Consider the following 56,849-nt stretch of genomic DNA (forward strand, 5'->3'; position numbering starts at 1 on the left):
GTTTGGCTGGGCGCTGATTGCGAGCCGGATGGCCAAGACTGTTTAAAAGCTTCGTCGGATCGCCGCCCGGAGCAAGCCCGCTCCCACACTGGATCTAAGTCGGTCACAGTATTTGTGTACGACGCCGATCAAATGTGGGAGCGGGCTTGCTCCGGGCGGCGATCCGACGAAGGCGGCATCACAGGCACCTCATCAATCAGCGCCGACATCACTTCAGTAGAACAACGAATAACCGACCTGCCCCACCGCCTCGTTCATCAACTGCCCGTTCTGCCAGATCGCCTTGAACTCCGGCATCCAGCCACCCAGTGGCAGCCCATTGTCGCCGCCCAGAAACCCTACTGGCGCCGGCACTACCTCAAACCCGGCCTTGCGAAAACTCCAGACCGCTCGTGACATATGCCAGGCATGAGTCACGAGCACCACACGCTTGATGCCCTGTGGCAGCAATACCTCGGCGCTGAACTGCGCATTTTCCCAGGTCGTGCGGCTGCGTCCTTCCTGCCAGCGCACGGTCACGCCAAAATCGTCGCGCAAGGAGTCAGCCATCATCTGCGCTTCGCTTGGCGGAGTGCCGTAATGCAGGCCGCCGCTGGTCAATACCGGCAGGCCGGAAGCCTTGGCCAGCCGCGCGGCAAAGCGCTGGCGTTCCAGGCCTATACCCGTGGGCTGGTCGGCTCCCCAGGCCGCATCACCACGCTCGCGCCCCGAGCCGAGGACCACGATCGCGTCCGCGCGCTGCCCCAGGATTGCCCATTCATCGCGGGCCAGCGGTGGCTCCCGCTCGAGCAAGCCGGCACTCCACTGCACCACCACCGGCAGACTCATCAGCCAGAAACCACCCAGCCCCAGAGCAAAGCACGCACCGGCAAGCCTTGGCCTTGAGCGGCGCAACCACCAGGCGAGCAAAAGCAGCAGCAATAGAATGCCGGGTGGCAAAAGAAGTTGTTTTACGAAATAACGAAAAGGCATTGAGCATCTCCCGGAGATGCCCGAAGCCTAAGTGGGTTGGCGCAATGCGACAATCATTACGGAAGGACTATGCTTCAAAAACACATGGAGCATGGCTCTGTGCCCTATTTGAACTGGAAAGACCGGACCTTTACCGCGTCTCTGCCGGGAACCTTGTCCTTGAGCCAGATGATCTTGGCCGATCGTGGTACGTCGAGTTGCTTTACCGCCTCTGACAAGCATCCGTGTGTCTCACGCTCACTGCGATCCAGGTACGCCTTGACCAGTGCAAACTCTGCGGGGCTCAGACCACGCAGTTCCAGTTCCAGAGGGTGTTCGTCGCGCAACCGGCCAGCGGTCCTTGCCGCATCCAGGGCCAAGGCCAAACGATCGATCAGCCTTTCGTACAGCTCCGGTTTTGTAGCTTTTTGCTGTGACTCAACCATCCCTCACCTCATTGGAAGATAAGACCTACTCCCCAGTTAGAGCTTAGCTTCCATGAACAAACCGGCTGAACGCCGCGACCAACGGCCCTCGCGGCGGTTTTCGCGAGACGTGCGGCAGCAATCAGGGTTTCCCTCGGTAGAGCGCGGTCATGTATGCTACGGCGCTTCCTGTAACTCCACTTCCAGCTCGGCTGGGCATCGAAAACGCCAATGTGGCGTGATCACCGTCCAGCGTTGCATTGAAGAGGATTAGGCCACCCCTATTCAGTTCAAAAGTAGCCATGCACGAACAATATCAGCCCCGTGAAATCGAAGCCGCCGCCCAGTCGTTCTGGGACGAGCAAAAGTCCTTTGAAGTCAGTGAACAGCCAGGCAAGGAGACTTACTACTGCCTGTCGATGTTCCCTTACCCCAGCGGCAAGCTACACATGGGGCACGTGCGCAACTACACCATCGGCGACGTGATCTCCCGCTACCAGCGCATGCAAGGCAAGAACGTTCTGCAACCCATGGGTTGGGACGCCTTCGGCATGCCAGCGGAAAATGCCGCCATGAAGAACAACGTAGCGCCCGCCAAGTGGACCTACGAAAACATTGCCTACATGAAGTCCCAGCTGCGCAGCCTGGGCCTGGCGGTGGACTGGTCGCGTGAAGTGACCACCTGCAAGCCCGATTACTACCGCTGGGAACAATGGCTGTTTACTCGCCTGTTCGAAAAAGGTGTGATTTACAAAAAAAGCGGCACCGTGAACTGGGACCCGGTCGACCAGACCGTCCTGGCCAACGAGCAAGTGATCGACGGTCGCGGCTGGCGTTCCGGCGCGCTGATCGAAAAGCGCGAAATCCCGATGTACTACTTCAAGATCACCGCCTACGCGGATGAGCTGCTGGAGAGCCTCGACGAACTGACTGGCTGGCCTGAACAGGTCAAGACCATGCAGCGCAACTGGATCGGCAAATCCCGCGGCATGGAAGTGCAGTTCCCGTACAACGTCGATTCCATCGGCGAAACCGGCGCGCTGAAAGTCTTCACCACCCGTCCGGACACCCTGATGGGCGCGACCTACGTCGCCGTGGCCGCCGAACACCACCTGGCTACCCTGGCCGCACAGAACAATCCTGAGCTGCAAGCGTTCATCGCTGAATGCAAGGGCGGCAGCGTGGCCGAAGCCGACGTCGCCACCCAGGAGAAAAAAGGCCTGCCGACCGGCCTGTTCGTCGAGCACCCGCTGACCGGCGAAAAACTGCCGGTCTGGGTCGCCAACTATGTGCTGATGCACTATGGCGACGGCGCGGTAATGGCGGTTCCGGCCCACGACGAGCGCGATTTCGAATTCGCCCACAAGTACAACCTGCCGGTTAAATCGGTCGTGCGCACCAGTTCCGGTGACAGCAACCCGGCGCCATGGCAAGACGCCTACGGCGAGTACGGCACGCTGATCAATTCCGGCGAGTTCGACGACCTCGACTTCGCGGGCGCCTTCGACGCCATCGAAGTCGCGCTGATCAAGAAAGAACTGGGCGCCTCGCGTACCCAGTTCCGCCTGCGCGACTGGGGCATCAGCCGCCAACGTTACTGGGGCTGCCCGATCCCGATCATCCACTGCAACACTTGCGGTGACGTGCCGGTACCGGAAGATCAACTGCCTGTCGTGCTGCCGGAAGACGTCGTACCCGACGGCGCCGGTTCGCCACTGGCGCGCATGCCCGAGTTCTACGAGTGCAGCTGCCCTAAATGCGGCCAGCCTGCCAAGCGTGAAACCGACACCATGGACACCTTCGTCGAGTCCTCGTGGTACTACGCCCGTTACGCCTCGCCGCACTTTGAAGGTGGCCTGGTGGAAAAATCGGCGGCCGACCACTGGCTGCCGGTGGATCAGTACATCGGCGGTATCGAACACGCGATTCTTCACCTGCTCTACGCGCGCTTCTTCCACAAGCTGATGCGCGACGAAGGCCTGGTGAGCTCCAACGAGCCGTTCAAGAACCTGCTGACCCAGGGCATGGTGATCGCCGAGACTTACTATCGTCGCGAAGCCAACGGCGCCTACACCTGGTTCAACCCGGCGGACGTCGAGCTTGAGCGTGACAGCAAAGCCAAGGTTATCAGCGCCAAATTGAAATCTGACGGCCTGCCGGTGGAAATCGGCGGTACCGAGAAGATGGCCAAGTCGAAGAACAACGGCGTCGACCCTCAGTCGATGATCGACCAGTTCGGCGCAGACACCTGCCGCCTGTTCATGATGTTCGCTTCGCCACCTGACATGAGCGCGGAATGGTCCGACTCCGGCGTCGAAGGTTCGCACCGTTTCCTCAAGCGCGTCTGGCGCCTGGCTCAAGCCCACGTCACTCAGGGCCTGCCGGGCAAACTGGACGTCGCCAGCCTGAATGACGAGCAGAAAGCCGTTCGTCGTTCGATCCACCTGGCCATCAAGCAGGCCAGCCAGGACGTCGGCCAGAACCACAAATTCAACACCGCCATCGCTCAGGTGATGACGCTGATGAACGTGCTGGAAAAAGCCGCGCAAGCCACCGAACAGGATCGCGCACTGATTCACGATGGCCTGGAAACCGTGATTCTGCTGCTGGCTCCGATCACGCCGCACATCAGCCACGAGCTATGGAATCAACTAGGTCACGCTGAACCTGTGATCGACGCCGGCTGGCCGGTGGTGGATGACAGCGCGTTGGTACAGGACAGCCTGCAACTGGTGATTCAGGTCAACGGCAAGTTGCGTGGCCACATCGAAATGCCCGCCAGCGCCAGCCGCGAAGAAGTCGAAGCCGCAGCCCGTGCCAACGAAAACGTGCTGCGTTTCGTCGATGGTCTGACCATTCGTAAAGTGATCGTAGTGCCCGGGAAACTGGTCAATATCGTCGCCAGCTAATTGGATCAGGCGCCAGGTGAGCCTGGCGCCGAGTAAAACCTTTCGGGCCGCTTGATCGGCCCACATGGTTTCAAGGGGAGCAACAAGATGATCAAACGCAATCTGCTGGTGATGGGCCTCGCGATTCTGCTGAGCGCCTGCGGTTTCCAGCTGCGCGGCACCGGCACCAATGAACTGGCGATCAAGGAACTCGACCTGAGCGCCCGTAACGCATATGGTCCAACCGTGACCCAGTTGCGTCAGGTACTGATTGGCAGCGGCGTCAACGTCTATACCGGCGCTCCTTACAAGCTGGTGCTGACCAATGAACAGGAAAGCCAGCGCATCCTCAGCTACGCAGGTGCCGGTCATGCCGGCGAGTACCAGATCACCACCGTGCTGAACTACGACTTCCGTGGCCGCGGCGATCTGCCACTGCTGAGCGACAAAATCGAAGTACAGAAAATCTACATGCACGACGGCAACAACCTGGTGGGGTCCGACCAGGAAGCCGCAACGGCACGGGCAGAAGGTCGCCGGGAGATGGTTCAACGCATGATGCTGCGCCTTGAACAACTGAACCCAACCCAACTGGACCAATTGCAGCAGACTGCCGAAGCCAAGGCCAAGGCTGACGCCGCGGCACTGGACGCGGCACGAAAGGCTGAAGCGGAAACCCCGCGTCAGTCGCCTATCGAACTGCCGCAGCAGTAAGACTTACGGGGCGCCCAGGCGCCCCGTTCGCCCTCTCTTATGAAGCTCGCCCCCGCCCAACTCGCCAAACACCTGCAAGGCGCCCTTGCGCCGGTCTATATCATCAGCGGCGATGACCCGCTGCTGTGCCAGGAGGCGGCCGACGTCATTCGCGCTGCCGCCCGCCAACAGGGATTCGATGAACGCCAGGTGTTTGCCGCCGACGCCAGTTTCGACTGGGGCACGCTGCTGCAAGCCGGCGCCAGCATGTCGCTGTTCGCCGAAAAGCGTCTGCTGGAACTGCGCCTGCCTTCCGGCAAACCCGGCGACAAGGGTGCCGCCGCACTGATCGAATACTGCTCGCGCCCGGCCGACGACACCGTACTGCTGATCAGCTTGCCGAAGCTCGATGGCAGCGCACAGAAAACCAAGTGGGGTAAAGCGCTGGTCGAAGGACAGCAGACCCAGTTCGTGCAGATCTGGCCTGTCGATGTCGCCCAGTTGCCGAGCTGGATCCGTCAGCGCCTGTCCCAGGCCGGGCTTTCCGCCAGCCAGGACGCCGTTGAGCTGATCGCCGCGCGGGTCGAGGGCAACTTGCTGGCCGCCGCCCAGGAAATCGAAAAGCTCAAACTGATGGCCGAAGGCGGCCAGATCACCGTCGAAACCGTGCAGGCTGCGGTGGCCGACAGTGCGCGCTTCGATGTCTTTGGCCTGACCGATGCGGTGCTCAATGGTGAAGCGGCCCATGCCTTGCGCATGCTTGAAGGGTTGCGCGGCGAAGGCGTCGAACCGCCGGTGATTCTCTGGGCCCTGGCACGGGAGTTGCGCCTGCTGGCCAATATTTCCCTGCAATACAGCCAGGGCACGCCGCTGGACAAGGCCTTCAGCCAGGCCAAACCTCCGGTCTGGGACAAACGTAAACCGTTGGTGAGCAAGGCCCTGCAACGCTACTCGGCCCAACGCTGGGCGCAACTGCTGCTCGAAGCGCAGCGTATCGATGCGCAGATCAAGGGCCAGGCAGCCGGTTCGCCGTGGATGAGCTTGAGCCGGTTGACATTGTTGATGGCCGGGCAGCGATTGTCGTTGCCGGCAGAGTGAAAAGTCCTACACAGTGTAGGGACTAGACAGGTCCGCGACTTCGGCCGATGATTCGCCTCGCAAAATCCACTCACTTGCGAGAAATCATCATGAGCAAAAAGCCATCAAAGCGTGGCCCCAACAAGGCCAAATCCATCGTCGCCCAGCCATTGTTCCGCAGCCGCCAGGAACGCCCGGCCAAGGGCAAAGGCAGTTACCGCCGCGAAGCCTTCCAGTCTGACAGCTGGGAGGCTTCTTACTTTCTGGCTGCGTAAAGCAGAACACCCCTTTGACATGGTAAGGTCTGTACCTGATTCGTATTCCCTGGACCCGTGCATGCCCTTTTGTCTTTCCCGTCGTTGGCACCTGCGCCAACTGATCGCTGCCTCCAGCCTTGTTTTACTTGTCGCCTGCGCGGAAAAACCGACCGCAGCCGACGCTCAGCCGCTTCAGACGCTCCCTGTCGCCACTGCCCCGGCGGTTATTCCGCCTGTGGTTCCGACCGGTGAGAACCTCGACATCCAGCCAACCCAGACCTTCGCCGAATGGCAGGCAGGTTTCCGCAAGGATGCCCTGGCCGCCGGTATCCGCGCCGATCTGTTCGACCGCGCCTTCGCCGATGTCAGCTTCGACCCCAGCGTGATCCGCGCAGACCGCAGCCAACCGGAATTCGCAAAACCGGTTTGGGAATACCTCGACGGCGCCTTGTCGCCGCTGCGGGTACGCAAAGGCCAGTCGCTGGTCAACCAATACGCTGATGTCCTGCAAAGTATCGAGCAGCGCTACGGCGTCGATCGCCAGGCGCTGGTGGCGGTGTGGGGCATGGAGAGTAACTTCGGGCAGTTCCAGGGCAGCAAGTCGGTGATCAACTCGCTGGCGACCCTGGCCTACGAAGGTCGTCGTCCCGGTTTCGCCCACGCGCAATTGATTGCCGCCCTGCAAATCCTGCAGCAAGGCGACATCGAACCCGAGAGGATGCTCGGATCCTGGGCCGGTGCCATGGGCCAGACCCAGTTCATCCCGACCACCTACAACACCCATGCCGTGGACTTCGATGGTGACGGGCGCCGTGATATCTGGGGCAGCTCGGCCGATGCCCTGGCCTCGACCGCGCATTACCTGCAAAGCTCCGGCTGGCAAAGAGGTCAGCCTTGGGGCTTCGAAGTCCAGCTGCCGAGCGGTTTCAATTACGTACTGGCCGATGGCACGATTCGCAAGAGTGTCTCCGAGTGGCGCCAACTGGGCGTTACGCTGCCCAACGGTGGCCAGGTCCCGGCAGGCTCAGAGCAGTTGTCCGCGGCCCTGTTGCTGCCAGCTGGCTACCGCGGCCCGGCCTTCCTGGTGCTCGACAACTTCCGGGCGATCCTCAAGTACAACAACTCGTCGTCCTACGCCCTGGGGGTGAGTCTGTTGTCGGAACGCTTCAATGGCGCAGGCCTGATCAGCGGCACGTGGCCAAAGGATGATCTGCCTCTGAGCCGTACCGAGCGGATTGAGCTGCAAAACCTGCTGAGCGCGCAAAACTATGACGCCGGCACCGCCGACGGGATCATCGGCGCCAACACCCGCAAGGCGATTCGCAGCGCCCAGCAGTCATTTGGCTGGCCGGCGGACGGGCATCCGACGCACAAGTTGCTGGAAGGGTTGCGTAACCGATAGTTTGTCGTATGGCTGGAACCGCTTTCGCGAGCAAGCCCGCTCCCACACTGATTTTGTGGCGTTCACAGATCCAATGTGGGAGCGGGCTTGCTCGCGAAGACTGACTAACAGGCGATAAAAATCTAGCGCCTGACCACCACATCCTGCTCCAGCACCAATTCCTTGTTCCCGGCATCCAGTCTGACCAAGGCCCCCATGGGCAGCGTCAGGTTCGGATTGCAATGCCCACTGCGCCACCCGGACAGCACCGGAATCTTCAATGGCTCGAAGGTCTGCTTGAGCAACCTGTCCAGCGCTGCCACCTCAACCCCCGCCACATCCCCGACCAACACGCCGCGCAGCTTGTGCAACGTGCCTGCCAATCGCAGCTGGATCAGCAACCGGTCGATGCGATACAGCGGCTCGTTGATGTCCTCGATCAACAGAATGACGCCCTCGGCGTCAATCTCGTAGGGCGTACCCATGGTCGCGGCGATCATGGCCAGATTGCCACCGAGCAAGCGCCCATGTGCCACGCCCGGCTCGATCGTGGTCAGCGGGTAGGCTGCCGGATGAGCCAGCACTGTTCCCGCCCTCACCTGCCCTCGCAGCATGTTGAAGAAGGAAGGCTCCGTAGGTTTTTGCTTGTCGCCCAGCAGGTCGGCATTGAGCATCGGACCATGAAAGGTCACGAAGCCGGCATAACGACTGATCGCCAAATGCAGCGCGGTGATGTCGCTGTAGCCGATGAACGGCTTGGCGTTGTCACGCAGCAACTTGAAATCGATGCGATCGAGCAGCCGGGGCGTGCCGTAACCGCCACGCAGGCAGATGATGGCATCCACCTCGCTGTCGGCGAACGCTGCATGCAGGTCGCCAAGTCGCAGCTCGTCACTACCGGCCAGGTAGCCGTTTTTTTCGTAGACCCCGGGAAACACTTTCAGTGAATAACCCCGGGCACGCATCCATTGCACCGCCTTGTCGGTGTCCAGCGGGGCTGGGCCAGCAGGGGCGATAACGCCGATCATACCTTCCGACGGCAGTGCCGGGACGGGAGCATGAGGACAAAGAGTGTGGGTCGGTCGAGCGGTCATCCGTGAATCTCCCTGCGTGAAATCTTCAGCACACAGTAGTCAGGAACGGGGACAAACAGAAGAGGAACCGTTGCCCCGCAGGTTGCAGGAAAAAACAGCCGTTGCCATGGGCCAGGCAAAAAAATGCCCGCAAGGCGTTGAAACCTTGCGGGCGTTTTATGTTTCACAGTCGATCAGGACGACATCAGCTCGGCCTTGACCAGCTTGGCCTGCTCGTCGGCGTGATACGAGGAGCGTACCAACGGACCCGAGGCAACGTTCTTGAAGCCCATCTTGTAGCCTTCCTCGGCGAACCAGGCGAAGGTGTCCGGATGCACGAATCGCTGCACCGGCAAGTGGCTGCGGGACGGTTGCAGGTACTGGCCGAGGGTCAGCATGTCGATGTCGTGCTCGCGCATGCGCTTCATGACTTCGATGACTTCTTCGTCGGTCTCGCCCAGGCCCAGCATCAAACCGGACTTGGTTGGAATGTGCGGCATCATCTGCTTGAAGCGTTGCAGCAGGGTCAGCGACCACTGGTAGTCGGAACCCGGACGTGCAGCCTTGTACAGGCGCGGCACGGTTTCCAGGTTGTGGTTGAACACATCCGGCGGCTCGGCGGCAGTGATTTCCAGCGCGATGTCCATGCGGCCACGGTAGTCCGGGACCAGGGTTTCGAGCTGCACGTTCGGCGACAGCTTGCGGATTTCACGGATGCAGTCGGCAAAGTGCTGGGCACCGCCGTCACGCAGGTCGTCACGGTCTACCGAGGTGATCACCACGTACTTGAGGCGCAGATCGGCAATGGCGATGGCCAGGCTTTCCGGCTCGTTGACGTCGAGTGGCTTCGGACGACCGTGGCCAACGTCGCAGAACGGGCAACGACGGGTGCAGATGTCACCCATGATCATGAACGTCGCGGTGCCACCGGAGAAGCACTCGCCCAGGTTCGGGCAGGACGCCTCTTCGCACACACTGTGCAGCTTGTGTTTGCGCAGCAGGGCCTTGATGCGGTCGACTTCCGGCGAAACCGGGATGCGTACACGAATCCAGTCTGGTTTCTTCGGCAGTTCGGTGGTCGGAATGATCTTCACCGGGATGCGTGCAACCTTTTCGGCGCCGCGCAGCTTGACGCCGGCTTCAACCTTGGGACGCGGGGCCGGGCGCTCGGTGACATCGAGCGTCGGGATCATGGTTTGCACTGCATCAGTAGTCATATCAGTCGATTCCGCCCGTCAGGGTCGTCTGCTCAGCATAGTCGAGGTGCTTGACGAGCTGCGCACGCAGCCGGGCACTTACCTCGGCAAATTCAATCGATCCTGCGTGATCGCTCAGCTGGGTCATCGCCAGCCCGGCGTAGCCGCAGGGATTAATCCGTCGAAACGGTTCCAGGTTCATGTCCACGTTCAAGGCCAGGCCGTGAAAGGAACAGCCGTGGCGGATCCGTAGACCCAGGGAAGCGATTTTCGCTCCGTCGACGTAGACACCCGGTGCATCGGGCTTGGCCACGGCGGTCACACCGTAACTGGCCAGCAACTCGATCAGGCATTGCTCCATCCGGCTGACCAGATCGCGCACGCCAAACCCGAGCTTGCGCACGTCCAGCAGCAGGTAAGCCACCAGCTGGCCGGGGCCGTGGTAGGTCACCTGACCACCACGGTCGACCTGCACCACCGGAATATCCCCGGGGAGCAGCAGGTGCTCGGCCTTGCCGGCCTGACCCTGGGTGAACACCGCGGGATGCTCAACCAGCCAGATCTCGTCGGCGGCATCGCTGCCGCGTTCGTTGGTGAAGCGCTGCATGGCATGCCAGACTGGCTCGTAAGCCATCTGGCCGAGTTCGCGAAAGCCCAGCGTGCCAGACATCACAGCACCATGTGCACGAAACCGGTGGCCCGCAGCTCGCTGTTGATGTTGTACAGCTGGTCCTGGTCGGTCGCGACGATGTGCAACTGAATGGTGGTGTATTTGCCGTTGCTGCTCTGGCGCTCGTCAACACGCTCATCGTTGATCGTTGCATGTTTGCGAACGATATCGATGATCCTGTCCTTGTTGCCCACGCCGGTGTCGCTGATCACCTTAACCGGGTAATCATTGGCTGGGAATTCGATTTTTGGCGCCTTTACTTCGGTATCGGTCATGGCGTAACGGCCTCGTAAGCGTAAGCCGTGGCGACGGGCATGGCTGCGCGCCAGATCAGCGCGGAGCCATGCAGGTGCACACTAAATTCAGTTGAACAAGCCGAAGAAGAATAGACGGATGCTATCCCACATGCGGCGGAAGATACCACCTTCCTCGACGGCGTCCAGAGCGATCAGATCGGCGCTGTGCACCACCTTGTCGTCCAGTTTCACTTCGACTTTACCGATCACGTCGCCCTTGGCGATTGGCGCGATCAGCTGCGGGTTCATGGTCATGCTGGCAGCGAGCTTTTTCAGCTGGCCTTTTGGCAGGGTCATGGTCAGGTCTTGCGCCAGGCCAGCCTTGATCTGGTTGGTGGAGCCTTTCCAGACTGGAGCCTGAGCCAGCTCGGTGCCCTTCTGATAGAAGGTCTGGGTTTCGAAGAAACGGAAACCGTAGGTCAGCAGCTTCTGGGTTTCGGCGGCACGGGCCACTTCGCTGTTGGTACCGAACACCACGGCGATCAGGCGCATGCCATCACGTACGGCCGAAGACACCATGCAGTAGCCGGCTTCGTCGGTGTGGCCGGTTTTCAGACCGTCAACGGTCTTGTCGCGCCACAGCAGCAGGTTACGATTCGGCTGCTTGATGCCGTTCCAGAAGAACTCTTTCTGCGAGTAGATCGCGTAGTGAGCCGGGTCTTCGTGAATGATTGCGCGAGCCAGTACCGCCATGTCGTGAGCCGACGAGTAGTGCTCCGGGTTCGGCAGACCGGTCGGGTTCATGAAGTGGCTGTTGGTCATGCCCAGGTCGCTAACGGTTTTGTTCATCATGTCGGCGAACGCGTCTTCGCTACCGGCGATGTGCTCGGAGAGCGCAACACTGGCGTCGTTGCCCGACTGGATGATGATGCCGTGCAGCAGATCGCTGACGGTGACCTGAGAGCCGACCTTGATGAACATCCGCGAACCGCCGGTACGCCAGGCGTTTTCGCTGACGGTTACCGGGTCGTTTTCACCGATCTGGCCGCGACGGATTTCCAGGGTCGCGATGTACGCGGTCATCAGCTTGGTCAGGCTGGCCGGTGGCAGACGCTGGTCACCATTGTTCTCGACCAGCACGTTGCCGCTGCTGGCATCCATGAGCACGTAGGCCTTGGCGGCCAGTTGCGGTGGCGACGGCATCATCTCGACCGCGAACGCGGCGGGTGAGAGGAGCAGCGGGACTAACAGGAACAGGCGTTTGGCAAAGGTGGTGATGTTCATCCGTCTCTCGAAATCGCTAATGGAAACTGCCCAAGGGCAAAACTAATCAGATGACTTTCTAACGAGTCATCGCGTGTTCAGTTGCTCACTCCAATCACCCTTTGCCGGGCTTTTGTTCTTCGAAGAGCCAACAACCTGGTTCACCCCCCAAAACCGCAGATGAACCGTCAATCAAGTCCTACGTATTACTCAGTCACAACGCTTGGCGAACCGAGATTGGCCAGGCGCACACTGTTCTGCACCTGCTGGATTTCACCCGGCGATCCGATCGGACCCAGGCGAACCCGATGCAGGGTCTGCTGATTGCGCACGATCGAACTGATGAACACCGGAGCGCTCACCGTCCCGCTGAGCTTCGATCTCAGGAGTTCTGCAGCGTCCGGGTTGGCGAACGCGCCCACCTGCAGATACTGGCCAGAGGCTGGTGCAGAAGCGTTTTTTTTTGCATCAAGCTGCACAGGCACCACCGCGGCGGCGTGTTGCTGTGGCGGCGGCGTCCATTGCTCGACGGTGCCGGCCGAAGCCGTGATCACCGGGGCGCTATTGTGTGCGACTTTCGGTTCGTTGAGCATTAATGGTGCCGGACGGCCCTTGGCGGCCCACCATTGCTGCGGGTCGATGCCTTCGACCTTGACCCGCGCGGTGCCGGTTTCGGCGTAACCGAGTTTCTTGGCGGCAGCGTAGGACAAGTCGATGATCCGGTCCGAGTAGAACGGCCCGCGGTCGTTGACTCGCAGAATCACGCTCTTGTTGTTGTCCAGGTTAGTCACCCGAACGTAACTCGGCAGTGGCAATGTCTTGTGTGCGGCACTCATGCCATACAGGTCATACACCTCGCCATTGGCAGTGTTCTGGCCATGGAATTTGGTGCCGTACCAGGACGCCGTACCCGACTGGACATAGGTCTTGGACTCTTGCAGCGGGAAGTAAGTCTTGCCCAGCACAGTGTACGGGTTGGCCTTGTAAGGGCCAGTGTGCAGGGTCGGCGTGGCGTCCGGGATACGCGAAACATCGACGTCCCACCATGGCGCGCCATCCTTGTGGGCGCGGTTGATGTCCAGCCCCGGCGTCGTGCGCACGGCGGCGGTGGACTTCTGGGCCGGCGCGCGGTTGGTCGAACAACTGGCGACCAGCACTGCCAACGCGGCGAATGCCATCAGCTTCAGGGGTTTACTCATAGGCAATGCCCGCATTACTTGACGCCCCGTGCTTGGACCAGCTGTTCAGACAGTTGATGTACGGCCATGGCGTACATCACGCTGCGGTTATAACGCGTGATCGCGTAAAAATTCTTCAGGCCCATCCAGTACTCGGAGCCATTGTCGCCTTCCAGGCGGAAAGCAGTAACCGGCATATCATCGCGCAGCGCATCATGACTTGACCACCCCAAGGCTCGCAACTCCCCGACGGTTTTCGTCGGTTCGATTCCTGCGGTCAAACCTTCGTCGACCTGATCGCCACGGACATCGCCGCGACTGACTACCGGTTCGCCTGCAATCCAGCCATGACGCTTGAAGTAACTGGCGACACTGCCGATGGCATCGTCCGGGTTGGTCCAGATGTTGATATGGCCATCACCGTCGAAATCCACCGCATAGGCGCGGAAACTGCTCGGCATGAATTGCGGCAAGCCCATTGCGCCAGCGTAGGAGCCTTTGAGCGTCAACGGATCGACCTGCTCTTCGCGGGCCAGCAGCAGGAACTCACGCAATTCCTTGCGGAAAAACTCGGCACGGGGAGGATAGTCGAAACCCAGGGTCGACAAGGCATCGATCACCCGGAAATTTCCGGTATTACGGCCGAAAAAGGTTTCAACGCCAATGATCGAAACAATCACCTGGGCCGGCACACCATATTCCTGCTCGGCACGGGCCAACACCGCTTCGTGCTGACGCCAGAAGTCCACACCCCGGGCTATGCGCGCATCGGTGATGAACATCGGGCGATATTCGCTCCACTGCTTGACCCGTTCGGCGGGTTTCGAGATGGCGTCCAGAATCGACTGCTTGCGCTCGGCTTCGCGGAACACGCCCATCAATTGTTCACCGGCGAAACCGTAGTCGCGGGTCATTTCACCGACGAACTCGGCCACCTGGGGTGAGCCTTCGTAGTCGCCGGCCAACGCTTCCTGCATGGTGCCAAGGATGCTTACCAGGCCGACCCATGGCGCGTATCGAGTCGCCCAGCCACGCATTACTTGCATTGAAAATTTCACCTTATTCAAACCTGCGCGATCCACTTGCGATGGGTATGGATCGACATCAAAACCCCAAACGCTGACAGTAGCGTCACCAGCGAAGTTCCTCCGTAGCTAATGAACGGCAACGGCACCCCCACCACCGGTAACAGGCCACTGACCATACCGATGTTGACGAAAACATAAACAAAAAACGTCATGGTCAGGCTGCCCGCGAGCAACTTGCCGAACAATGTCTGCGCCTGGGCGGTAATCACCAGGCCACGGCCGATCAACAGCAGGTAGATCAGCAACAGCGCGCAGATCCCCACCAGGCCGAACTCTTCACCCAATACGGCAATGATGAAGTCGGTATGGCTTTCCGGCAGGAAGTCCAGGTGCGACTGGGTGCCCAGCAACCAGCCCTTGCCAAACACACCGCCGGAGCCGATGGCGGCCTTGGACTGGATGATGTTCCAGCCAGTGCCTAGCGGGTCACTTTCCGGGTCGAGGAAAGTGAGGACGCGCTGCTTCTGGTAATCGTGCATCACGAAATACCACATAGCCACGGACACCGGCACGGCGGCAGCGAGCACGCTGAGGATCCAGCGCCAGCGCAGGCCGCCCATGAACAGCACGAAGGCGCCCCCCGCCAGAATCAGCAATGAAGTGCCGAGGTCGGGCTGGCGCACGATCAGGATGAATGGCAAGCCGATCAGGAACAGGCTCACCCCCACATGCTTGAGTTGCGGCGGCAAGGTGCGTTTGGACAGGTACCAGGCGATGGTCGCCGGCATCAGGATCTTCATGAATTCCGAAGGCTGGAAGCGGATCACTCCGGGAATGTTGATCCAGCGCGTGGCGCCCATGGCGTTGTGCCCCATGATGTCGACCACTACCAGCAACAACACGCCGAGCACATAACCCACCGGGACCCAGCGGGCCATGAAGCGTGGCTCGAACTGGGCGATGACGATCATCGACACCAGGCCGATGCCGAAAGAAGTGGCTTGTTTGGCTAGCAGATCCCAGCTTTTGCCACTGGCCGAATAGAGTACGAACAGACTGCCGGCGGCCAGGGTCAGCAGCAGGATCAGCAATGGGCCGTCGATGTGCAAGCGTTGCAGCAGCGTCGCACGGCGACGCATCACATCCTCACTGGAGAGCATGCGATCGAAGTTATTCATCACGGGCGGTAGCCTCTGCACTGATAGGGCTGGCGTATTCGGGCTTCAACCGACCGTCCTGGTCCAGGAGCCAGGCATCCATGATCTGGCGCACCACTGGCGCGGCAACGCCGGAGCCGGACTCGCCGTTCTCGACCATCACCGACACCACGATTTTCGGGTCGTCGGCCGGCGCGAAACCGACGAACAGGGCGTGGTCGCGATGGCGTTCCTGAACCTTGGAACGGTCATACTTCTCACCCTGTTTGATCGCGACCACCTGGGCCGTACCCGACTTGCCGGCAATCCGGTATTGCGCACCGATCGAGGCCTTGCGTGCCGTACCGCGAGCACCGTGCATCACCTGCTGCATACCGTGATTGACCTTGTTCCAGTCCGACGGGTCGCGCAGGATGATGTCCGGCATCGGATTCTCATCCACCGGTTTCACGCCCTCGATGGTCTTGGCCAGGTGCGGACGGTTCCAGACGCCTTTGTTGGCGACCAGGGCGGTGGCCTGGGCCAGTTGCAACGGGGTCGACTGCATATAGCCCTGGCCAATCCCGAGAATCAGCGTCTCACCCGGGAACCACGCCTGCCGACGGGTCGCACGCTTCCATTCGCGGGACGGCATCAGCCCCGGCGATTCTTCGAACATGTCCAGCGAGACTTTCTGGCCGATGCCGAACTTGGTCATGTACGCCGACAGCCGATCGATCCCCAGCTTGTGGGCCAGGTCATAGAAGTAGGTGTCGTTGGAACGCATGATCGCGGTATCGAGGTCGACAAAGCCGTCACCGGTGCGGTTCCAGTTACGGTACTTGTGATCGTAGTTGGGCAGCATGTAGTAACCCGGGTCGAACACTCGTGACGACGCCGTCACCACGCCCGCGTCCAGACCGGCAATCGCCACCGCCGGTTTGATCGTCGAACCCGGCGGGTACAGGCCGCGCAATACGCGGTTGAACAGCGGCCGGTCGATAGAGTCACGCAGTTCTGAATAGGCCTTGAAACTGATGCCGGTGACAAACAGGTTCGGGTCGAAACTCGGCTGGCTGACCATGGCCAGAACCTCACCGGTTTTCGGGTCCAGCGCGACCACCGCGCCACGACGACCACCGAGCGCGGCTTCGGCGGCTTCCTGCAGTTTGATGTCCAGGCTCAGGACGATGTCCTTGCCGGGAATCGGATCGGTACGCTTGAGCACGCGCAATACGCGGCCGCGAGCGTTGGTTTCAACTTCTTCGTAGCCCACCTGGCCGTGCAGCTCGGGCTCATAAAAACGCTCGATGCCGGTTTTACCGATGTGGTGGGTGCCGCTGTAATTGACCGGATCGAGGGACTTGAGCTCTTTCTCGTTGATCCGCCCCATGTAACCGACCGAGTGCGCAAAGTGCGCACCCTGCGGATAGTGGCGCACCAGTTGCGCGACCACTTCCACCCCAGGCAGGCGGAACTGGTTCACGGCGATCCGGGCGATCTGCTCTTCGCTCAGCTCAAACAGGATCGGCACTGGCTCGAACGGCCGACGCCCCTGGCGCATACGCTTCTCGAAAATCACCCGATCCTCCGGCGTCAGCTCCAGCACTTCGACAATCACGTCGAGCACTTGCTGCCAGTCGCCGGACCGCTCGCGGGTCATGCTCAGGCTGAAGCTGGGCCGGTTATCGGCGATCACCACGCCGTTGCGGTCGAAAATCAGCCCGCGAGTCGGCGGAATCGGCTGCACGTGGACACGGTTGTTTTCCGACAGGGTCGAGTGGTACTCGTACTGGATCACTTGCAAGAAATACAAACGCGCGATCAGCACGCAGATCAGCGCCACCACGGCAATTGCCCCGAACACGACGCGGCCACGCACCAGACGGGCGTCTTTTTCGTGGTCCTTGATGCGGATCGGCTGAGACATGAGGGCAGAACTACTTGTGGTAAGGGTGACCGGACAGCACGGTCCAGGCACGGTACAACTGTTCGCCGATCAGAATCCGCACCAGCGGGTGCGGCAAGGTCAGCGGCGACAACGACCAACGCTGGTCAGCCCTGGCACAGACTTCCGGCGCCAGCCCTTCGGGGCCGCCGACCATGAAGTTGACGGTGCGCGAGTCCAACCGCCAGCGGTCGAGCTCGACCGCCAGTTGCTCGGTGCTCCAGGGCTTGCCATGGACTTCAAGAGTGACAATCCGCTCGTTCGGCCCGACCTTGGCCAGCATGGCTTCGCCTTCCTGACGGATGAAGCGGGCCACGTCGGCATTCTTGCCACGGGTATTGAGCGGTATTTCCACCAGTTCCAGCGCCAGTTCGGACGGAAGACGCTTGGCATATTCATGCCAGCCTTCTTCCACCCATTTGGGCATGCGTGAACCGACGGCGATCAGTCGCAGTCGCACAGCGGTCCCTTATTCCTGGTCTTTGTTGAGCTTGTTGAAGTGCTCGTGACCAACTTCAGGGCTGTGGTGCTTGCCATCGGCCGCACGGCTCTGCTCGGCACCTTTCCACAGGCGCTCCAGGTCGTAGAACTGACGGGCGTTGGAGGTCATCATGTGGACGATCACGTCGTCCATGTCCAACAGCACCCAGTCGCTGTCGCCCTTGCCTTCTTCACCCAGCGGCTTGATCCCCAGGGCCTTGACGGCCTCGCGGACCTTGTCCAGCATCGCGCCGATCTGGCGGTTGGAGGTACCGGTGGCGATGATCATGTAGTCAGTGATGCTCTGCTTGTCGCGAACATCAATCACCAGCACGTCCTGGGCCTTGACGTCTTCCAGGGCGGCTACGGCGATCTTGACCAGCTCGTCGCCCTTAGGCGGCTCGGCGGCGAGAACCTTTTCAGGCAGCGGGGCACTCTTGAATGTGCCTTTGCGTTTTACTTTGCTTTCGTTGTTGCTCGTCATATAAAACTCGTTTTGCTCGTTTGTTCGGGCGCTTCAATACACGTTGTTGCCACGTGCCTTGAGGCACTCCTATTCAGTTCGACGCACGGTAGAGCCCGTGCGCATCGATGTAGGCCAGGACCGCGTCGGGCACCAGGAAACGTACCGACTTACCGCTGGCCAGCAGTTGACGGATCTGGGTGGCGGATACCGCGAGCGGTGTCTGCCAGACGAATGCAATCTGTCCGCTCGGCCCTTTGAGAGCCAGCGGGTCGCTCACCGAGCGCGCTGCCAGCAGGTTGCGCAAGGCATCCGGCGGTTCGCTGTCGGCATCCGGGCGTTGCAACACCAGGATATGGCAATGCTGGAGCAACTCTTCCCAGCGGTGCCAAGTGGGCAGGCCGCAAAAAGCGTCCCAGCCCAAAAGCAGAAAAACCTGGTCATCCGCGGCCAGTTCGGCGCGCATCAGTTCCAGGGTATCAATGGTGTAGGACGGTTTGTCCCGCTGCAATTCGCGGGCGTCCACCACCAACGGTGCCACACCGGCCACCGCGCACTCGACCATCGCCAGACGGTCTTTCGCCGACACCTGCGGCTTGCCCCGATGGGGCGGCCTGGCACTGGGCGTCAGGCGCAACTCATCGAGCGCCAGTGTTTCGGCGACTTCCAGCGCACCGCGCAAATGGCCGATGTGCACCGGATCGAACGTTCCGCCCAGCACGCCAATGCGGCGAGGGGCTGGCTCGCTGACTGTGACCGGGGCTGACGGGTCGAAGTCGCCCAAGTCAGACCGGCTCCTGTCCGCGCAGCTGCCCGTCACCGACCACGATGTACTTCTCGCAGGTCAGTCCTTCGAGGCCCACCGGGCCGCGGGCGTGCAGCTTATCAGTAGAAATGCCGATCTCGGCACCCAATCCGTATTCGAAGCCATCGGCGAAGCATGTAGGGGTATTGATCATCACCGACGAGGAGTCGACTTCAGCCACGAAACGCCGGGTGTCGCCCTGGTGTTCGCTGACAATCGAATCAGTGTGATGGGAACCGTAATGATTGATGTGCTCGATGGCCTGGCCCAGCCCGTCGACCACGCGGATCGACAGAATCGCCGCCAGATACTCGGTGTTCCAGTCTTCCTCGGTGGCCGGCACGGCATCGATGATCGCCCGGGTGCGTTCGCAACCACGCAGCTCGACGCCTTTTTCGCGGAACTGGGCCGCCATCGCCGGCAGGAAATCCTTGGCAACGGTTTGATCCACCAGCAGCGTTTCCATGGCACCGCAGATGCCATAACGGTAAGTCTTGGCGTTGAACGCGATGCGCTGGGCCTTGGCCAGGTCGGCGTGCTCACTCACGTACACGTGGCAGATGCCATCCAGGTGCTTGATCACCGGAACGCGGGCATCACGGCTGACGCGCTCGATCAGGCCACGGCCGCCGCGCGGCACGATGACATCGACGTACTCAGGCATGGTGATCAGCGCGCCGACGGCAGCGCGATCAGTGGTTTCGACCACTTGCACCACCGCGGCCGGCAGATCGGCCTCGGCCAGGCCACGCTGAATGCAGGCGGCGATGGCGCGATTGGAATGAATCGCCTCGGAACCGCCACGCAGGATGGTCGCGTTACCGGACTTCAGGCACAAGCTCGCGGCATCGATGGTCACGTTCGGCCGCGACTCATAGATGATTCCGATCACGCCCAACGGCACGCGCATCTTGCCGACCTGAATACCGGACGGACGGAAGCTCATGTCGCGGATCGCGCCGATCGGGTCCGGCAGCGCTGCTACCTGACGCAGGCCGACGATCATGCCATCGATACGCGCCGGGGTCAGCGCCAGGCGTTCGAGCAGGGCCGGCTCAAGACCATTGGCGCGACCGGCGGCCAAATCCTGTTCATTGGCCGCCGTCAACTCGGCGCGGGCAGCGTCCAGCGCATTGGCGGCGGCCTGCAGGGCGCGGTTTTTCTGCGCGGTACTGGCACGGCCGATCACGCGGGAAGCTTCGCGGGCAGCGCGACCCAGGCGGGTCATGTAGTCAAGAACGGACTCAGTCATGGTCTGGAGTGGTCTTTGATTAGGTCTTGGTAAAGAGTAAAGCGACAGATTATAGCTGTCGCGCCCACTGACTAACAGCGGTGACGGGCGGATGGTCGAAATGGAGGGCAATTTGCCGATGTTCAGCCGGGATTAAGCTGCAAATTGTTATCATCACGACTCATTCAGCCCTGACAAATGCCGGTCATCATGTCCAATCTGACTGTTCGAGCGTCCGCTGTGAGCCTGCCCACGGGCCTCCCGGACGCATTTTTCGACCGTGACGCGCAAGTTCTGGCCCGGGATTTACTGGGCAAAGTCATTCGCCATCGAGTGGGTGACCTGTGGCTCAGCGCCCGGATCATCGAAACCGAAGCCTATTACTGCGCAGAAAAAGGCAGCCACGCCTCCCTCGGCTACACAGAAAAGCGTAAGGCTTTATTTCTGGATGGCGGCCACATCTATATGTATTACGCCCGGGGCGGCGATTCGCTGAATTTCAGTGCCCAGGGGCCGGGTAACGCCGTGCTGATCAAATCCGCCTACCCGTGGGTCGATCAATTGAGCGGGCCGGGCAGCCTGGCACAAATGCTGTTGAACAATCCCGATGCCCAGGGCCGCCCTCGCCCGTCACAAAAACTCTGCGCCGGGCAAACCCTGCTGTGCAAGGCACTGGGCCTGAAAGTGCCGGTGTGGGACGCCAAACGCTTCGATCATGAGGTGCTGCTGGTAGAACACGTCAGCCAGACGCCCGCCCACATCATCCAGACCACTCGGCTGGGCATTCCCCACGGGCGCGATGAACACCTGATGTACCGCTTTGTCGATGCTGCCTACGCGGCTTATTGCACGCGCAACCCGTTACGACGGGGGCAGACCGAAGGGCGCGATTATTTTGTGCTGACCTGAAATTGACTCAGACTTGATGCAAACAAAGGTCCCCTGTGGGAGCGGGCTTGCCCGCGAAGGCGGCGTGTCAGGCGACGTCAATATCCACTGAAAGAGCCTATTCGCGGGCAAGCCCGCTCCCACAGGGGTCAGTGGCGTATTCAAAATTGCACTTATCACCGGAAGCAATTGAACATTTGATGGAGTGGTTTTTATGGGCCAATGGCTCGATAGCGTGACCGGCTGGTTGACGGTCAACCCGCAATGGCTGGCGGCGGCGGTTTTCCTCGTGGCCTTTGTCGAATGCCTGGCGATTGCCGGCCTGATCGTGCCCGGCACGGTGCTGCTGTTCGCCGTCGCGGTACTGGCCGGCAGTGGCGCGTTGTCGCTGAGTGAAACGCTATTGCTGGGCTTCCTCGCCGGCGTGCTGGGTGACGTGGTGTCGTACTTCCTCGGACGCCACTTCCATCAGAACATCCGGCGCCTGCCCGGTTTGCGCCATCACCCGGAATGGATTGCCGGGGCCGAGACCTATTTCCAGCGCTATGGCATCGCCAGCCTGCTGGTTGGGCGTTTTATCGGCCCGTTGCGGCCGATGCTGCCCATGGTCGCCGGCATGTGCGACATGCCTTTCCCGCGCTTCTTCGCCGTCAGCCTATTGGCCGGCGCGGGTTGGTCGGTGGCTTATCTGATGCCTGGCTGGGCCACGGGCGCGGCAATCCGCTTGCCGTTGCCCGAAGGCTTCTGGCTCCAGGCTGGGGTTGTTGCTGGCAGCATTGCGGTGATGGTCGGCTTGAGCGCGACCAGCAGCCTGCGCCGGCATCGCCGCGCGACGTTGTTCATTACCGGGATGAGTCTGCTGATTCTGACGGGGCTGTTTATCGGTTACTCGCACCTGTCCGCACTCGATCAAGGGGTGATGACGCTGGTGCAGGAACATCGCCAACCGATGCTGGATGAAGTGGCGGTGGTCTTCACGCTGATCGGCGAATTCCGCAACATGCTGTTTTTCAGCGCACTGCTGACCGGTTTGCTGCTGCTGATGCGGCAATGGCGGCACGCGATTTTCGCGGGCAGCACGTTGCTTTTCACGGCACTGGCCAATACCGCGACCAAGTACTTTTTCGCCCGCGTGCGCCCCGAAGTGTTGAGCGATCCGCTCACCAGCTACAGCATGCCCAGCGGCCATGCTTCAGGGTCTTTCGCGCTGTTCCTCACCCTCGCCGTCCTGGCGGGACGCGGACAACCGCCTCGGATGCGTCTGACCTGGTTATTGGTGGGCTGCCTGCCCGCAATGGCGATTTCGCTTTCGCGGGTTTACCTCGGAGCGCATTGGCCGACAGATGTATTGGCCGGCGCGATGCTGGCGGCATGTGTCTGCGCGGCCAGCCTGTGGCTGATCCAGCGCAAGGAACCGCTCAACGCCTTGCCACCCAAGGCCTGGTGGCTGGTGTTGCCGGCGTTGGTGGCATTGTTCGGCTTCTTCGTGTTGCGGCACTTGCCGCATACGATGCTGCGGTATGCGTACTAGATAAAGCAAAAGATCTCAGCCCTCAGTCGCTTCTACATGAATGGGGTGTTCGCCCTGTAGAAGCTGCCGAAGGCTGCGATCCTTTCAATAATGCCAGGCAAACAACTTCTCGGCGACTCACCCAATCACAGCAGGCCAATCAAGAATCACCTTGAAATCAAGCAACAGCGCACCCTGACAACTTATATTAAACTTTAGCCCCCGAACGGGAAGCTTGGCAAATCTGACTCTTCAACGCCACGATATTTCGCAATGGCTATATCGGCTTGCTTGGAAACTTTCCCAGCGACAACGACATAGTCTTCCAACTTCCAACGAACTTCCGTGGAAAACTTGATCATCGCCTCCCCCACATAATCATCCCAGAGCCGCTGCTCAAATCTATCGCGGCCGCCACTCAAATCCGAACGTCGCACCAGGATCAGCGCATTCGCCGCATTCGCCGCCGAGTCCGCCGCAAACTCAACTTCGGCCCGCGGTGCATTTGCGAAAACATACCGGACCATAATCCGGGAAAAGCACAACCCCCACAACGTACGTTCATCGCCACTTAAATCTTTCATAAAATAATCCCTTATATATGTAACGTCTGCTTCATGCAGGCGAAGCAAATATAACCACTCAAACTTGATCGATCAATACAAACCACTCTCCACACTTATTAGAAATCAATACAAAGACCCGCCAGGCAAACTGACTATAACCCCCTGAACAACCAACCATTAAATTGAAGACCAAACTAAATAACAACACTCAGCCAAACAATCGATGGCTGCCATTATTAATCAGGCAAACAACTCCCCCTGCAACTCATCCAGCAACGCCTGAATCGCATCCAGCCGCTGCTGCGGATCGTCAAGTTGCAGCAGATCGATCTTGTCCAGTTCTGCGAAGGGCAACAGGTACGCCAACTGATTGGCCAGCGACTGCTGGCCGGTCGCTTCGGTGCCCATGTTCAAGGCTTCGACCATCGGGTGTTCCGCCAGGGCCTTGAGCAAGGCCACCAGATCGGCGTCCTCGTCCTGCAGTGGTTGCTCCGGCTCGTCTTCCAGCCACTCGACCTCGGCGATGGTCAACTGATCGCGCTGGACTTCCGTTCGTAATACATGGAAACGCCGTCCGCCCTGAACCCGAATCCCCAGCAGGCCGTTGTCCTGCTGCTTGAAATCGGTGATCAGCGCCTCACACCCGACCAAGGCGTAACCCGCCGGGGCGATACCGACTTCTTCGCCATCGAGGATGCACACCACGCCGAATCCGCCGCCCTGCTTCATGCAGCGGCCGATCATGTCCAGATAGCGCGCTTCGAAGATCTGCAAGTCGAGGATGCAGCCTGGGAACAGCACTGTATTGAGCGGAAAAAGCGGCAGACTCATAGACATTTCCTTAGACCACCATCGACACTGCCAACGGCAGGAAAACCGCCGTGGCCACACCCATCAGGCTCATCGCCAGCGCCGCGAAGGCGCCGCACTCTTCACTTTCCTGCAACGCCACCGACGTGCCGACCGCATGGGCCGTCATGCCCAGTGCCATGCCCCTGGCTTCCGGGCTGTGCACGCCCAACCGGGTCAACAACGCCGGGCCGAAAATCGCTCCGATCACACCGGTAATCAAGACGAACACCGCTGCCAGCGCCGCGACACCACCGATCTGCTCAGCCACCAACATAGCGATAGGCGAGGTCACCGATTTCGGCGCCATGGTCATCAGGATCATGTGCTCGGCACCGAACGACCAGCCCAGCAACACGCCCATCCCCGTGGCCACCACCCCACCTATCACCAGCGTAGTAAATATCGGCCAGAACAACTGCCGAATCCGTCGCAGGTTGAGATAAAGCGGCACCGCCAGCGCGACAGTGGCCGGGCCGAGCAGGATGCTGAGAATCTCGGTGCTCTTGCGGTACTCGGCGTAGGTCAGACCGCAGCCGACCAGCACGCCGATCACCAGCAACATGGAGACAAGTACCGGCTGCAAAAAGATCCATCGGGTTTTCTCGAACGCCGCCAGCACCAGCTGATAGGCACCGAGGGTAATACCAATGCCGAACAATGGATGGTGAATTACTGACGCCCAGGCGCCGTGCCAGTCGAAGATCATTGGCCGTCCTCAGGCTGAGCGTGACGCTTGACCATGCGCTGCATCAGCACCCCGGCGAAGGCCATCGAAAGCAGCAGCGACAGCACCAGCGCACCGACAATGGCCCAGAAATCCGCCGCGATGTCAGCGGCGTAGACCATCACGCCCACGGCCGGCGGCACCAGCAACAGCGGCAGGTAGCGCAACAGGCTGCTGGCCGCCAGGTTCAGTGGCTCGCCGACCTGTCCGCGACAGATGAGGTACGCCAGCAACAGCAGCAACCCCACAATCGGCCCCGGCAGCACCGGCAAGAACAAATGATTGATCGCGGTGCCGAGCAATTGGAACAGCACCAGCCACGTCAGGCCCCGTAACAACATCAAAGTTCTCCCGCAAAATCCGTCACCCGCATTGGCAGGGCATTATAAGCATGCTCGCGCTATAGACCGGCATTCGCCAAAAGCATGGTCAGTTGACCGGAGCGTTTGGCCATGTTGATCTAAAGTGGTAAGCCGGGAGGTTAGATCCCCGCAAGCCAAAACTATAAAACCGATGAACCCAAGGAGAGTCTCAATGCCCTATGTTCCAGTTGCAGAGCTCAAAGATTATGTCGGCAAGGAACTTGGACGTTCCGAATGGCTCACCATCGATCAGGACCGCATCAACCTGTTCGCCGAAGCCACAGGGGATTTTCAGTTCATCCACGTCGACCCGGTCAAGGCTGCGCAAACGCCATTTGGCAGCACCATCGCTCACGGCTTCCTGTCGTTGTCGCTGATCCCGAAACTGATGGAAGACATCCTCGTCATGCCAGAAGGCTTGAAGATGGTAGTCAACTACGGCCTCGACAGCGTGCGCTTCATCCAGCCGGTCAAGGTCAATTCGAGAGTGCGCCTGAAGGTCGATCTGACCGAAGTCATCGAGAAGAAACCCGGCCAATGGCTGCTCAAGGCCACCACCACCCTGGAAATCGAAGGTTCGGACAAACCGGCGTACATCGCCGAACCCCTGTCCCTGTGTTTCGTATAAACCTTGCCGGATGCGAAGCAGCTCATGCTGTTTCGCGCCCTCACGCGGTACCTCACCCTATTTATGGACACATAGCTGCGGCATACTCCCTCGCCTAATTGCCCGGAATCCGCTATGCGCCCACTTGCACTCCTTGCCTTGACCCTGATGCTCACCGCTTGCGGCGATGGCGAATCGCCTTTGCCTCCCGACGCCCGCCTGCCGGACGGCGGACGCTATCGCGGTGACCTGGTCAATGGCTTGCTGCAAGGCAAGGGGCGCATCGACTACCCGAACGGCAGCTGGTACGCAGGCGAATTCGACAAGGGCCAGTGGCAGGGCCAGGGCGAATGGCATGGCAGCAATGGCGAAGTCTATCGCGGTCAGTTCAATCAGGGACTGTTCGACGGTCAGGGGGCACTGACCACCAACGCCAGCAGCTACAGCGGCGGCTTCAAGGCCGGCCGGCGCTACGGCGAAGGCACCCTCAAAGAAAACGGCATGAGCTATCGCGGAGAGTTCAAGGCCGATCAATACGCCGGCCTGGGTCGCCTCGAACTCGAAGACGGCAGCTCCTATCAGGGCCAGTTCGCCCACGGTAAACCCAATGGCGAAGGCCAGCGTGGCGACGGTAACGGCAATCAGTTCACCGGGCACTTCGTCGACGGCCAGCTGGAAGGCAACGGGACTTTCAACAGCGCCGACGGCGACATCTATGTCGGCAGCTTCAAGAACAATCAACTGCACGGCAAGGGCCGCTACGAAAACGCCGACGGCGATGTCTGGCTGGGCCAGTTCAAGGAAGGCTCGCTGAACGGCAAGGGCGAGTTGATCGGCACTGACGGCAGCCACTACATCGGCCAGTTCAATGACTGGCGCTTTTCCGGCCAGGGCCGGCTGAACCTGTCTGACGGCAGTTTTTACACCGGTCAGTTCGACAACGACAGTTACCAAGGGCGCGGCACATTGGTGTTAACCGATGGCACCGTGCTCAGCGGTACCTGGATCAACGGCCAGCGTGTACGCGACGCCGAGGGCAAATTATTGCCCGACACCCTGGAGCTCGGCCTGCTGGCCCAGGGGCGCTTGCTCGACGCAGCGCTGGCCAACGTTCCACCCTCGACCTCGGCGGTGGAGCTGTATTCGTTGACACTGGGTGGCGATGGCAAGCAAAGCGTGTTTCTGCGCGAGTCCGACTACGTCGCCAACATGCTCACCACCCGTTTCGGCACCTTTGGCCAGATCCGCCTGGTGAACCATCGTGACCACCTTGCCGACCGTCCGATGGCTACTCGGGAAAACCTGCGCCGCGCTGCCCTGACGCTGGCCGAACGTAGCGGTCCGGAAGACCTGATTTTCATCTACCTGACCAGCCATGGCACCAGTGAACACGAACTGGTGCTAGACCAGCCGCGCATGGAGCTGGCCGATCTGCCAGCCGACGAATTGGCCGCGGTTCTCGCCCCCTTGAAAAACCGCGACAAGATCATCGTGATTTCGTCCTGCTACTCCGGCGGCTTCATCCCCGCCCTCAAGGATGAACGGACCCTGATCATGACGGCCTCGCGGGCCGACCGAGTATCATTCGGTTGCTCGGAGGAAGCCAACTTCACTTACTTCGGCGATGCCTTGTTCGCCCAGGCCCTGAACCAGACCGATGATCTGGAGCAAGCCTTCAAACTGACCAAGGCCACTGTCGCCGAACGTGAGCTGGCGGACGGTTTCGAAGCGTCCGAACCACAGATCTGGGCACCGAAAACCGTCCTCTCGCATTGGCAACTACTGCGCAAACAGCAGGCACGAAAAGCACTGCAAAGTGCGTCCATTGTAAGCAAGGATGCAAACAGCAACTAAGCTGAACAGTATCAAGGGAGAGACACTATGTACTTGACGCCTCAGCACGTGCTGCTCGCCGGAGCCACCGGTTTGACGGGTGAGCATCTGCTTGATCGCCTGCTAAATGAGCCAACGATTACCCGGGTATTGGCCCCCTCACGCAGGCCATTGGCCGGGCACCCGCACCTTGAAAATCCGGTCGGCGACCCGGCGGAGTTTCTGCCGCAGTTGAACGGGCGGGTCGATATCGCCTATTGCTGCCTCGGCACCACGATCAAGCAGGCCGGCTCGGAACAGGCGTTTCGCGCGGTGGACCTGGACATGGTGGTGGCATTCGCCAAACGTGCCCGGGAAATGGGCGCACGGCATTTGATCGTGATCAGTGCTCTGGGAGCCGATCGCAGATCCTCGATTTTCTACAACCGGGTCAAAGGCGAGATGGAGTACGCATTGCGCGCGCAGGACTGGCCGCAGCTGACTATTTGCCGTCCTTCGCTGTTGCTGGGTGATCGCACCGAACCGCGACTGGGCGAAAAAGTCGCCGGCCCGTTGTCTCGGCTGATCCCTGGCAAATACCATGGTATCGAAGCCTGCCAACTGGCTCGGGCAATGTGGCGTCTGGCGCTGGAAGAGCAGGATGGAGTCAGGATTGTCGAGTCGGATGAGCTGAGGAAGTTGGGCAAGTAATCTTATGGTGCCTGAGAGGGCCTCATCGCGGGCAAGCCCGCTCCCACAGGTTTTTCAGCGATTACAAAATTTGTGTACAACACAAAATCCTGTGGGAGCGAGCTTGCTCGCGATAGAGCGCGAAGCGCTCTCTTACAATCCACCCGTCGCCTGAAAACTCACCCCAATCACCGTCAGCAATGACAGCGGCAACAGCAGCGTGTCGAGCAACGCACTGGCCGGCAGATCAACGCCCGGGTAGCTCGGCGCTTCGGCACCGAAACGGTCCATGGCGCAGCACCCACCGTTCATCGCGTACAAATCCAGGCGAGTCCCCGAGTACACCACAGGCGCACCCGGCTTGGCCGCATCGAGGGTCCGCACCGTGGCGCACCCGGCCAATTGCAGCGCCAGTACCATCACCAGCAACTTATTCATCGCTGGTCAGATGATGCTCGCCCCAGCGCGGCAACATGTCCTGAGGAATATTCAGCAGGTTGAGGATCCGCGCCACGACGAAATCGATCAGGTCGTCGATGGTTTGCGGCTGATGATAGAAGCCCGGAGATGCCGGCAGGATTGTCACGCCCATGTTCGACAACTTGAGCATGTTCTCCAGGTGAATGCTCGAATATGGCGCTTCACGGGGCACCAGGATCAACTGCCGACGCTCTTTCAGCGTCACGTCGGCGGCACGTTCGATCAGGTTGTTGCAGGCGCCGGTAGCAATGGCCGACAACGTGCCCGTGGAACATGGCACCACCACCATCGCCGCCGGGGAGCCGGAGCCCGAAGCCACCGGCGACATCCAGTCTTCCTTGCCATACACCCGAATCTGCCCGGCGGCAGCCCCCGTGTATTCGGTGAGGAACGCCTGCATCATCTGCGGCTTGGCCGGCAGCGTGACGTCGGTTTCGGTGGCCATCACCAACTGCGCAGCCTTGGAAATCAGAAAGTGCACTTCACGATCTTCCCGCACCAGGCAGTCGAGCAGGCGCAAACCGTACTGGGCACCTGAAGCGCCGGTCATCGCCAAGGTGATGCGGTCCGGGCCGTTGTTCATTTGAGCGCCTCGGCCAGTTTGCCGTGCAGGCCGCCGAAGCCGCCGTTGCTCATGATTACTACGTGGGTGCCGGGTTGGGCCTGGCTCTTCACGCGCTCGATGATGCCTTCCAGGGAATCGCTGACAATCGACGGCACGGTGCACAGCGCGGCGGTGCCCGCCAGGTCCCAGCCGAGATTGGCCGGTGCGTACCAGATCACCTGATCGGCATCGACCACGCTTTCCGGCAGTCCGTCACGGTGCGCGCCAAGTTTCATGGAGTTGGAGCGCGGCTCGATGATCGCGATCAACGGTGCATCGCCGATGCGCTTGCGCAGCCCGTCGAGGGTGGTAGCGATGGCAGTCGGGTGGTGAGCGAAGTCGTCATAAATGGTGATGCCACCCACTTCCGCGACTTTTTCCATCCGGCGTTTCACGCTTTTGAAGGCGCTCAACGCGGCGATGCCCATGGACGGCACCACTCCGACGTGGCGTGCGGCAGCCAGCGTCGCCAGGGCGTTGGCGACGTTGTGCTGGCCAGTCATGTCCCACTCGACTACGCCTTGGGCGACGCCTTCGAACATCACTTCGAACTTCGAGCCATCTTCACTGAGCAATTTGACCTGCCACTGACCGCCAGCACCGGTGGTTTGCACCGGCGTCCAGCAACCCATCTCGATAACGCGCAGCAAGGCCGGCTCAGTGGTCGGATGAATCACCAGTCCTTCGCTCGGGATGGTCCGCACCAAGTGATGGAACTGCCGCTCGATGGCCGGCAGGTCCGGGAAGATGTCCGCGTGATCGAATTCGAGGTTGTTCAGGATCGCCGTGCGCGGACGGTAGTGCACGAACTTGGAGCGTTTGTCGAAGAACGCGCTGTCGTATTCGTCGGCTTCAATGACGAAAAACGGCGTATCGCCCAGGCGCGCCGACACCGAGAAGTTTTGCGGCACGCCGCCGATCAGGAAACCCGGAGCCATGCCCGCGTGCTCCAGCACCCAGGCCAGCATGCTGCTGGTGGTGGTCTTGCCGTGCGTACCGGCAACCGCCAGCACCCAGCGACCTTGCAGCACGTGATCGGCCAGCCATTGCGGGCCGGAGACGTAGGGCAGGCCTTTGTTCAGTACATACTCCACAGCCGGGTTGCCCCGGGACATGGCGTTGCCGATCACTACCAGATCAGGGGCCGGATCGAGTTGCGCCGGGTCGTAGCCCTGGGTCAATTCAATGCCCTGGGCTTCCAGCTGAGTGCTCATCGGCGGATAGACGTTGGCATCGGAGCCCGTCACGTGATGGCCCAGCTCCTTGGCCAGAACCGCCATTGACCCCATGAAAGTGCCGCAGATACCAAGAATATGAATGTGCATAGTCGACCTCGTAAAACTTGGTCGCAGGTTAGCTTAGGGAGGGGAAAATCGCACCTTGTGTTTCAGACTTCAGGACGCCTTCGCGAGCAAGTCGGATCGCCGCACCGCCGCTCCCACATTGGTTCTATAGTGAACACAAATTTGTGAACACCTCCGAGCAAATGTGGGAGCGGGCTTGCTCGCGAATGGCCGCGACACGATTTAGCGGGCAATCCCATGTTTACGCAGCTTGCGATAAAGGGTATTTCGACTGACCCCCAACTGCTCCGCCGTATGCGTCATATGCCAGCGCGTCTGCTCCAGCGCCGTGAGTAACGCCAGCCGCTCGGCATCTTCCAGCGGATGCTCCGACGCCTCTTCAATCGTCGACACTAGCGGCCGCGCCTGGCGAATCATCGCCGGCAAATCCTCCAGACCGATCCGCCCGTCCTCACACAGTGCCGCCAACGTACGCAGCACATTTCGCAACTGCCGCACGTTACCCGGCCAAGCGAACCCCAATAAGGCCTCCCGCGCCGCGCCGTCGATCAACACCGTTTCTCCGCCCGCCTCCTCGGCCAGCAAAAAGTCGAGTAACCGGGATTTATCGCTACGCTCGCGCAACGGCGGCAACGCGACTTCCAGGCCATTGAGGCGGTAATACAAATCCTCACGGAAGCTGCCGTCCTGCACACGATCCAGCAAGTTACGGTGGGTGGCACTGATGATCCGCACATTCACCGATTCCGGCTCGCCGCCGATCGGCACCACTTGCCGGTCTTCCAGCACCCTCAGCAAGCGCGTCTGCATGGCCAGTGGCATGTCGCCGATTTCATCGAGGAACAAGGTGCCGCCATCGGCCTGTTGCAACTTGCCGCGCATGCCTTCCTTGCGCGCACCGGTAAAGCTGCCGCCGCGATAACCGAACAGCTCGCTTTCGATCAGGCTTTCGGGAATGGCCGCGCAATTGAGGGCGACGAAGGCTTTTTCTGCCCGCTGGCTGGCGTGGTGCACCGCTTTGGCAAAGGCCTCTTTGCCGGACCCGGTTTCGCCGTTGATCAGCAGCGGCACGTCGCGCTCGTAGACACGCAAGGCCTTGCGAAAGTCCGCCTGCAACGTCGCGTCATCCAGACAAATGCCCGACAGGCGCGGCGCTTGTGCAACCTTGGCCGCTGGCACCATCGGAATCGGCAGCGGCCGCCGTGCCTCACCGCGCAATACCGCGAACAGCTTGCGACCATCACGGGTGCGCAACGGCCAACTGGCGGCGGCATTGGTGCTCGCGCGACCGAGCAACTCATCGAGCGAGCAATCGAAAAACGCCTCCACCGGCTTACCCAGCAAGCCGCCGCGAATATGTCCCAGCAGGTTCAACGCACTCTGGTTGACCGCACAAATGCGCCCTTCCCCGTCGAACGCCAGCAACCCTTCGCTGAACAAACCGACGGACTCGGCCTGCAAGTGAAAACGCAGCAACCATTGGTTGTCGAAGCAGCGCAGGAAGTAGCAGCTCTCGATCATCTTCGCCGACAGATTGACCAGCGCCATGGTGTGGAACTGGCTTTGCCGCGACACATCGCGCCGCGCCGACGACACGTCGAGTACCGCCAGCAATTCGCCATGTGGATCGAAGACCGGGCTCGCCGAGCAGGTCAGGCCGGTGTGGCGGCCGCGAAAGTGTTCGTCCTGATGGATGGTCAGCGACTGACGCTCCACCAAACAGGTGCCGATGCCATTGGTGCCTTCGCAGGCCTCGCTCCAGTCGGCCCCAAGCCAGAGGCCGGCACGCTCGAAAATCTGTCGTTCGGCGGGCGCGGTGACGCAGTTGAGGATCACGCCGCGGGCGTCGGTCAGCAGCACTGCATGGCCGGCACCGGAGAGTTGCTGGTGCAGGCTGGTCATTTCATTGCCAGCGATGTGCAGAACCTGCTGCAAGCGTTCGCGGCTTTCCAGGACACGGCCATGTTCCAGCACCGTCGGCGCGATGCTCAGGGCCGGATCGAGGTGATAGTCCTCAAGGCAGCGCAGCCAGGAACGGGCGATGGACGGATCGCTGCCAGGACCGTGCAGGTGGGTCTTGCCCTGGGTCACCGTCAATACTTGCTGGGCATGGCGACTTAAATGGTTGTCGTGCATTTCTTATTATTCTCCCCGGGGCTCGGCGTCCCGTGCATGAGGTGATGCCGAGCATCCTCCAGCCCGGCCCGCATTGCAATGCCTGCAAGACCGGTTGGTCACAAGCTGTGCCACAAACGGTACAAAGTGTCACCAGGGCTGTACCGAAAGCGTCACAGGCGCTGCCCGCCCGTCCGACAAAAACCTCGCAAGGCCTTGATTTACCTGACATGCAAGGCACTGGCCCGGCCCTTGCTCTACGCTTAAAGCAAGCGCACATGCGCGACTCCCTATAAGCACAAAAGCAAGGAGAGACCACCATGCGTTACGCTCACCCCGGTACTGAAGGCGCTATCGTTTCGTTCAAAGCCAAATACGGTAACTACATCGGCGGCGAGTTCGTCGCGCCTGTCAAAGGTCAGTACTTCACCAATACCTCGCCAGTGAATGGCCAACCAATTGCCGAATTCCCCCGTTCCACGGCCGAAGACATCGACAAGGCCCTGGACGCTGCCCACGCCGCTGCCGATGCCTGGGGCGCCACGTCCGCCCAGGCGCGCTCGCTGGTGCTGCTGAAAATCGCCGACCGCATCGAACAGAACCTGGAACTGCTGGCGATCACCGAGTCCTGGGACAACGGCAAAGCCGTGCGTGAAACCCTCAACGCCGACATCCCGCTGGCCGCCGACCACTTCCGCTACTTCGCCGGTTGCATCCGTGCCCAGGAAGGCAGCGCTGCCGAAATCGACGGCAACACCGTGGCCTATCACATCCATGAGCCGCTGGGCGTGGTCGGGCAGATCATTCCGTGGAACTTCCCGATCCTGATGGCCGCCTGGAAACTCGCCCCGGCTCTCGCCGCTGGCAACTGCGTGGTGCTCAAGCCTGCCGAGCAAACCCCGCTGGGCATTACCGTGCTGGTCGAACTGATCGGCGACCTGCTGCCACCGGGCGTGCTGAACATCGTGCAGGGTTTCGGTCGCGAAGCCGGCGAAGCGCTGGCCACCAGCAAACGCATCGCCAAAATTGCCTTCACCGGCTCGACCCCGGTCGGCTCGCACATCATGAAATGCGCGGCGGAAAACATCATTCCGTCCACTGTTGAACTGGGCGGCAAGTCGCCGAACATTTTCTTTGAAGACATCATGAAGGCCGAACCGTCCTTCATCGAGAAGGCCGCCGAAGGCCTGGTGCTGGCGTTCTTCAACCAGGGCGAAGTCTGCACCTGCCCTTCCCGGGCGCTGGTGCAAGAGTCGATCTACGACGAATTCATGCAAGTGGTGATGAAGAAGGTCCTGCAAATCAAACGTGGCGACCCGCTGGACACCGACACCATGGTCGGCGCCCAGGCGTCCGAGCAGCAATTCGACAAGATCCTTTCGTACCTGGAAATCGCCAAGGGCGAAGGTGCCGAACTGCTGACCGGCGGCAAGGTGGAAAAACTCGAGGGCAACCTGGCGAGCGGGTATTACATCCAGCCGACCCTGCTCAAGGGCACCAACAAAATGCGCGTGTTCCAGGAAGAAATCTTTGGCCCGGTGGTGAGCATCACCACCTTCAAGGATGAAGCCGAAGCCCTGGCCATCGCCAACGACACCGAGTTCGGCCTGGGTGCCGGCCTCTGGACCCGCGACATCAACCGCGCCTACCGCATGGGCCGCGCCATCAAGGCCGGTCGTGTGTGGACCAACTGCTACCACCTGTACCCGGCGCACGCCGCGTTCGGCGGTTACAAGAAGTCCGGCGTCGGCCGTGAAACCCACAAGATGATGCTCGACCACTATCAGCAGACCAAAAACCTGCTGGTGAGCTACGACATCAATCCGCTGGGCTTCTTCTAAAAACCGGGGGCGACACAGGTGTTTCTGTGTCGCCCTTTCTACCGCCTTCGTCGGAACGCCGCCCGGAGCAAGCCCGCTCCCACAGGGGATTTGTGTAAACCCGCATCAAGTAACTGACACAAGTCCAATGTGGGAGCGGGCTTGCTCCGGGCGGCGTTCCGACGAAGGCGTCTTAAATGACACAACCCAAAAGGCTGGCCGCTCTGGCACGGGCCTTGCCTACCCATCATTCAGGAATTGCACCCAACCCGTCGTACCCGAAAGTCCAAAAGATCGAACAATAAAAACTAGAGAGGACTTATGACTATTTCTTCCACACAGCTCAAACCCACACTCGGCACCCTGCATTTATGGGGCATTGCCGTCGGCCTGGTGATTTCCGGCGAGTACTTCGGCTGGAGTTACGGCTGGGGCACCGCAGGCACGCTGGGTTTTCTCGTCACCGCGTTGATGGTGGCGACGATGTACACCTGCTTCATCTTCAGCTTCACCGAACTGACAACGGCAATTCCCCACGCTGGCGGGCCGTTTGCCTACAGCCGCCGGGCCTTTGGTGAGAAAGGCGGGTTGATCGCCGGCATCGCCACCCTGATCGAATTCGTCTTTGCGCCACCGGCCATCGCCATGGCCATCGGCGCCTACCTCAACGTGCAATACCCGGAACTGGACCCGAAGATCGCCGCCGTTGGCGCCTATTTCGTGTTCATGGGCCTGAACATCCTTGGCGTCAGCATCGCGGCCACCTTCGAGTTGGTGGTCACCGTGCTGGCAGTCGCTGAATTGCTGGTGTTCATGGGCGTGGTCGCCCCGGGCTTCAGCTTCAGTAACTTCGTGCTCAATGGCTGGTCAGGTTCGAACGAGTTCACGATGGGCTCGATTCCCGGGATTTTTGCAGCGATCCCCTTTGCGATCTGGTTCTTCCTCGCCATCGAAGGCGCGGCCATGGCCGCCGAGGAAGCCAAGGATCCGAAACGCACGATCCCCAGAGCCTATGTCAGCGGCATTCTGACCCTGGTGTTCCTGGCCATCGGCGTGATGGTGATGGCCGGCGGCGTCGGCGACTGGCGTCAACTGTCGAACATCAACGATCCGCTGCCCCAGGCGATGAAAGCCGTGGTCGGCGATAATTCGACCTGGATGCACATGCTGGTATGGATCGGTCTGTTTGGTCTGGTGGCAAGTTTCCACGGGATCATTCTTGGCTATTCCCGGCAGTTCTTCGCCCTGGCTCGCGCCGGTTACCTACCCAAGGGGCTGGCCAAACTCTCGCGCTTCCAGACGCCACATCGGGCGATTCTGGCCGGCGGTGTGATCGGTATCGCGGCGATCTACAGCGACGGCCTGATCAACCTGCAAGGCATGACCCTGACGGCGGCGATGATCACCATGTCGGTATTCGGTGCCATCGTGATGTACATCATCAGTATGCTGAGCCTGTTCAAACTGCGTAAGACCGAACCGAACCTGGAGCGCACCTTCCGCGCGCCGGGCTATCCGATCGTACCGGGGATCGCGCTGTTCCTGGCGGTGGTGTGCCTGGTGGCGATGGCCTGGTTCAACACCGTGATCGGCCTGGTTTTCCTCGGCTTCATGGTTGCCGGTTACCTGTACTTCCAGTTGACCGCCAAGCAACGTTCCGAGGCACCGGCAGACGCTATGCTCGAAGGTATCTAAATGCACCGGCACCGGGCCCCCTGCCCGGCGCCTGCATTATTGAAGTGCATGCAATTCCCCTGTGGGAGCGGGCTTGCTCGCGAAGGCGTCGTATCAGTCGACACTTTTTTGAATGACAGCGTGCATTCGCGAGCAAGCCCGCTCCCACAGGAAAAGCAGATTGCAGTAATTATTAGAGGACTCCGCCCCATGGCCGTATATGCCCATTCCGTCGGCGCCCAGACCTATCGCTTCGACAGCCTCAAGGATGTGATGGCCAAGGCCAGCCCCGCGCGCTCCGGGGATTTTCTGGCCGGCGTTGCGGCCCTCAATGACGGCGAACGCGTCGCAGCCCAGATGACTTTGGCCGACATTCCGCTATCCCACTTCCTGCAAGAAGTGTTGATTCCCTATGAGTCCGATGAAGTCACCCGACTGATCATCGACACCCACGACAAACAAGCCTTCGCGGTTGTCAGCCACCTCACTGTCGGCGGCTTTCGCGACTGGCTGCTCAGCGATGCCGCCGACGAGCAGGTCCTGCGCGCCCTCGCCCCCGGTCTGACTCCGGAAATGGCCGCCGCCGTGTCGAAGATCATGCGCGTGCAGGATCTGGTGCTGGTGGCGCAGAAGATCCGCGTGGTCACGCAGTTTCGCGGTACCCTGGGCCTGCGCGGTCGACTGTCCACGCGCCTGCAACCGAATCACCCCACCGACGAACCGGCCGGCATCGCCGCGAGCATTCTCGACGGCCTGTTGCACGGCAACGGCGATGCCATGATCGGCATCAACCCGGCCACCGACAGCATCGCCTCGATCTGCGCGATGCTGGAGATGCTCGACGCAATCATCCAGCGCTACGAAATCCCGACCCAGGCTTGCGTGCTGACCCATGTCACGACGTCGATCGAAGCGATCAATCGCGGCGTGCCGTTGGACCTGGTGTTCCAGTCTATCGCCGGCACCGAAGCAGCCAACGCCAGTTTCGGTATCAACCTCAATATATTGCAGGAAGGTTACGACGCAGGATTGAGCCTCAATCGCGGCACGCTGGGCCAGAACCTGATGTACTTCGAAACCGGCCAGGGCAGTGCCCTGTCGGCCAACGCCCATCACGGCGTCGATCAGCAAACCTGCGAAACCCGGGCCTACGCCGTGGCGCGGCATTTCAAACCGTTTCTGGTCAACACCGTCGTCGGCTTCATCGGCCCGGAATACCTGTACAACGGCAAACAGATCATCCGCGCCGGCCTGGAAGACCACTTCTGCGGCAAATTGCTCGGTGTGCCCATGGGTTGCGACATCTGCTACACCAACCACGCCGAAGCCGACCAGGATGACATGGACACCCTGCTGACCCTGCTGGGCGTCGCCGGGATCAACTTCATCATGGGCATCCCCGGCTCCGACGACATCATGCTCAACTACCAGACCACCTCGTTCCACGATGCGCTCTACGCCCGGCAGACCCTGGGGTTGAAGCCCGCGCCGGAGTTCGAGCAGTGGCTGGCGAAAATGGGCATCTTCACTCAAGCCGATGGCAGGGTTCTCTTCGGCGACAGCCTGCCGCCAGCCTTCCGGCAGGCCTTGGCGCAACTGGGATGAACATTGACATGGATAAACTACCCTTCGATCCACACAACCCTTGGCTGGAACTGCGGCGCCTGACGCCGGCGCGAATCGCTCTGGGCCGCACCGGCGCCAGCATTCCCACCCGCGCACAACTGGACTTCCAATACGCCCACGCTCAGGCGCGGGATGCGGTGCACTTGCCGTTTGAGCATGCCTCCCTCAGCGCGCAATTGGCCGAACGTGATCGCCAGTGTCTTTTGCTGCACAGCGCGGCGACGGATCGCAACACGTACCTGCAACGCCCCGACCTGGGGCGAAAACTCAGTGATGCCTCGGCGCAGACCCTGCGTGATTACGCGACGGCCCATCCGGGTGGCGTGGATCTGGTGATCGTGGTCGCCGACGGCCTGTCGGCACTGGCCGTTCATCGCCATACCCTGCCGTTTCTGACACGCCTCGAAGAGCAAATGGCCGGCGACAGCTGGACTGTTGCGCCAGTCGTACTCGTGGAACAGGGCCGGGTGGCCGTCGCCGATGAGATCGGTGAGTTGCTTGGCGCAAAAATGACCGTGATCCTCATCGGCGAACGCCCTGGCCTCAGCTCTCCAGACAGCCTGGGATTATATTTCACCTACAATCCCAAGGTCGGCCTTACCGATGCCTACCGTAATTGCATCTCCAATGTCCGGCTCGAAGGCCTGAGCTACGGCATGGCGGCACACCGTTTGCTGTATTTGATGCGCGAAGCCTGCCGGCGGCAGTTGTCAGGGGTCAATCTGAAGGACGAAGCGCAGGTTCAGACACTGGAGTCGGACACGGGAGGCGACATGAAAGGAAATTTCCTGCTTGGCCCGCCGAATGCCTGAACCGCTTGCGCATTGCACATTCGTACCAGTTTGAGGCAGGATCGTGGCGCGGCCGCCAAGGGTTTCCCATCGCCGTCAGAGACGTAAGACAGCCACTTGAAGACGAGACCTACCATGCGGATTATTCAAGCGACCCTCGAACACCTGGACCTATTGACCCCGTTGTTCGTCAAATATCGCGAGTTTTATGGTTCCCTGCCGTATCCGGACTCGTCCCGGGCGTTCCTCGAAAAACGCCTGCGTCGCAAGGAATCGGTGATCTACCTGGCGCTGTCCGATGACGACAGCAACAAACTGATGGGCTTCTGCCAGCTGTACCCGAGCTTCTCCTCGCTTTCGCTCAAACGTGTGTGGATCCTCAACGATATTTATGTCGCCGAGGACGCCCGCCGCCAGTTGGTGGCCGACAACCTGATCCGCACCGCAAAAAAAATGGCCAAGGAAACCAATGCCGTGCGCATGCGTGTTTCCACCAGCAGCAACAACGAAGTCGCGCAGAAAACCTACGAGTCCATCGGATTCAAGGAAGACACCGAATTCAAGAACTATGTGCTGCCGATCAGCGACGAACTCTGAATCACCTGCACCCTGCTCGCGATGGCATCGATCGGATTACACTTGTCCAACGAGGCGACGGCATCGCGAGCAGGCTCGTTCCCACCTGTTCGTTATCAAACATCAGCCCTGTGATGACATTCCCCGCTACAATCTCGACGCGATTTTCACCACTCACCTCGTATAATCCCGATATTCTCGGCTTGTAAGAAAAACTACCCATATCCGTAGTCTTACGCGAAGTCATCCGCACAGGCCTGCTGAGTCGGGCCGTCACCACAGGTGCTATCCATGGATTTCAACCCGATCGACATTGTCCTGCATCTCGACGTCTACCTCGACATGCTTGTAACCAACTACGGGGCATGGATCTACGCCATTCTGTTCATGGTGATCTTCTGTGAAACCGGCCTTGTGGTCATGCCCTTCCTGCCGGGCGACTCCCTGCTGTTCATCGCCGGCGCCGTGGCGGCCGGTGGCGGCATGGACCCGGTACTGCTCGGCGGCCTGCTGATGCTGGCGGCGATCCTGGGCGACAGCACCAACTACATCATCGGACGAACGGCGGGTGAAAAACTGTTCAGCAATCCGGACTCGAAGATCTTCCGTCGCGACTACCTGCAACAAACCCACGACTTCTACGACAAGCACGGCGGCAAAACCGTGACCCTGGCGCGCTTCCTGCCGATCATCCGTACTTTTGCACCGTTCGTCGCCGGCGTGGGGAAAATGCCCTATCCGCGTTTCTTTGCCTTCAGCGTGCTGGGCACCATCCTGTGGGTCGGTGGCCTGGTAACGCTCGGTTACTTCTTCGGCAACGTACCGTTCATCAAGAAGAACCTGTCGCTGCTGGTAGTCGGCATCATCCTGATCTCACTGGTGCCAATGATCATTGGCATGGTGCGTAACCGCCTTGCCGGTTCGAACTCCAAAGCCGAATCGCGCTGACACGATGTGGTCCCTGAGCGCTTGGCGTCGCCGGCGCACCCTGGCAAAGCACCCGATTGCCGATGACATGTGGCAACGGGTGCGCCATCACCTGAGTTTTCTCGATGGCATCAGCGCCGCCGAAGACCAATGGCTGCGCGAAGCCTGCGTATTGTTCCTCGAAGACAAGCACCTGAGCGCCCTGCCCGGTGTCGAACTGCATCAGGAACAACGTTTGCTGCTCGCCGCCCAGGCGCAATTGCCGCTGCTGCACCTCGGCGACCTGAACTGGTATCAGGGCTTCCACGAAATCATCCTCTACCCCGACGACTTCCTCAGCCCCCAGCGCCATCGCGATGCCAGCGGCGTCGAGCACGAATGGGACGGTGAGCACAGCGGTGAAGCCTGGCAGCAAGGCCCGATCATCCTCGCCTGGCCCGGCGTAATGGCCAGTGGTGGCTGGGAAGGCTACAACCTGGTGATCCACGAACTGGCGCACAAGCTCGACATGCTCAACGGTGTCGCTAACGGCCTGCCGCCATTGCATCCCGACATGCGCGTCAGCGACTGGGCCAGCGTCATGCAAGAGGCCTACGACGACCTCGACCGGCAACTGGAACGCAATCCCGATGCCGAAACTGCCATCGACCCGTATGCCGCAGAAAACCCTGCCGAGTTCTTCGCCGTCACCAGCGAATACTTCTTCAGCGCCCCGGATTTGCTGCACGAGGCCTATCCACAGGTGTACCAGCAGTTGAAGTTGTTCTATCGCCAGGACCCGCTGGCGAGGTTGAAGCAACTTCAGGCGCATGATCCTGTCTATCAGGCACACCAGTGAGCGCCATACGACTTCTGGTCCATGGCGTCGATACAGGAATATGCCTATAATCGCCGCCACTTTTTGGTCAATCCGGCCAAGTGTTTTTGGTCAACTAACGGGGGCAACGCCCAATGAGCTACAGCAAGATTCCGGCTGGCAAAGACCTGCCGAACGACATCTACGTCGCGATCGAGATTCCGGCCAACCACGCGCCGATCAAATACGAAATCGACAAAGACAGCGATTGCCTGTTCGTTGACCGTTTCATGGCCACCCCAATGTTCTACCCGGCCAACTACGGTTACATCCCGAACACCCTGGCTGACGACGGTGATCCCCTCGACGTGCTGGTCGTAACCCCTTACCCGGTTGCTCCAGGTTCGGTAATCCGCGCCCGTCCGGTCGGCATCCTGAACATGACCGACGACGGCGGCGGCGATGCCAAAGTCATCGCAGTCCCACACGACAAGCTGTCCCAGCTGTACGTCGACGTGAAGGAATACACCGACCTGCCAGCGCTGCTGATCCAGCAGATCGAGCACTTCTTCGCGAACTACAAGGATCTCGAAAAAGGCAAATGGGTGAAGATCGAAGGCTGGGCCGGCGCAGACGCCGCCCGCGACGCGATCACCAAGTCGGTTGCTGCCTACAAAGGTTAAGAGCAGCCGCGAGCTTCAAGCGACAAGCTTCAAGAAAAACCCCGGTTGATCCGGGGTTTTTTGTGGGCGTTTGATAAGCACGCTAAACATTGCGTTTAACCTGCCTCTATCTTGGTTTTTACTTGTTTAAAATTCCCCAAGAGCGTCTTACATCCAGTCGTAAATTTCCCGCAAAATTTGAACGAGGCGTTTATTCAAACCCTTGTTAGCCGCCAGTAGACTCGCGTTCATGAAAAAGAACACTAGCGGCCCACGCTTCAAAGCGCTCCTCGAAGCAGCGAGCATCACGACCACCGGATTTGCCGAATTCCTGGATACGGCTCCGCAAAATGTACATAACTGGTACACCCGCGGTGTGCCCGCCCACTGCATGGAAGAAGTCGCCAGAAAACTCTCCGTCAGCAGCGACTGGCTGAAAACCGGCGAAGGCTCGAAAGACGCCCAACACCTGCGCCTGCTTGACGAATCCGGCAACACCTTCGATGCCCAGACCATCCGCGGTGTCTATACAGTCATTGAGCCTGTCGACGTCGAACTGCCTTTGTACAAAGAAGCTGTCATCGCCCCGGGCTCCAACGAGACCCACGTCATAGAAGACCCCGGGCAATCCATCCGCCTGCCCCGCAGCCACCTTGATTCCCTGGAAATCAACCACGCCGACGCCATCTGTGTCTTCATGAGCGGTAACAGTATGGGAGAGAAAATTGAAGACGGTTCGACCCTGGCGATTGACCGTGGCCTGACCCAGATTATCGATGGCGAGATCTACGCCATCGAACATGACGGCATGCTACGCATCAAGTACCTGCACCGATTACCGGGCAACTCCCTGCGACTGCGCAGCCACAACCGCGCCGAATACCCGGATGAAATCTTCAGGGCCGCACAACTCGAAGAGCAGAACATCAGGGTGCTGGGCTGGGTGTTCTGGTGGTCGACCCTGAACAAACGGCGGCCGGTGGTGCCGTTTCTTTAAGCGCGCCAGAACGCCCATCGGCCGCCCACCCGGGTGGCCAAACGGCTCTGCCCGGCACTTCCCGCTGGGAATTTGCGTCAAACCTGCGTATGCTGCGCCCCACATTTGCGCATCGACCCGCCTTGCGGCTCGGATGCACTGACCTGACAGATGACTTTCTCACCAGGTCCCACAGCCGGACGCAAGATCCGGGTGTACGTTTTGAAGGCTGGCGCGGTTTACCAAAAATGATCCAAGCCAGTCCCCGAGAAGCCGGCCACAAGCCGGCTTTTTAATGCCTGAAAGAAAGTGATTCACAACAAAAATCACTCAACTCCTTCAGCATTCAGTGCATAAAACTCCTGCAACTTGGCTTGCAACAGTTTCTTGTCTGGCAATTGGGTGTGGTACTCCGCGATCAAGGCCGGCGACAGTGAGCGGTTCAGGGCGTACTCGACGATTTCGTCCTCCTTGCTCGCGCACAGCAATACGCCGAGCGCCGGATTTTCGTGTGGCTTGCGGACATTGCGGTCCAACGCTTCAAGATAAAAATCCATCTTCCCCAAGTATTCCGGCTCAAAGCGCCCGACCTTGAGTTCGATCGCCACCAGGCAGTTCAGCCCACGGTGGAAAAACAACAGATCCAGCGCAAAGTCCCGCCCACCTACCTGCAACGGATATTGTGAACCCACAAAGCAGAAGTCCCTGCCCAGTTCGATCAGAAAATCCCTGAGCTTGTGCAACAGGCCTCCATGCAAGTCTGTCTCTGCATGACCACGCTCCAGAGCCAGAAACTCGACCACATAGGCATCCTTGAACACGTCCAGGGCCAGGGGATGAATTTGTCTCAGCGGTGCTGAGACTTTTGCCGGGCTGACCACTGAACGTTCAAACAGAGCCGCCTTGAACTGACGCTCCAGTTCGCGGCTCGACCACTTCTCCTGGATTGCCATGCGCAGGTAAAACTCACGCTCCTCCGGGTGTTTGCTCTGGTTGAGGATGATCAAATTCTGGGTCCAGGGCAAAAGTCGCAGCAGTGCTGCGACTTTTGCATCATGCCTATAGGCCTCGTAAAACTTGCGCATGCGAAAAAGATTCGCACGGGTGAACCCCCGTAATCCAGGCTGCGTATAGGCCAGGTGCTGAGCCAGTTGTGCCACCACTCCATCACCCCACTCCGCCGCTTCAATTTTGCGACTGATGTAGGCACCAACCTGCCAGTGCAGCTCAATCAGCTCGGTGTTGACCGCCTGCATGGCGCGTTGTCGCGCGGTCACAATCAGTTGGGTGATTTCGTTGAAAGCAGAATCGAGAGAGGTATCGCTACGAAGATCATTCACGTCAGGGCATTTCCATGTCAGTTGGAGGGCCCTTTCAATTACTCCTGATACCGATGCAGGAACATTCACAATGTACTTCTGCATGAAACAACGCTAATAGGCCTCCACCTCGCCGTGTGCAAACCCTGCGCAAGTTGTACCTCAGCCTCACGGATAGTTGAACGACTTCACCAACGTCAACTCCCCCACCGCACGCATCGGCACCAGGAAGGTCTCCATCTTCTCGCTCGGCGTGCCTTCCTCGGTAATCACCGTCACCTGCGCCGTGGTCAGCGCTTGCACCGCGTCTTCCTGCCCCTCTTCATCACTGCTGTAACCGCCGCCAAAGTAGTTCACATAGACCAGATATTGCCCCTTGATCGGCGCGGGCATGGCGAAGATTTCCGGGCCGTAGCCGGTGGTGACGTCGACGTCGAGCGCGGCGCCGTTGGGGGCGACGCGGTCGCCGTACCAGATGTGGGCGCCGTCGGGGGTGATCAGGTGCAGGTCGAGGTCGGTGTTGTCGCTGTCCCACGCCAGCAATACGCGCAATTTGGCCGGGGTCGCACCGCCGCTGCTGTTGAGAAATTGCGTGCGCTGACGTTGCTGGCCATCGGGGCTGCGAACCTCGACGCTGTTGCTGCCGTTGGGGAATGAGAACGGGCGATCGAAGCGGCCGGCCGGGTCGATTTTCAGCGGCATGCTCACTCCGTTGACGATCAGCCGGCCGGGTTCTGTGGATTTGGCTGTGGCTTTGATCTGCCCGCTGATGCGAGCGGTGTTGGCCTGCCCTGCCGGGGTATTCACCGACGAGGCCGGGTAGTTGACGGCCTGCCGGAAGTTTTCCCCTTCGCCCTCAGGCGCGCCGGTGCGCCAGCCGCCTGCGGGGGTGTCAAGTTTGACGCTGTCAGCCGCCATCACCGATGGCAACGCCACCAGCGAGCAGAGAAACAGCAAGACCTGTGGATAACGGAGTTTCATGGACTATTCCAGCAAGAGGTGGCGGGCGAGCCCTTCGATGTAGGTTTCATCCTGGCCGTTGGGGTGTGCTTCGAAGGCCAGGTGCAGGTATTCGTGGGTCAGGTCGAGGCGGTCTTGCAGTGTCTGCGCGCCACGCACGTAGATACGCTGCCGTTCGCGGTCGACATAAGGGCGGCCGAAGGCCAGGCGGCAGACGGCGAAGGTGCTGACTTCGTTGTAGCCGGTTTCGCTTTCAAGCTTTGGGCGCCAGCCGCGCCGTTGTTTCTGCAGCCATGCTTGTGCGGCGGGCAACGCTTCGCAGGACGCGACCGGGTTGTCCCAGCGACTGAGACTGGCGCGTGGGTAGGCGTGCAGCAGGATGGCGTCGTAGCGCTGGTCGGCACGGGCCTGTTCGACGGCTTGCTGCCAGGACAGTTTGTCCGGGCCGGGCTCATCGGAATGGTAGGTGACGGTGCTGCCGGCCAGCACCAGGTCGCTGGTCCAGGCGGCGATATCGCGAGACTCGGGCGACGCCGGACGCGGTGCGACCCGCTGACGGCTGCTGCTGTCGTCGATGCTCAGGCAGTCACCGCTGCGCGTGGCGTTTTGCAGCAGGTAGGTGCGGATGGCCACGGCCAGGGCTTTGGCGGCCTCGACCGGTTCGGCGCTGGCTTCGCGCTGGAGAACACGGGCCACGTACTCTTCACGATCCAGACGAGCCACGAGCTTGTCATTCAGCAAAAACAGTTCGCCGTCGCTGTGAATATCCAGCGCATTACCCTTGGCGAATTCAACGCGGTAGTCACCTCGCAACACCCCGGAGGACACCACACTGCCACCTGACAGCACGCGCCGAAGTGGATAGCGGGAGAACAGGTCGACCTCTACACACCGCCCTGCATCCGCAGGCCATGCAACAGGAATCACCGTAGACAGTGCCTGCGCGTAATCTCGAAGAACCCGTTGACTGGTACCGCGCCCGCCGGCCCAGACCGGTGTGCCGTCCGCCGTCCAACCGGCAAACCCGCCCTGACGCGATGTTGCGTCCTGATCCGCCAACCAGCTCCAGGTCTTCACCCGCAGACGGCTTCCGAGTTCGTCGACGGCTTGGCCATCAGCGGCATTGAGCACCACATCGAGCAACACACGCCGGGCTTGATCCTGCGCCGGCAGTACCGACAGCACCTTCAACAACTCCGCCACCGAAACCCTTGTAGCCGGTTGCAACGAAGGCAAATCCAGCAACCATTGTGGCGCCTGCCGCATCTGCCAATAGGCTCGCCAATCGGCATCGCCGATGCCCAACCGCGCAGGTTCGAAATACAGACCGCATGACTTCACCAACGCCTGATCACGCTCGATCCTGCCGCCCGCCGTGCAGCAATAAACCTCTTCTTTCGACTGGCCGCGGCATTCATAAGCCGGCTCGCGCGCGCCGGTGTCCACCAGCCAGGCGTAGACGAACAACTTCCACACACTGCCCAGTGGCGCCTGCAAGGTCTGCGGCAACGGCTCGCGGTTGATCACCTGCGTTCGGCTGAGCGACAACAAGTCGCCCTTCAGGGCCAGGCGCAAAGGTTCGTCCTGCGCCGTCGCCAGCACAGTGATCAAACACAGCAACCCACCTATCAGCAGCCTGTGCACGTCAGTGAACCGTGACCTGGCCAAGGGCTGCTTTTTGTTCAAGCGCCTGATGCTGCGGCGCATACACCTGAGTGAAACGCACCGGCGGCAAGTTGAACTGCCCCTTCTGCGAGAAACGCACTAAGTGCCGCAGACGCAATTCGCCACTCAAGGCATCGACCGGAACGGCGTAAGCCATTTGCCCCGGTTCGAATCGCGCCTTCTCCAGCGATGTCGGTTCGGTGCCGGCCTTACCCATGAGCTTGATGCCCCAGGTCGTGCGTTCGACATCGGCGCCCGGTGGCAGCGGCACTTCCAGCATCCCGTAACGCAACGGTTTGGCGGCCTTGCTGGTGATGATCACTTCGTCGAGATAGAGGTTGTCGCTGGACAGCGGCGCGTTGCCGACCGCTTCAAGTTTGAAGGTGAAAGCCTCATCCCCCGGCACCAGTCGCGACAGGCGACGGGTGATGGTCACGGCCATCGGATCGACCGCCGGCTGTTGGCTGCGGTAGCTCAATGCAGCGCGCAGCGGACGCTCTTGCACCCCGGTCAGCGTCAATACCGCCGGCACTGGCGCAGGCCCCTGCCACGTCCAATACATCTCACCAGAAACCCCGTACTGCTTCTTCCAGCCTTCACCCGGCGCCAATGCAATGGTGGGCGATGCCTGCTCGATGCTGCGTTGCAGCCAGGTCAACGCCAACGCACGTTCCAGGGTCGATTGCTGTGGCAGCAAACGTTGCAGCAAGGCCTGGGCGTGAGCCTGATCGAAGGGTTGCAGCGACAGGTTCAGCGCTTCGGCAAACGGCTGGGAACTGACCGCCAGACGTTGCTGCGCGTCGGCCAGTTGCCGATTGAACGCGTCCGGCAAAGCGACCTTCGCTTGCCTGGCCAGCGATGCCGTCAGCACTCGTGCGGCAGCCAGCCCCAAGGCGGAATCCGGATCGCTCATGACGAGACTGTCTTCACCGTCCTCCATCAGGTTCGCGGCGGCGCCCTCGCCCGCTTTCGCCAGGTCGTCCATCAAGCCACTGAGCAAGGTGTTGACCGGCAACTGCATCTGTTTGGCGAACGACAGGATCAGCGCCCGCTGCAACAGCGGTGTGTTCTTCGCCTGCTTGGCGTAGACCTCCAGTACCCGCTGCCAATGCTCCGGCGGCAGGCTCAGTTCCAGCACCTGACTGGCGTGCCAGTCGGCGTAATAGGCGTAGGCGGTGAGGAAGGCATCCGGCTCGCCGTCCATGCCCCACCAGGTGAAGCTCGCCGAAGGGCCGGCCATTTGCACCAGGCGCAAGCGACTGTTTTGCATGATCAGGCGCAAGCGATCGCGGATCTGCGGATTCGCCGCCAGCGTCGGGTAGGCGATGCTCAACGGCAACAGGCGGCTGGCGGTCTGCTCGACGCCACCGTAGGGGTAGCTCAACAGATCGTCGAGTGCAGAACGGAACAACGCTTGCGGACTGTCATCCAGGCGCAGGCGGATATCACTGGCGTCTGTCGGCAGCGTCAGCGGCGTATCGCCCTCACCCACATCGAGGCTCTGGGTTTGAGTCACCTGCCAGCCTTCACCGGTCGCGCTCAGGCGCACCGCCAGGGCATCAGCGGTTTTGCCATCCTGCACCAGCTCGGCGCTCCACTCGCCATTGGCCAGTTCAAAGGCCGGCAAAGGGATGTAGTTGATGCCGCTGTTCAAGGTCACAGGCACGCGCTGTTCGTTGCCGGCGAAATGGGTCACCAGTTCGGCCTTGAGCGGTTTCTCGGCCTGGCTGAAAGCGAACACACCGAGCTCAGGTTTGTCGCCGGCGCGGAATCGAGTCGGACCGCTCCACTTCAGGTACAGCGGTTTTTCCGAGCGCACGAACTGCTTCTTCTGCCCGACCTGACCGCCATCGGCAATGGCCCTGGCGGTGATGCGCCAGCGGGTCAGGGAGTCGGGCATCTTGAAGGTGAAGCGGGTTTTGCCGTTGGCATCGGTCAGCAACTCAGGTTGCCACGCCGCGGTGTCGACGTCCTCGCGACGCGGTCGTTCCAGCACCTTCACGCCGCGTTCACTGCGATTGGCTTTGCCTGGCGCACCGGGGCTGCCCGGCAAGGCGACGTCATAACTGATGAACGACAAACTGGCACTGGTGCGCACGTTGTTGCGCCGTGGGTGATAGAAGAACTGGTCGATGCTCGGCGCGACTTCCGGTTGCAGGGCATAGACCATTTCATCGACCACGCTGACCGTCAGGTGCGCGGGAATCGCTTTGCCGGCGAACTGGGTGGTCAGGTCCACCGACACGGTTTCGCCCGGCTGATAGGTTTCTTTGTCGGTGGCGATAACCACGTCGATCTGTGGCGTTACCACCTTGATGCCGGCGTTCTGGAAACTGTATTGGCCGCCCTTGGTGTACAGCACCGAGAAGGTCAGGTTCGGTGCGAAACCGTCCTTCACCGGGATGCGCGCGCGGTATTGGGTATCGCTGAGTTTTTCCATCTTCAGCCAGTCGCCGCCTTTGGAAAGTAACGCAGTGGCTTCGACCTTGTCGCGCTCCAGAGATAGCAGCGCATCGCTCACTGGCTCGGGGAAAGTGATCAGCGCCAGCGCTTCATCGCCTGCGATGTACTCGGGTTTGTCGAGGACGATTTCCACGGTGCCGGGTACGGCTTTGACACCTTCGCCGGTAACCGAATGACCGGTGGCACCGACCACCCGGCCATGATCATCCTTGAGCGTCAGGTTGTAGGTGCCCGGCCGGTCAAAGGCCAGGGTGAACCCCTTGTCGGTTGCCGCGAGTTTGCCTTCGCCGGTGCTCTGGTCTTCCAGGCGTACCCAGCCGTAGCTGCCTGGCGTAACGGCATCGGCTTGCTCGCCTTCGCGGGTGTAGCTGAAGGCAACCTTGTCACCCACCGCGCTGAAGCGTTGAGGCGCGCTCAAGCGGAAGTTCGCCGCGCCACGGTCGATGAGGATTTCCTTGGTGGTCTTGACCCGATACGCCGCGCCGTCGCTGGCAAACACCGTGAGCATGTAGCGACTCGGTTTTTCCGCTGCCGGCAAGTCGAGGGACGCATTGCCCTTGGCGTCGGTGGTCAATTCGGTGCTGGTCAGTTCCACCGGAAATTGCCCGAGGTACTGCAGTTCGTTGTCGACCATCGACAGTTGTTGGGCGCGCAGGCTCAGGCTCAATTTCGCATTGGCCACCGGCTTGCCGTCCGGGTACAGCAGCACCAGGTTGCCCTTGACCGCTTCGCCAGTACGGTAATCCTGCTTGGCCAGATTGAGCGAAATCTCGAAGTGCGGCTTGATGTATTCAGCGACGCGAAAGGCGCTGCTGTAGGCCTGATCCTTGTAGTTGAAACGCAGTTCATAACCACCGGCCACGGCGTTATCGGGCAACTGGAATCGGCCTTGGGTACCCGCCTTGGAATCGAGCTTCAGATCGAGGGATTGCAGCGCCGTGCCGGTTGCATCGAGCACGGTCACGTTGACGTCGGCCGCGGTGGGCTGCACCGAATCCCGGGCATTCTTGAACTCCCGCCCGACGATTTTCAGCGACACCCAATCCCCCGGCCGATACAGTGGCCGGTCGGTGAAGGCATAGAGTTTGGTGTCGTAGATTTCGCTGTCGTAGTAGAAGTTCTCGGAGACGAACACCCCGCCCTCTTCGTCTTCGCCGATCACGAACGAACGCTCAGGGCTGACGTGTTTCAGGCGCAGCAAGCCGTCGGTATCGGTGGCGCCGCTGCTCATCACGCCGAGACCATCGGTCCACAGCACATTGACCTTCGGCACCGAACTGCCCTCGTGTTTGCGCGCGGCCCACACCAGCAGTTCGTCACCGGCGATCTTGCTCACCGCCACAGTGTTGGAGACGAACACCATGGTGGTCGCGCGGTACTTGCCGATCAGCGCCTCCACCAGATACAGACCCGGCTTGAGATTGCCCAACGGGATGTACACGTTGCCCGGCGCGACGCTGACGAACTCGCTGGAAGAACCGGCCAGGTTCACCCCGGCAGGTGGCTGGATCGGCTTGGCCTGCCACAACGGATAACGGAACTGGCTGACCACCGGCAAACCCGGTATCAGCGCGAATTGCGGCTGCGCATCGTAGGGCGTTGGCGCGGCCATCGCGTTGCCCATCTTCAGCTCCGGCACTTCCTCGGTGACCTGTTTACGCGACTCGTAGGAAAACGCCCGCTGCATCACCCGACGGGATTTGCGATACCAGTTGTCCCACAGGTAAGCGAGGGTGTTGGACAGACCTTCACCCTTGAACTGGCCATCGCTGACCACCCGATGCAAGTTCTTCTGGCGCTTGAGAAAATCCAGCGGCTTGTCGATGCGATACACCCGAATGTCGGCGCCGCCGTAGGGCTCCATGCGAAACCGGCGATAGTCGCGGCCCGGCGCTTCGAGTCGGACCATCGCCGGTTCATCGCTGGCAAAACTGCTGTCGGCCAGCAGGAAAAAACTCTCGCCGGCCACCGGCGCATAGCCGCTGGCCGGGACCGAGTCTTCGGCGTTTACCGCCGAGAACGGCAGCACCAATACCAACAGCAGAGACAGAAAACGCAGCATGCGGGCACCGGTCATTGGGAAAGAAAATTCAGTCGATAGACGCCGATGAAGTTGGGGTTGGCTGCGTCGGGTATCCATCGGGTGTCCTTCCATGTCATGAGTTGCTGCAGGCTTGCCGAACGCATGCCGTTGTCGGTGGGGGTGCTGGTGCCGGTGTGATAGGCGATGTAGCGGCCCATCCAGATCATCAGGTGCTGGTCGTCACCCTGATCGAAAAACATCAGGTCGCCGGGGCGTGCTTGAGACACATCGCGGCTGACCAGATGGCTGTTGAACTGGATCAATTTGATCGCATTGACGTATGGCCCGACCTTGCCGCCGCCCTGCTGCCATTGCTGGGCAAGACCGCGCTGGGCGTCGCTCAGTTGCAGTTCCGGCGGCAGGTAGCGATTGGACAGGCCATTGCTGTGCAGCCATTTGTCGTCATGGACTTTCAACGCTTCATTGGCAGCGAAGCGCACCAGCCCGGCGCAGTCTTGCTGATACCAACGCGGGCTCGGGCCCTGGCTCAGTTGCTCCTGGGCGATGCGCACGAACCAGGCACGAAACACCTGGGATTGCTGTGGGTCGAGCGATGGTGCCTCGACAGCGTGGGCACCCGCGCTCAGCAACAACGCCAGAAGGCCGAGACTTCGGATCAATGCCGTCACAGGGCTTTCCACTCCAGCGGCAGCCACTGCCAGTGGCCGTCTGGCTCGCTGCCTTCAGGCAAGGTAAGGGCGTATTTGCCGTAGCCACCGAACTTGCGCAGTTTCGGGATCAGGTAGGTTTGCGCGGCGTTGTAGAACACCGGCTCCATGTCCTGAGGCAGGCTGTCGAGAGTTTCTTGCTGCATCAGTTGCGCCATGGAATCCGGGCCGAAATACACCGGCATCAGCAGGTCCTTGGGCACCACGTCGGCCATCGGCGGGAAGCGTTTGTCGAGAGTGCCGAGGGCCTTGTCGACGAGTTTGTCGTCGAGGGAAAACAGCAAGGTTGAACCATGGCGGGCCAGGCTCACACGCATGAACGCCTTGCCGCTGATCGCCTCCGGGTTCTCGGCGTCCTTGGCTTTGTACGGGCCGAAACTGGAACTGACTTGCCGCTGCCACTGATGGCTCTGCCCTTCCTGTTTCTCCACCACCGGGAATGCGTGCTCGGCGACATTGCCTTCATAGGCGCCGACCATCGAGCCGAACAGCTTGCCCAGATCGCCATCAAATTTGCCGCCGTCGTCATCGTTGAGGCTGGCCACCAGCAAGGGCGTGTACAACCGTGAATCGGCATACCAGCACAGGCCCGCCGCACCGGCCATGTGTTCGGTCAACGCTTGTGCCACGTCATCTTCGGCACCGAGTTTCACCAGCAGCGGTTTCTGTTGTTCGGCAGCCAGCGGCAACGCCACGCAAGCGCTGGCGCCCATGGGCATGGCTTGCCAGATTGGTTTGAAATCGAAGTCCGGCTGATTCTCCAGTTCATCCATGGCCAGGAAGCTGTGCCAGCCCCTGTCGTCCATGTCGAAGCGCAGGCCGGCGAAGTTCGGAATGAAGCGCTGGTAACCCATGGCCAACACACTGGCATTGACCGACAGGCGTTGTTTCACCTCCGGCGCACGAGGTGGCAGGCCGAAGGCTTCGGGGAACAGTTTGTCGCCGTTGAGCAGCGCGGCAATGGCCGTGGTCGACACGCTGCCCGATTCTTCCGTTGCACCGCTTTGCGGATCGTAGAGTTTCGCCGGGTTGGACAGCACCACCAGTTTGTCGCCATGGGACGCAAACAGCAGCGCCTTGCTCGCGTTGTAACTGAGTTGATAGAGCGCCACGTCATCGGCGCCGACCTTCACGTCAGCGACCTTGCTCAACTGCGCGTCGTCCAGCGCCACTTTGGCCAGCGGCTCCAGCACCTTGGCCAGCCCGCCGCGATCCATCACCAGCAGGAAATCCTTGAGCCGACCATCCGCCCCGCGCCACAACGCTACGTCGGCAGGCTGATCGAACAGTTGCTCGATCAAGGTGTCCTGCAGTTTCAGGTCATGTTCGTAGATGATCCGCCGCAAGCTGCCAATCAACCCCAGGCGGTCGGCATGGGTTTCGTAATAGAAGACGAAATCTTCGGTCAGGGTTTCCTTGAGGAACGGCACCGCCAGCAGGTCCTTGGGCAATTGGCTCAAGGAATGGGATTCCAGCAGGCCATCCGGGCGGCTCATGCCCAGTTTGTCACTGGCCAACACAGGCGCCGGGGCCTTGGGCTTGTGCATGAACCACCCCAGCCCACCGGCCACGCCAACGACCAGGCATATCCCGATCAGCAGCGTCGGCCAGTGCAGGGAAGGTTTGGTCGCTGGTGCGCCAGCGGCCGGAGTAACAGTGCTATCACTCATGTTCACAAAACCCGATGTTCATCCGTGGAGCGGGGATGCTTAGTAGTTGAAAGTCTTGACCAGCAGCAGGTCGCCGATTGCGCGCAGGGGCACGATGAACGTCTCGCGTTTTTCATCGACGGTGTTTTCGTTGAGCACCAGGTTGATCTGCGAGGTAATGACCTCGTTCTGGTTGCCGGACTCATCGAAGTTATAGCCGCCGCTGCCGAAGTTGCCCCAATAGTTCACGTAAACCAGATAAGTGCCACGCAGCGGTGCGGTCATGGTGAACATTTCCGGACCCGGGCCATCGACGCCGTCAGGGTCGAGGCCGCCGCCATTGGTCAAGGCCGAGTGCGCCCAGAAGGCGTGCTGGCCATCGGGCGTGACAATATGCAGGTCGAGCTCGGCTTTCGGATCGTCCCAACCCAGCACCACGCGAATCCGCGCCGGGGTGCGCAGGTTGTTGGCTTCATAGAATTGAACACGCTTGAGGGACTGGCCTTCGGCGCTGCGCACTTCGACGCTGTTGGAACCGGCGCCAAACGCATAGGGGCGGGCAAAACGCCCTTGCTCGTCGGTATAGAGATTCAGCGGATTGCCGTTGACCGCCAAGGTGTGCGGCCCGCGCTGGGTACCGATGGCCTTGAGCCGACCTTCGATCATCGTGCGATTGCGCTGCACGCCCCGATCAATCGGTGGCGTGGGATAGGCGACTTGCGGGTTTTCGCTACGGTCCAGCAGACCGTTGTAACGCCAGCCGCCCACCGGCTCCGACAACTCGGCATTCGGCGCGGCCAGAATCACAGGCGCGAAAACCAACCCGGTCAGCAGCAAAAGAAATGAGCGCATGCGACGCCTCCTGCCATGCAGGACGAAACCTTGCGCCTGATCCTGGGCGCGTTACAGATGTGAATACTGCGTTTCGTCTGAAAGACCCGTGAGTGTCGGGTCGTAGATGGGGCGAAGATTAGCGATTGGGATGTTTTTTAACAATCGGCTGCATGTGAAAGTGCGGAGGGATTCACCGTAGTGGCTGGACGATGAGTCGAATAGGCGTCATATTCGGCTCACTAAATGAGCCGAATAACCTTTCTAATCGGCTCACTCAATCCAAGAGCAGCGAATTCATGGCACCTCACTGGATCTGGCAACAGCCTGATTGGCCGAACTTCAGCTGGCATGTCGAACGCTTGGCGCCGTTACTGCGCGAATGCGTTCAAGCGCAAGGGCGGTTGATGGGCATGGCCAGCTCCGTGGGCAGCTCACTAAGTGCACAAAGTGAACTGGATGCATTGCTGCAGAACATCGTCACCTCGTCGGCGATTGAAGGCGAACAGCTGAATGTCGGTTCAGTTCGTTCTTCATTGGCGCGGCGATTGGGGTTGGAACTCAATGATGGCGACAACGTCAGCAAGCGCAGTGAAGGGCTCGCGCAATTAATGCTCGATGCTACCCAACATTTCGCCGAGCCGCTGACACTTGAACGATTGCTGGATTGGCATGAGTGGCTGTTTCCAGAACAGGAAATCGGCTTGGCCGCGCAAAGCATTCGTGTAGGTGCTTTGCGCGGCGATGATCCAATGCAAGTGGTTTCCGGTCGTCTCGACAGACCGACCGTGCACTTCGAAGCACCGCCTCGCCTGGGCCTTGAGCGCCAACTCGATGCCTTCCTCGAATGGTTTGAAACCAGCCGAAATCAGTCCGGGCCCGACCCTTTGCTTCGAGCTGGCATCGCACACTTCTGGTTTGTCACACTCCACCCGTTTGACGACGGCAACGGTCGCCTGACCAGGACGATCACCGACCTTGCATTGGCTCAAGGCGAGGCTCAGGCGATCCGTTTTTATGCCATGTCGGCAAGTATTCTCGAGGATCGATCTGGCTATTACCGGGTGCTGGAAACCTGCCAGAAATCCAACACGGACATTACGGTTTGGCTCGAATGGTTCCTGCAAACTCTATTGCGCAGCCTGCAACAGGCCATGGCACGGATCGAATCCGTGCTGGGCAAAGCGCGCTTCTGGCAGGCGCACCGGGAGTCCGGGCTGTCGACCGAGCAGACCAAAGTACTGAATCGTTTGCTGGACGCAGGGGAGCGTGGATTCGAAGGCGGGATCAGTGCGGCGCAGTATCAAGCCGTGGCGAAAGTCTCCAAAGCGACCGCGACCCGGCATCTGGCCGAACTGCTGGATAAGGATTGCCTGAAACGCCTGCCGGGTGGCGGGCGCAGTACTCGCTACCAGATCAAATATCCCGACCAAGCGCATCCTGAGCGCTGAAACCCTTGCACCAACCACCCCCTTCATTTGCCCATGAACCCCCTATCTGCTAGTGTCGCGCCGGTTTAACGTCAACCGGAAATCGCCGCCATGGCCCGCAAAAAAGCTGCACTGGATTTCGAACAGTCCCTCGCCGACCTGCAAACGCTGGTGGAGCGTCTGGAGAATGGCGAATTGTCGCTGGAGGACTCGCTGGCCGCTTTCGAGCAAGGCATCGGTCTGACTCGCGACTGCCAGGCGGCGCTGGCCCAGGCCGAGCAAAAGGTTCAGGTACTGCTCGAGCGTGATGGCGAGCTGGCCGAGGAACCCTTCGACGCGGATCAGCCAGAATGATTGCAGCGTACTCGGCAAGCAGCCAGGCCCGTGTCAATGCGGCTCTGGAAACCCTGTTCACTGCACCGAGCCCCGAGCTGGCGCGACTGTATGAGGCCATGCGCTACAGCGTGATGAATGGCGGCAAACGCGTGCGTCCACTGTTGGCCTACGCCGCGTGCGAAGCGTTGGGCGGCAAGGCCGAGCAAGCCAACGGCGCAGCCTGTGCTGTGGAACTGATCCACGCCTATTCGCTGGTGCATGACGATTTGCCGGCGATGGACGATGACGATCTGCGTCGCGGCCAGCCAACCACCCACAAGAAATTCGATGAAGCCTGCGCGATCCTCGCCGGCGACGGCTTGCAGAGCCTGGCCTTCAGCGCCCTGCTCGACCCGCGCCTGAGCACATTGGACGCCGAGATCCACCTGCAAATGGTCAGCGCCCTGGCGCTGGCGGCAGGCCCCGCGGGCATGGTCGGCGGTCAGGCCATCGACCTCGGCTCGGTCGGCCTGAAGCTTGATCAGAAAGCCCTGGAGTACATGCACCGGCACAAGACCGGCGCGTTGATCGAGGTCAGCGTCAAACTCGGCGCCCTGGCCAGCGGGCGTGCCGAGAAAGACGAACTCAAGTCCCTGCAGACTTATGCACAGGCCATCGGCCTGGCGTTCCAGGTGCAGGACGACATTCTCGACGTCGAAAGCGAT

Annotated in this window: 53 protein-coding genes (2 of these 53 cut by a window edge); 23 read left to right on the plus strand and 30 right to left on the minus strand. The window is 60.4% G+C overall.

What is annotated here, in order from left to right; all coding sequences use genetic code 11:
- Positions 1-46, plus strand: partial view of an apolipoprotein N-acyltransferase gene (lnt, locus tag AC3IT6_RS25640; RefSeq protein ID WP_489353529.1) — the 3' portion only. 1,478 nt of this gene lie to the left of the window's left edge; the window shows 46 of its 1,524 coding nt (coding positions 1,479-1,524); the start codon falls outside the window, past its left edge; the stop codon is at positions 44-46.
- A 167-nt stretch (positions 47-213) separates the two neighbouring features.
- On the opposite strand, the gene AC3IT6_RS25645 is transcribed toward lnt, so the two are convergent.
- Together AC3IT6_RS25645 and AC3IT6_RS25650 are read right to left on the minus strand one after the other, a co-directional pair.
- Positions 214-972 (minus strand): YdcF family protein, encoded by a 759-nt coding sequence (locus AC3IT6_RS25645; RefSeq protein WP_489353530.1) that lies wholly within the window; start codon positions 970-972, stop codon positions 214-216.
- A gap of 104 nt (positions 973-1,076) precedes the next feature.
- Positions 1,077-1,397 carry a hypothetical protein gene (locus AC3IT6_RS25650; protein ID WP_108216349.1) on the minus strand — a complete coding sequence of 107 codons (321 nt, stop codon included), beginning with the start codon at positions 1,395-1,397 and terminating at the stop codon, positions 1,077-1,079.
- A 281-nt stretch (positions 1,398-1,678) separates the two neighbouring features.
- On the opposite strand from AC3IT6_RS25650, the gene leuS reads away from it, so the two are divergent.
- The 5 genes from leuS to AC3IT6_RS25675 all read left to right on the plus strand — a co-directional run bounded on the left by leuS (position 1,679) and on the right by AC3IT6_RS25675 (position 7,693).
- Entirely contained in the window at positions 1,679-4,285 is a 2,607-nt protein-coding gene (leuS, locus tag AC3IT6_RS25655; RefSeq protein WP_489353531.1) for a leucine--tRNA ligase, read from the plus strand.
- An 87-nt stretch (positions 4,286-4,372) separates the two neighbouring features.
- Positions 4,373-4,978: an LPS-assembly lipoprotein LptE gene (locus AC3IT6_RS25660; RefSeq protein WP_489353532.1), complete on the plus strand. Its 606-nt coding sequence runs from the start codon at positions 4,373-4,375 to the stop codon at positions 4,976-4,978.
- 39 nt (positions 4,979-5,017) lie between these two features.
- Complete coding sequence (gene holA / locus AC3IT6_RS25665; protein ID WP_223449068.1) at positions 5,018-6,055, plus strand: DNA polymerase III subunit delta; 1,038 nt, start codon at positions 5,018-5,020, stop codon at positions 6,053-6,055.
- 89 nt (positions 6,056-6,144) lie between these two features.
- Positions 6,145-6,309 (plus strand): alternative ribosome rescue factor ArfA, encoded by a 165-nt coding sequence (arfA, locus tag AC3IT6_RS25670; RefSeq protein WP_489353533.1) that lies wholly within the window; start codon positions 6,145-6,147, stop codon positions 6,307-6,309.
- 61 nt (positions 6,310-6,370) lie between these two features.
- Positions 6,371-7,693, plus strand: a complete 1,323-nt coding sequence (locus tag AC3IT6_RS25675) for a lytic murein transglycosylase (protein ID WP_489353534.1) — start codon at positions 6,371-6,373, stop codon at positions 7,691-7,693.
- Between the two features lie 122 nt (positions 7,694-7,815).
- Here the strand turns inward: AC3IT6_RS25675 and AC3IT6_RS25680 are convergent, their stop codons facing one another.
- The 13 genes from AC3IT6_RS25680 to AC3IT6_RS25740 all read right to left on the minus strand — a co-directional run bounded on the left by AC3IT6_RS25680 (position 7,816) and on the right by AC3IT6_RS25740 (position 20,400).
- On the minus strand, positions 7,816-8,766 hold the full coding sequence (locus AC3IT6_RS25680; RefSeq protein WP_489353535.1) for a S66 peptidase family protein: 951 nt from the start codon (positions 8,764-8,766) through the stop codon (positions 7,816-7,818).
- Positions 8,767-8,939: 173 nt separating this feature from the next.
- The gene (gene lipA / locus AC3IT6_RS25685) at positions 8,940-9,938 is read right to left on the minus strand and encodes a lipoyl synthase (RefSeq protein ID WP_162130289.1); all 999 of its coding nucleotides are present in this window, start codon (positions 9,936-9,938) and stop codon (positions 8,940-8,942) included.
- A gap of 25 nt (positions 9,939-9,963) precedes the next feature.
- The gene (gene lipB, locus AC3IT6_RS25690) at positions 9,964-10,611 is read right to left on the minus strand and encodes a lipoyl(octanoyl) transferase LipB (RefSeq protein ID WP_223449073.1); all 648 of its coding nucleotides are present in this window, start codon (positions 10,609-10,611) and stop codon (positions 9,964-9,966) included.
- Positions 10,611-10,886 (minus strand): DUF493 domain-containing protein, encoded by a 276-nt coding sequence (locus tag AC3IT6_RS25695; protein WP_095941984.1) that lies wholly within the window; start codon positions 10,884-10,886, stop codon positions 10,611-10,613. Before AC3IT6_RS25695 ends, lipB begins: the two co-directional genes overlap by 1 nt.
- 87 nt (positions 10,887-10,973) lie before the next feature.
- A complete protein-coding gene (locus AC3IT6_RS25700; RefSeq protein ID WP_150726959.1) occupies positions 10,974-12,131 on the minus strand; it encodes a D-alanyl-D-alanine carboxypeptidase family protein in 1,158 nt (385 codons plus the stop codon).
- Positions 12,132-12,316: 185 nt separating this feature from the next.
- A complete protein-coding gene (locus tag AC3IT6_RS25705) occupies positions 12,317-13,324 on the minus strand; it encodes a septal ring lytic transglycosylase RlpA family protein (protein WP_489353536.1) in 1,008 nt (335 codons plus the stop codon).
- On the minus strand, positions 13,324-14,334 hold the full coding sequence (gene mltB / locus AC3IT6_RS25710) for a lytic murein transglycosylase B (protein ID WP_489353537.1): 1,011 nt from the start codon (positions 14,332-14,334) through the stop codon (positions 13,324-13,326). Before mltB ends, AC3IT6_RS25705 begins: the two co-directional genes overlap by 1 nt.
- A gap of 17 nt (positions 14,335-14,351) precedes the next feature.
- On the minus strand, positions 14,352-15,455 hold the full coding sequence (gene rodA / locus AC3IT6_RS25715; RefSeq protein WP_053162859.1) for a rod shape-determining protein RodA: 1,104 nt from the start codon (positions 15,453-15,455) through the stop codon (positions 14,352-14,354).
- Positions 15,456-15,486: 31 nt separating this feature from the next.
- Positions 15,487-17,382: a penicillin-binding protein 2 gene (gene mrdA, locus AC3IT6_RS25720; protein ID WP_223449076.1), complete on the minus strand. Its 1,896-nt coding sequence runs from the start codon at positions 17,380-17,382 to the stop codon at positions 15,487-15,489.
- 10 nt (positions 17,383-17,392) lie between these two features.
- Positions 17,393-17,860, minus strand: a complete 468-nt coding sequence (gene rlmH, locus AC3IT6_RS25725; protein ID WP_003185785.1) for a 23S rRNA (pseudouridine(1915)-N(3))-methyltransferase RlmH — start codon at positions 17,858-17,860, stop codon at positions 17,393-17,395.
- A gap of 9 nt (positions 17,861-17,869) precedes the next feature.
- A complete protein-coding gene (gene rsfS / locus AC3IT6_RS25730) occupies positions 17,870-18,364 on the minus strand; it encodes a ribosome silencing factor (RefSeq protein ID WP_007975896.1) in 495 nt (164 codons plus the stop codon).
- Positions 18,365-18,437: 73 nt separating this feature from the next.
- A complete protein-coding gene (gene nadD / locus AC3IT6_RS25735) occupies positions 18,438-19,127 on the minus strand; it encodes a nicotinate-nucleotide adenylyltransferase (protein ID WP_223449077.1) in 690 nt (229 codons plus the stop codon).
- A 1-nt stretch (position 19,128) separates the two neighbouring features.
- On the minus strand, positions 19,129-20,400 hold the full coding sequence (locus tag AC3IT6_RS25740; protein ID WP_489353538.1) for a glutamate-5-semialdehyde dehydrogenase: 1,272 nt from the start codon (positions 20,398-20,400) through the stop codon (positions 19,129-19,131).
- Between the two features lie 189 nt (positions 20,401-20,589).
- Here AC3IT6_RS25740 and AC3IT6_RS25745 point away from each other — a divergent pair, with 189 nt between their 5' ends.
- Together AC3IT6_RS25745 and AC3IT6_RS25750 are read left to right on the plus strand one after the other, a co-directional pair.
- Positions 20,590-21,288, plus strand: a complete 699-nt coding sequence (locus tag AC3IT6_RS25745; protein WP_489353539.1) for a DNA-3-methyladenine glycosylase — start codon at positions 20,590-20,592, stop codon at positions 21,286-21,288.
- Between the two features lie 193 nt (positions 21,289-21,481).
- Positions 21,482-22,798 carry a bifunctional DedA family/phosphatase PAP2 family protein gene (locus AC3IT6_RS25750; protein ID WP_489353540.1) on the plus strand — a complete coding sequence of 439 codons (1,317 nt, stop codon included), beginning with the start codon at positions 21,482-21,484 and terminating at the stop codon, positions 22,796-22,798.
- A gap of 194 nt (positions 22,799-22,992) precedes the next feature.
- On the opposite strand, the gene AC3IT6_RS25755 is transcribed toward AC3IT6_RS25750, so the two are convergent.
- From AC3IT6_RS25755 to AC3IT6_RS25770, 4 genes are all read right to left on the minus strand, one after another.
- Entirely contained in the window at positions 22,993-23,361 is a 369-nt protein-coding gene (locus tag AC3IT6_RS25755) for a hypothetical protein (RefSeq protein WP_489353541.1), read from the minus strand.
- A gap of 222 nt (positions 23,362-23,583) precedes the next feature.
- Complete coding sequence (locus tag AC3IT6_RS25760; protein WP_085726023.1) at positions 23,584-24,174, minus strand: LON peptidase substrate-binding domain-containing protein; 591 nt, start codon at positions 24,172-24,174, stop codon at positions 23,584-23,586.
- A 10-nt stretch (positions 24,175-24,184) separates the two neighbouring features.
- Positions 24,185-24,901 carry an LrgB family protein gene (locus tag AC3IT6_RS25765; RefSeq protein ID WP_150726951.1) on the minus strand — a complete coding sequence of 239 codons (717 nt, stop codon included), beginning with the start codon at positions 24,899-24,901 and terminating at the stop codon, positions 24,185-24,187.
- Positions 24,898-25,260, minus strand: a complete 363-nt coding sequence (locus tag AC3IT6_RS25770) for a CidA/LrgA family protein (RefSeq protein ID WP_489353542.1) — start codon at positions 25,258-25,260, stop codon at positions 24,898-24,900. Before AC3IT6_RS25770 ends, AC3IT6_RS25765 begins: the two co-directional genes overlap by 4 nt.
- A gap of 193 nt (positions 25,261-25,453) precedes the next feature.
- Between AC3IT6_RS25770 and AC3IT6_RS25775 the strand changes: the two genes are divergently transcribed.
- From AC3IT6_RS25775 to AC3IT6_RS25785, 3 genes are all read left to right on the plus strand, one after another.
- Positions 25,454-25,909 (plus strand): MaoC family dehydratase, encoded by a 456-nt coding sequence (locus AC3IT6_RS25775; protein WP_008001099.1) that lies wholly within the window; start codon positions 25,454-25,456, stop codon positions 25,907-25,909.
- 114 nt (positions 25,910-26,023) lie between these two features.
- Entirely contained in the window at positions 26,024-27,742 is a 1,719-nt protein-coding gene (locus AC3IT6_RS25780; protein WP_489353543.1) for a C13 family peptidase, read from the plus strand.
- A gap of 27 nt (positions 27,743-27,769) precedes the next feature.
- On the plus strand, positions 27,770-28,411 hold the full coding sequence (locus AC3IT6_RS25785) for an oxidoreductase (protein WP_150726948.1): 642 nt from the start codon (positions 27,770-27,772) through the stop codon (positions 28,409-28,411).
- Between the two features lie 132 nt (positions 28,412-28,543).
- On the opposite strand, the gene AC3IT6_RS25790 is transcribed toward AC3IT6_RS25785, so the two are convergent.
- The 4 genes from AC3IT6_RS25790 to AC3IT6_RS25805 form a co-directional block, all read right to left on the minus strand.
- Positions 28,544-28,828 carry a YceK/YidQ family lipoprotein gene (locus AC3IT6_RS25790; RefSeq protein WP_150726947.1) on the minus strand — a complete coding sequence of 95 codons (285 nt, stop codon included), beginning with the start codon at positions 28,826-28,828 and terminating at the stop codon, positions 28,544-28,546.
- Positions 28,821-29,453: a flavin prenyltransferase UbiX gene (gene ubiX / locus AC3IT6_RS25795; RefSeq protein WP_095941968.1), complete on the minus strand. Its 633-nt coding sequence runs from the start codon at positions 29,451-29,453 to the stop codon at positions 28,821-28,823. The genes AC3IT6_RS25790 and ubiX overlap by 8 nt, the downstream gene beginning before the upstream one ends.
- A complete protein-coding gene (gene mpl / locus AC3IT6_RS25800) occupies positions 29,450-30,799 on the minus strand; it encodes a UDP-N-acetylmuramate:L-alanyl-gamma-D-glutamyl-meso-diaminopimelate ligase (protein WP_489353544.1) in 1,350 nt (449 codons plus the stop codon). Before mpl ends, ubiX begins: the two co-directional genes overlap by 4 nt.
- Positions 30,800-31,000: 201 nt before the next feature.
- Positions 31,001-32,914 (minus strand): sigma-54-dependent Fis family transcriptional regulator, encoded by a 1,914-nt coding sequence (locus AC3IT6_RS25805; protein ID WP_223449083.1) that lies wholly within the window; start codon positions 32,912-32,914, stop codon positions 31,001-31,003.
- Between the two features lie 299 nt (positions 32,915-33,213).
- On the opposite strand from AC3IT6_RS25805, the gene exaC reads away from it, so the two are divergent.
- From exaC to AC3IT6_RS25850, 9 genes are all read left to right on the plus strand, one after another.
- A complete protein-coding gene (exaC, locus tag AC3IT6_RS25810) occupies positions 33,214-34,734 on the plus strand; it encodes an acetaldehyde dehydrogenase ExaC (protein WP_008052346.1) in 1,521 nt (506 codons plus the stop codon).
- A 300-nt stretch (positions 34,735-35,034) separates the two neighbouring features.
- Entirely contained in the window at positions 35,035-36,408 is a 1,374-nt protein-coding gene (gene eat, locus AC3IT6_RS25815; RefSeq protein WP_150715986.1) for an ethanolamine permease, read from the plus strand.
- Positions 36,409-36,597: 189 nt separating this feature from the next.
- Positions 36,598-37,992, plus strand: a complete 1,395-nt coding sequence (locus AC3IT6_RS25820; protein WP_409078825.1) for an ethanolamine ammonia-lyase subunit EutB — start codon at positions 36,598-36,600, stop codon at positions 37,990-37,992.
- An 8-nt stretch (positions 37,993-38,000) separates the two neighbouring features.
- The gene (gene eutC, locus AC3IT6_RS25825; protein WP_489353545.1) at positions 38,001-38,825 is read left to right on the plus strand and encodes an ethanolamine ammonia-lyase subunit EutC; all 825 of its coding nucleotides are present in this window, start codon (positions 38,001-38,003) and stop codon (positions 38,823-38,825) included.
- Between the two features lie 114 nt (positions 38,826-38,939).
- Positions 38,940-39,401 (plus strand): GNAT family N-acetyltransferase, encoded by a 462-nt coding sequence (locus AC3IT6_RS25830; RefSeq protein ID WP_007990572.1) that lies wholly within the window; start codon positions 38,940-38,942, stop codon positions 39,399-39,401.
- Between the two features lie 270 nt (positions 39,402-39,671).
- Positions 39,672-40,328 (plus strand): DedA family protein, encoded by a 657-nt coding sequence (locus AC3IT6_RS25835; protein WP_008052342.1) that lies wholly within the window; start codon positions 39,672-39,674, stop codon positions 40,326-40,328.
- A gap of 4 nt (positions 40,329-40,332) precedes the next feature.
- Positions 40,333-41,145: a M90 family metallopeptidase gene (locus tag AC3IT6_RS25840; protein ID WP_046041660.1), complete on the plus strand. Its 813-nt coding sequence runs from the start codon at positions 40,333-40,335 to the stop codon at positions 41,143-41,145.
- Positions 41,146-41,258: 113 nt separating this feature from the next.
- The gene (gene ppa / locus AC3IT6_RS25845; protein ID WP_007894323.1) at positions 41,259-41,786 is read left to right on the plus strand and encodes an inorganic diphosphatase; all 528 of its coding nucleotides are present in this window, start codon (positions 41,259-41,261) and stop codon (positions 41,784-41,786) included.
- Between the two features lie 229 nt (positions 41,787-42,015).
- The gene (locus tag AC3IT6_RS25850) at positions 42,016-42,762 is read left to right on the plus strand and encodes a LexA family transcriptional regulator (RefSeq protein WP_489353546.1); all 747 of its coding nucleotides are present in this window, start codon (positions 42,016-42,018) and stop codon (positions 42,760-42,762) included.
- 305 nt (positions 42,763-43,067) lie between these two features.
- Here AC3IT6_RS25850 and AC3IT6_RS25855 read toward each other — a convergent pair whose 3' ends face one another.
- The 7 genes from AC3IT6_RS25855 to AC3IT6_RS25885 all read right to left on the minus strand — a co-directional run bounded on the left by AC3IT6_RS25855 (position 43,068) and on the right by AC3IT6_RS25885 (position 54,400).
- Entirely contained in the window at positions 43,068-43,997 is a 930-nt protein-coding gene (locus tag AC3IT6_RS25855; RefSeq protein WP_489356677.1) for a PDDEXK nuclease domain-containing protein, read from the minus strand.
- Between the two features lie 231 nt (positions 43,998-44,228).
- On the minus strand, positions 44,229-45,041 hold the full coding sequence (locus AC3IT6_RS25860) for a YfaP family protein (RefSeq protein WP_489353547.1): 813 nt from the start codon (positions 45,039-45,041) through the stop codon (positions 44,229-44,231).
- Between the two features lie 3 nt (positions 45,042-45,044).
- Positions 45,045-46,688 (minus strand): DUF2300 domain-containing protein, encoded by a 1,644-nt coding sequence (locus tag AC3IT6_RS25865; protein WP_489353548.1) that lies wholly within the window; start codon positions 46,686-46,688, stop codon positions 45,045-45,047.
- Positions 46,666-51,225, minus strand: coding sequence for an alpha-2-macroglobulin family protein (locus tag AC3IT6_RS25870; RefSeq protein WP_489353549.1), 4,560 nt, complete (start codon positions 51,223-51,225; stop codon positions 46,666-46,668). Before AC3IT6_RS25870 ends, AC3IT6_RS25865 begins: the two co-directional genes overlap by 23 nt.
- Positions 51,222-51,860 (minus strand): DUF1175 domain-containing protein, encoded by a 639-nt coding sequence (locus AC3IT6_RS25875; protein ID WP_489353550.1) that lies wholly within the window; start codon positions 51,858-51,860, stop codon positions 51,222-51,224. Before AC3IT6_RS25875 ends, AC3IT6_RS25870 begins: the two co-directional genes overlap by 4 nt.
- A complete protein-coding gene (locus AC3IT6_RS25880; RefSeq protein ID WP_489353551.1) occupies positions 51,857-53,569 on the minus strand; it encodes a DUF2138 domain-containing protein in 1,713 nt (570 codons plus the stop codon). Before AC3IT6_RS25880 ends, AC3IT6_RS25875 begins: the two co-directional genes overlap by 4 nt.
- A 39-nt stretch (positions 53,570-53,608) precedes the next feature.
- Entirely contained in the window at positions 53,609-54,400 is a 792-nt protein-coding gene (locus tag AC3IT6_RS25885; protein ID WP_489353552.1) for a YfaP family protein, read from the minus strand.
- A 278-nt stretch (positions 54,401-54,678) separates the two neighbouring features.
- Here AC3IT6_RS25885 and AC3IT6_RS25890 point away from each other — a divergent pair, with 278 nt between their 5' ends.
- From AC3IT6_RS25890 to AC3IT6_RS25900, 3 genes are all read left to right on the plus strand, one after another.
- Positions 54,679-55,830, plus strand: a complete 1,152-nt coding sequence (locus tag AC3IT6_RS25890; RefSeq protein ID WP_489353553.1) for a Fic family protein — start codon at positions 54,679-54,681, stop codon at positions 55,828-55,830.
- Between the two features lie 90 nt (positions 55,831-55,920).
- Positions 55,921-56,163: an exodeoxyribonuclease VII small subunit gene (locus tag AC3IT6_RS25895; RefSeq protein WP_007970180.1), complete on the plus strand. Its 243-nt coding sequence runs from the start codon at positions 55,921-55,923 to the stop codon at positions 56,161-56,163.
- Positions 56,160-56,849, plus strand: partial view of a polyprenyl synthetase family protein gene (locus tag AC3IT6_RS25900; RefSeq protein WP_489353554.1) — the 5' portion only. The gene runs 198 nt beyond the window's last position; only the first 690 of its 888 coding nucleotides appear in the window; its start codon is at positions 56,160-56,162; its stop codon lies beyond the right edge, outside the window. Before AC3IT6_RS25895 ends, AC3IT6_RS25900 begins: the two co-directional genes overlap by 4 nt.

The sequence above is a fragment of the Pseudomonas sp. KH_017 genome (genome assembly GCF_057840285.1).

What these genes read in the sequence shown, in the direction of transcription:
- AC3IT6_RS25645 (WP_489353530.1), bottom strand. Translation starts at nt 972, where the DNA reads ATGCCTTTTCGTTATTTCGTAAAACAACTTCTTTTGCCACCCGGCATT.
- AC3IT6_RS25650 (WP_108216349.1), bottom strand. Translation starts at nt 1,397, where the DNA reads ATGGTTGAGTCACAGCAAAAAGCTACAAAACCGGAGCTGTACGAAAGG.
- leuS (WP_489353531.1), top strand. Translation starts at nt 1,679, where the DNA reads ATGCACGAACAATATCAGCCCCGTGAAATCGAAGCCGCCGCCCAGTCG.
- AC3IT6_RS25660 (WP_489353532.1), top strand. Translation starts at nt 4,373, where the DNA reads ATGATCAAACGCAATCTGCTGGTGATGGGCCTCGCGATTCTGCTGAGC.
- holA (WP_223449068.1), top strand. Translation starts at nt 5,018, where the DNA reads ATGAAGCTCGCCCCCGCCCAACTCGCCAAACACCTGCAAGGCGCCCTT.
- arfA (WP_489353533.1), top strand. Translation starts at nt 6,145, where the DNA reads ATGAGCAAAAAGCCATCAAAGCGTGGCCCCAACAAGGCCAAATCCATC.
- AC3IT6_RS25675 (WP_489353534.1), top strand. Translation starts at nt 6,371, where the DNA reads ATGCCCTTTTGTCTTTCCCGTCGTTGGCACCTGCGCCAACTGATCGCT.
- AC3IT6_RS25680 (WP_489353535.1), bottom strand. Translation starts at nt 8,766, where the DNA reads ATGACCGCTCGACCGACCCACACTCTTTGTCCTCATGCTCCCGTCCCG.
- lipA (WP_162130289.1), bottom strand. Translation starts at nt 9,938, where the DNA reads ATGATCCCGACGCTCGATGTCACCGAGCGCCCGGCCCCGCGTCCCAAG.
- lipB (WP_223449073.1), bottom strand. Translation starts at nt 10,611, where the DNA reads ATGTCTGGCACGCTGGGCTTTCGCGAACTCGGCCAGATGGCTTACGAG.
- AC3IT6_RS25695 (WP_095941984.1), bottom strand. Translation starts at nt 10,886, where the DNA reads ATGACCGATACCGAAGTAAAGGCGCCAAAAATCGAATTCCCAGCCAAT.
- AC3IT6_RS25700 (WP_150726959.1), bottom strand. Translation starts at nt 12,131, where the DNA reads ATGAACATCACCACCTTTGCCAAACGCCTGTTCCTGTTAGTCCCGCTG.
- AC3IT6_RS25705 (WP_489353536.1), bottom strand. Translation starts at nt 13,324, where the DNA reads ATGCGGGCATTGCCTATGAGTAAACCCCTGAAGCTGATGGCATTCGCC.
- mltB (WP_489353537.1), bottom strand. Translation starts at nt 14,334, where the DNA reads ATGCAAGTAATGCGTGGCTGGGCGACTCGATACGCGCCATGGGTCGGC.
- rodA (WP_053162859.1), bottom strand. Translation starts at nt 15,455, where the DNA reads ATGCGTCGCCGTGCGACGCTGCTGCAACGCTTGCACATCGACGGCCCA.
- mrdA (WP_223449076.1), bottom strand. Translation starts at nt 17,382, where the DNA reads ATGTCTCAGCCGATCCGCATCAAGGACCACGAAAAAGACGCCCGTCTG.
- rsfS (WP_007975896.1), bottom strand. Translation starts at nt 18,364, where the DNA reads ATGACGAGCAACAACGAAAGCAAAGTAAAACGCAAAGGCACATTCAAG.
- AC3IT6_RS25740 (WP_489353538.1), bottom strand. Translation starts at nt 20,400, where the DNA reads ATGACTGAGTCCGTTCTTGACTACATGACCCGCCTGGGTCGCGCTGCC.
- AC3IT6_RS25745 (WP_489353539.1), top strand. Translation starts at nt 20,590, where the DNA reads ATGTCCAATCTGACTGTTCGAGCGTCCGCTGTGAGCCTGCCCACGGGC.
- AC3IT6_RS25750 (WP_489353540.1), top strand. Translation starts at nt 21,482, where the DNA reads ATGGGCCAATGGCTCGATAGCGTGACCGGCTGGTTGACGGTCAACCCG.
- AC3IT6_RS25755 (WP_489353541.1), bottom strand. Translation starts at nt 23,361, where the DNA reads ATGAAAGATTTAAGTGGCGATGAACGTACGTTGTGGGGGTTGTGCTTT.
- AC3IT6_RS25760 (WP_085726023.1), bottom strand. Translation starts at nt 24,174, where the DNA reads ATGAGTCTGCCGCTTTTTCCGCTCAATACAGTGCTGTTCCCAGGCTGC.
- AC3IT6_RS25765 (WP_150726951.1), bottom strand. Translation starts at nt 24,901, where the DNA reads ATGATCTTCGACTGGCACGGCGCCTGGGCGTCAGTAATTCACCATCCA.
- AC3IT6_RS25770 (WP_489353542.1), bottom strand. Translation starts at nt 25,260, where the DNA reads ATGTTGTTACGGGGCCTGACGTGGCTGGTGCTGTTCCAATTGCTCGGC.
- AC3IT6_RS25775 (WP_008001099.1), top strand. Translation starts at nt 25,454, where the DNA reads ATGCCCTATGTTCCAGTTGCAGAGCTCAAAGATTATGTCGGCAAGGAA.
- AC3IT6_RS25780 (WP_489353543.1), top strand. Translation starts at nt 26,024, where the DNA reads ATGCGCCCACTTGCACTCCTTGCCTTGACCCTGATGCTCACCGCTTGC.
- AC3IT6_RS25785 (WP_150726948.1), top strand. Translation starts at nt 27,770, where the DNA reads ATGTACTTGACGCCTCAGCACGTGCTGCTCGCCGGAGCCACCGGTTTG.
- AC3IT6_RS25790 (WP_150726947.1), bottom strand. Translation starts at nt 28,828, where the DNA reads ATGAATAAGTTGCTGGTGATGGTACTGGCGCTGCAATTGGCCGGGTGC.
- ubiX (WP_095941968.1), bottom strand. Translation starts at nt 29,453, where the DNA reads ATGAACAACGGCCCGGACCGCATCACCTTGGCGATGACCGGCGCTTCA.
- mpl (WP_489353544.1), bottom strand. Translation starts at nt 30,799, where the DNA reads ATGCACATTCATATTCTTGGTATCTGCGGCACTTTCATGGGGTCAATG.
- AC3IT6_RS25805 (WP_223449083.1), bottom strand. Translation starts at nt 32,914, where the DNA reads ATGCACGACAACCATTTAAGTCGCCATGCCCAGCAAGTATTGACGGTG.
- exaC (WP_008052346.1), top strand. Translation starts at nt 33,214, where the DNA reads ATGCGTTACGCTCACCCCGGTACTGAAGGCGCTATCGTTTCGTTCAAA.
- eat (WP_150715986.1), top strand. Translation starts at nt 35,035, where the DNA reads ATGACTATTTCTTCCACACAGCTCAAACCCACACTCGGCACCCTGCAT.
- AC3IT6_RS25820 (WP_409078825.1), top strand. Translation starts at nt 36,598, where the DNA reads ATGGCCGTATATGCCCATTCCGTCGGCGCCCAGACCTATCGCTTCGAC.
- eutC (WP_489353545.1), top strand. Translation starts at nt 38,001, where the DNA reads ATGGATAAACTACCCTTCGATCCACACAACCCTTGGCTGGAACTGCGG.
- AC3IT6_RS25830 (WP_007990572.1), top strand. Translation starts at nt 38,940, where the DNA reads ATGCGGATTATTCAAGCGACCCTCGAACACCTGGACCTATTGACCCCG.
- AC3IT6_RS25835 (WP_008052342.1), top strand. Translation starts at nt 39,672, where the DNA reads ATGGATTTCAACCCGATCGACATTGTCCTGCATCTCGACGTCTACCTC.
- AC3IT6_RS25840 (WP_046041660.1), top strand. Translation starts at nt 40,333, where the DNA reads ATGTGGTCCCTGAGCGCTTGGCGTCGCCGGCGCACCCTGGCAAAGCAC.
- ppa (WP_007894323.1), top strand. Translation starts at nt 41,259, where the DNA reads ATGAGCTACAGCAAGATTCCGGCTGGCAAAGACCTGCCGAACGACATC.
- AC3IT6_RS25850 (WP_489353546.1), top strand. Translation starts at nt 42,016, where the DNA reads ATGAAAAAGAACACTAGCGGCCCACGCTTCAAAGCGCTCCTCGAAGCA.
- AC3IT6_RS25855 (WP_489356677.1), bottom strand. Translation starts at nt 43,997, where the DNA reads ATGCAGGCGGTCAACACCGAGCTGATTGAGCTGCACTGGCAGGTTGGT.
- AC3IT6_RS25860 (WP_489353547.1), bottom strand. Translation starts at nt 45,041, where the DNA reads ATGAAACTCCGTTATCCACAGGTCTTGCTGTTTCTCTGCTCGCTGGTG.
- AC3IT6_RS25870 (WP_489353549.1), bottom strand. Translation starts at nt 51,225, where the DNA reads ATGACCGGTGCCCGCATGCTGCGTTTTCTGTCTCTGCTGTTGGTATTG.
- AC3IT6_RS25880 (WP_489353551.1), bottom strand. Translation starts at nt 53,569, where the DNA reads ATGAGTGATAGCACTGTTACTCCGGCCGCTGGCGCACCAGCGACCAAA.
- AC3IT6_RS25885 (WP_489353552.1), bottom strand. Translation starts at nt 54,400, where the DNA reads ATGCGCTCATTTCTTTTGCTGCTGACCGGGTTGGTTTTCGCGCCTGTG.
- AC3IT6_RS25890 (WP_489353553.1), top strand. Translation starts at nt 54,679, where the DNA reads ATGGCACCTCACTGGATCTGGCAACAGCCTGATTGGCCGAACTTCAGC.
- AC3IT6_RS25895 (WP_007970180.1), top strand. Translation starts at nt 55,921, where the DNA reads ATGGCCCGCAAAAAAGCTGCACTGGATTTCGAACAGTCCCTCGCCGAC.